We start from the raw sequence: 49,370 nt of genomic DNA, 5'->3' as shown, positions 1-49,370 counted from the left end.
CCATCGCCAGCGAGGCGGCCTTCATGCCCTTGTTCCAGAGTTCGCGGCTCATTTTCAGGCGCTTGCAATGCTCGTCCGTCCAGGTCGTGCCGAAGCTCACGCCAAAGCCGGGTCCGTTGGCACTGCCGCTGCTGCTGCCCATGCAGGTGTCGTTGCTGGTCGTGAGGTTGGGACCGTTCACGCTGGGAACGTTCTTCATGGTGTAGGTGCCCGTGTACTCCACGATGTTCTTGGAAGTCCCGGACACCGTGTTGTTGAGGTTCTGGGTTGTCGTTCCGTTCGTTGTAATGTTCTGGTCGGAAGTCGAGGTGGACCTGCTCTCCATTGTGGACACCGACCGACTCTCCGCAGGAGCCGCAACCGGATTGACAATGGTGACCGATTGATTCTGCTGTGCCCCCACGGATGAGGAGCTGGAGGAGCTTTGCGCGCTGCTGTCGGCACTTTGCGCATAGCTGCACAAAGGAACGCAAAGACTTAACAGAGCTATTGAGAGTTTCATGCTTGGCTCCTACGTTGCCCGAGCCCGGCCAGGCAGCCAGGCCCGGGACAAACACGACTATCTTGGGACTTCTGCTTTAGTTGGCATTGGCGGTAGAGCCTGCACCAGCAGTACCGGAAGTGCCGCCACCGTTGGAGAGGTAGCCGGCATTACCCCATGCCCCGGCGTTCTGGTGGACGGTACCCACAGAGCCAGCGTTCGATGTCGTATTGGTCAGCGCGCCCCAGGGTGAGGAAACGGCTCCCGATGTGGCGTTGTAGCCAGAGGTGGTGCCCGCGTTGTTGTTGATATAAGCCAGGCCACCGCCAGGGCCGGCGCCAGTTGCAGCGACATTCGCCGTCTGCGAAGAAGCTCCACCGAAGGCTGTGCCGCTCACCGGGCCGGCGCTGTAGCCAGCTGCAGCGCCCGAGCCTGCATTGGCATTGGTTGCAGCCACACCGCCTGCAACACCGTTGCCGGTGGTTGCGGAAAGGCTCTTGACGTTGCCGAAGGTCGTTGCGCTACCACCGACAGCTGCCCCACCGATGCCAAAACTGCCTGCGCCGATAGCGCCGCCGGCAGCGTTCGCATTCGAGGTTGCACCGGAGGTGGCGCTATTCATGCTCAGCGCACTTCCGTTGCCCGAGCTGGCTGCGCCCGACAGCGTTGCAGACGATGCACTTGACGTCGTGTTAGTTGCAGCAATGCTGGAGCTGCTCACGGCAGCAGATGCAACACCAGCCAACGCAATAACCGCCATGGCAATCAGAGACTTTTTCATGATCGTTCCTTTGAATAGCGAGTTCTCAGACAACTGAGAGTGTGTGAGCGAAAGACCAGTGCTCGGTATTAAGCAAAGGCCAGTGTTAACCGCCATCATGTTTTGGAGTTTTAAGTTACTTTCCAAAACACGCTTTCGGTTGGAAGCAGTTTCAGAAAACGATGTGCAAACGGTAATACCCTTTTTTAAGGTATTTTTCAAGGAAGATTTTCATTTGAAAGAAATGAATAATTCCATGTGACGATTGAAATCGCTGCTATTAAAAATATAGTATTTGGCGGAAAATTCTTACAGTGTTAAAAAAAGTAATCTTTATTTCATTTTTATATTATCTCTTGTGTTTCAAAATCAAAGGGTTTCTATCTAATTTCTATCGACGGCTTGGAATTAATACCCACTTATGAAGTGAAAAATTGTAAGAAAATAAACTTAATTTTTCTTTATGGGATTTCAATGGATTTTTGCGGGATGAGATTTTATTTTTCTGGAAATTTTTTAACTTTCCTTTACACCAGATAGGGTGTCACATGTACCTCTCTGACTCATCCAAGGGGCCACGCTTTGATGCAGGCGGCACCGAAGTCACGTCCTCTATCCTGGGGCATATGTGGCCATCTGACATGAAGGGTCAGAAGAGCCAGCCCGTGCGGGTTTTTCTGGTCGACGAGGACAGCCACATCCGGAATGTGATCTCGCAGGAGCTCATGCGTGATCCTCGGACCATCCTGGTAGGGCAAGCTTCCAGCTACCGGGAGGCACGCAAGAGCATCTTTGCGCAGGAGTTCGATGTGCTCCTCATTGATCTCTCTCTCAGCGAAGGACAGGGGGCTGATTTACTGGATTGGGTTCAATTGAGAATGCCCGGTGTGTTGAGTATTGCAATATCTTCCAGTGAAAAAGATGATGTCGCCATGGACGCTTTCAAAAAAGGTGTCTTGGGATATTTGCTGAAAAACTCATGGTTTGGGAGTTATTCGCAGGCCGTGCTGGAAGTGGCCAATGGCGGGGCATCCATATCTCCGATTGTTGCGAAGAAAATACTGCCTAAGATATTTCAAACCTCCATTCCTGAAGAAAATCCTCTTGAATATAAGAACTACGAGCCATTGACTGAAAGAGAAAAAGAGGTTTTGCGATTGATAGCTCAAGGAAAAAGAACACACGAGATTGGGTCCTACTTGAAAATAAGCACTTTGACGGTATCGACGCATGTGAAAAATATTTACCGAAAAATGCAGGTCAGAACCCGGGCGCAGGCTGTCAGATATGCGGTATTGAAAGGTATCATTTAGATATTTTTGAACGCAGGGACTTTGAAATTAATGAAATCGAATTTTTCTTACAGGAATAATTGGAAGATAAATCGGTCTTTGAATATTGAGCTTGATATTTTTGATAGTGCAATGCCGGGGCGCCAACTGTCAGTCGCTTTGTCTGAAGGTTTTTCAATCTTTTCGCCCGGTGCAGGCCACACAATCAATGTCCGCATTGCCGTGATTCAGCAGTTCTCCCGCTTCATCAGGTTCCTTGGTACGACTGGCTGGGAAGCAGCATCTATCGTGCACAGACTGGGCGGGGGGCCTTCCTGGCTCTTCGCTGCCGATGACTTCGGCGTCGCGTCATCTTCTGAACTGGCAGAAATCATGCGCAGGCTCGCGGATCGGATGTCGTGCAGCAGATAGGCGCAGAGCCTGTCGCACACACAGAGCAAGACAGGCGCCGTGTGGTTCCAATCGAGATGCTGGGCAGTGACCAGTCCCGGCTGCTGCCTTGGCTTGCGCTCGTTAACTTGCTGGCGGTGCTGGCGCGAGGTTTGGCGAATTGGCCTCGAATTGCGCCATGAGCTTGCAGTCTTTTTCACGAACGGCCAATCAATCAACCGCGATCGTCGCAGGGAAAAAGGAGCCAAGCCGGTAAAAATAAAAAGCCGCTAAGTCCTTGAGACTTATCGGCTTTTAGTATGTGGTGCCCCGGGGCCGGAATTGAACCGGCACACCTTGCGGCGGGGGATTTTGAGTCCCGTGAAGAATTGAGGATTCATGCGGCCTGCGGGCCGATGTCTTCCGGGTTTTTTTTGCGCACTTCTTTATAGGCAGAGAAGGCAAAACCGTAACACTTTTTTGCCTACTGGTTTCAGCCTCCGGACGCCGCCGTAATGGCGTTCTGTCAGGCGCTCGTCGCTGTGCTGCAGCAGTTTGGATGCCTCTTCCAGGCTGCCCGCTTTCTGGGCGGCGCGCTTGCGCATGTCCCTCAGGTAGAGTTGCTTGATTGCCTCGGCCAGCTCAGCCTCGCCACGCTCGCTGGCCTTCTCTACGGCCACGCCTCGGGCCTTGTCCCAGCCATAGCGAAGCGCCTGGGGTGACACTGGCTGACCATCTGCCGTGGAGAGCAGCATCAGGTGATCAGCCGAAAGGGCTTTGCGTCTGCGCACCAGGTCGGGCAGCACTGCCGACAGGTTCAAGTCCCACTCGGCCTCTTTGCCGGTCTTGCTGGCCTCCAGTGTGAGCAGGTTTCCGCGAGGCATCAGAACCGTGATGCAGTCAGTGAGGCGCATGCCCGTGCCGGATCCGAGGTCCATGCAGTCCTTGATGTGCTGGGCTGCCTCGGCGCAGATCGTCGCAAACACATCGTCCCGAACCTTGATCTTTCGCGCCTTTTCCTTGTTCTTCCACTTGCTGCGCTCCATGCCGGCCGCTGGCCATGGCAGCGAGGTGAGGCCTTCGCTGCGCGCCCAGTTCCAGATGACCGAAAGCAGGGCCATCTCCCGATTGCCCTGGGTCTTTGCCGTGCGCTTTGTCAGGTAGCCCTTGATCACCGGCAGGCTCACCTGGTCCCAGGTGGCCTCGGCAAAGACTGGGCGCCTCATCCTGAGGTTCTTTCTTGGCATATCCTTTTTGGGTCTCTTCGCTTTTGTATGTCGGCAGCACCTTTGATTCCCAGCGGGAGAAAGCCTTCTCCAGCGTGCCGGTGATGCGCGCGCTATGGGGGGCGTTCTCAGTGACTTCTTTCCATTGGACGATTGCTTTATCGACGTCGGTAGCAAGGGGAATTTCCCCGTTTCCTTCTGTCGATGCGTCATAGAAGTAATACACCACGACCTTGCCGCTTTTACGGCGGCGCGTCCTGGTGCGCAGTCGTGGATAGGCTCCAGTCATCTGACAGCTCCTAAGCTAATCCCGCGCGAAGGCGTGAAAACCACTCCAGTCAGCCACGCCCTGGCATGAGCGCGAGAGACAAGAATACGTCTGCCAAGGTTGTTCAGTGAGGGCGCGAATTACATCGCGCGCAACGGGTGGGCATACAGCGTTGCCGATCATGTGGATGGCTTGGTGCGTCTGCGGGGGCAACTGGTAGTCTTTCGGGAACCCCATTGCCGCGCAGCTTTCGGGGACCGTCAGCATGCGCATGCGGCTGCCGTCAATCAGAGCCCAACGCGCCTTTGTTGTGACCGTGCCGATTGGGCGGTGCAGGCTACGACCGGTGGTCCCAGGGCCGTTGCCGTAGTAGCGTGCCGGAAAGCGGTCACCGTGGGCGGCGCGGCCGGCAGCAACGCGTGCCAGGGTTGCGCAAGAGCGGCGAGGCTTGTCGATCGGGCTCCAGCTCCCCGAGTCAAAGTCCAGGAAGGCGCTGGAGGGTATGTGCATGCGCTTCGGCAGGTCCAGCACCAGCGGTGCGCGGCTTTTGGTGGCAATGATGAACATGCGCACGCGGTGCTGTGGCACACCGTGATCCGCTGCATCCACGAGGCGTGGTGACAGCGAGTAGCCCAGTTTCTGCATTGCCAGCTCCCAAGCCGGAAACAGCATCCACTGCAGGAACTCGGGCACGTTCTCGATCACGATGCCTTGCGGCCTGAGGCATTCGGCGGCGCTGACAACCGCCCAGGCGATGCTGCGGCTTGCATCGTGTTGCGGGTCCCTTTGCCTTTCCGCGTGCCTTGCTGTGCCCCTGGCAGCAGGGCGCAGCCAGCATTATTTCGGCGGCGGGGACTTCGCTGTAGTCGGCCTGGTGCAAATCCTGGCAGAGGTGGTCTGCGGCTGGATGGTTTACCGCGTGGTACTTCACTGCAAGCTGCCAGTGGTTGGCCGCCCAGACTACTTCCACGCCAGCCATGGCCGCACCGGTGCTGAATCCGCCGGCGCCGGCGAAAAGGTCAATTGCTCGCATAGGGCTCCAGAAAGCAAAGAGCCGGCCCAGTGGCGGGCTGTGATTGGTGGATAGGTGGTGACTGGTCGCCCGGGCCAGTGTCGGCTGGAGCGAGAGTGAGTTGCGAGCCGTTGATAGACTGGGCATCCCCGCAGTCAGCAGGACGATCTGGGGTATAGCAATAGCTCCATCAGGTCTGCCTTGGCGGCCACGGTCACCAGTCCAGCTGCCGCGAGTGCGCGCACAAAGCCGAACCCGTGCTGGCGAGCGTTCTCCAGTTGTGTGGCCGATTCCGGCTTTCTGTCATAGGCTGTGCGAACCCTGTCAACGATGATTGTCCAATCAGCGTGAAGGTTGTTTGGCAGCAGTTCGTAGCGATATGTCTGCGCGGGTTGTGAAGCATTGCTCGCCATGTCCGCTCCTCCGTGACTCTGTCTACAGCTTACGCTTGCTCCTTCCTGGCACGATGTCATTCCGAATGGGCAATGCCCGAGGTGCTGCGTTGCTGCTCGTGAGTTTCTCTAACCGCAGTAGGATTGACCTCGCTTTTTGGAGGATGGCTTATGGAGCGCACAATTCAGGGTTTGCAGGTGTTTTCATCGGCATCGAAGAGCGGACTCGATTCGATGTATGCGGCCAGGGTTGGGGTATGTGCTCACGGTGGAGAGACGCACTACTTTCAGGTGGGGTCGGCTGAGACGGAGTTGCACGCTGAGCAGCTCGCTGCGGAATACATATTGCTGATTAAAGAGCTGCCAAGCGATTGGTTAGATCAGTGTCTTGAGTCGCCAAATCCCGAGTAAGGCAGCTGTTGGCCTTAAAGCCAACGGCAGCGGGCTGGGGTGTTGTTTGCTCGAGCTGGATCTCAAGCGCTTGCTGAACAGCGGGCGGTGCAGTCACGCGCTGCTGGCAGGCTGAGTTGAGCCAAAGCACTTCTGTTTTGACCGCTGTTCCTCGACCAGCAGATATGCGGCTGCCGGTGGTGTGGACTTGCCAGCCACCCAGTTCGCGCTCGTAGAGGTCGGAGGGATAGTTGCTCAGAACGACCATACCCTGCAGGTTCTTCAGCACGTCCAGCAGCTCCATGTGCTGTTCGTCTGTCATTTCGTGTCGATAGCAGCCCTGTACGACATTGCGCAGTGAGCGTGTGCCGAACACATAAGGCGGATCTACGAAGTGCAGCGTATCGGGCGTGTCGTGCTGTTGCATGACCTCGATCGCAGGCCTGTTCTCGATCAGGGCGCCTTGCAGGCGCTCGATGACGGCAGATAGCTGGCCAGGATAGCGGCTCCAGAGGTGGCCGTGTCTATGCGCAAGCCCGTGACTCCCTTGGTTGCGCCAGCTGACCCGAAGCCCATGCCAGCACCTACCGCTGTGCGCCTTGCTCGCTCGACAGGCTGAGCGCAGTCCTCATAGGACAGGTCGAACTCAGCTCACGCATACGGTGTGAGGTGCAGCGACTGGATCAGCTGTTCGGCCTGGTCTGGATCGCGCAGCACGCGGAAGAAGTTCGCAATGTCCTCGTCCAGGTCGTTATAGACCTCGGCGTAAGCGCTGGCTTTTGGAGAAGCCCGCCAGCCGCTCCACCGAATGGCTCGACATAGACCCGATGGTCTGGAAAAAACTGCATCACCCAGGGCGCCTGCCTGAACTTGGCGCCGTGGTAGCGAAGGGCAGGAGATAGCACGGACATAGGGCTCCAGAAAGCAAAAAGCCCGCTCTGTGGCGGGCTAGAAGTTGTGTAAGGGTGGTAGAGGCGCTTGATGCAGATGCTTTTGCACTAGGGGCAAAGTGGTTGGCAACGGATCTTTTGGCATCGGTAGGTCCGTTGCAGTACCTTACGGGAAAGGTTTGCTGGCAGGTTTGACCTGCTCCTTCTCAACGAGTCAGCTCTTCTGGGCTGGCCAGCCGGATTCGCAAGGCAGTGGGTTCACTGCAAGGAGGCCGTGATGGAAACGATAGAACAGATGGCTGACAGACACATCCGTGAATCCGAAGCTAGCTTGGACCATATCGACCTGCTTATGAAGCGTGCACAGAAAGCGAGCGCAAACGCGTCTGATCAGGCGCAGATAGAGCGATTGATAGAGCAGGCGACTGAGCAGCGGGAGAAGCTGGATCTGCATCTTGCGGCTCTTAAAGAGGCCAGGCAGCAGTCCGATCTAGCAAGGCTTGTGGAAGAGGGAAAGAGCTTCAGGGACAGGCTTGAAAGAATAAAGATGGGCATTGAGCGCTTGCTCTTGTCACTAATTTAGGCTTCTCAGCCCCGCTCCAGTAAAGAAGCCCGCTCGATGGCGGGCCTCTTTAGATTGGAGATATTTGCTATTTTATTTATCGTAAATTTCCATGAGATGAGAATAGAAAGAAGGCTTTTTCAGAAAGCCCCATACCTGTAAGCAAAGTAGCCTGCAGCAACCATGCCAAAGATTGCAAGTGTCAGCATGATTCCTGCAATAGTGCTTCCTGGTTGAAAGCCGGCCAGCTTGTTGGCTTCAGTTTTTTGGGATGCGCTCGTTTCCGGCTCTTCTGCTTTTGGCCACGGGAAAAACATGCACTTCAGGTTTGCCCAGAGGCCGTGAACTTTGCGTTGAGAAAGTTCATGCATAAAAACTCCTTATGTCATTCGATCTGGATATACATCCCAACCATGCTCTGCCTCCAGCTGCATAGCATTGGAGGGTTGCGCTGACCTTGCGTCCGGATTGTCGATGTCCACATCGCTATTTTTCATAGGCACATTCGGCGACCGCACATGATCATCGTGAGAAATCGAGTGACTGATGATTTCTGGTTGCAGCGCCTGCGGCGCTGGAGCAATTGCTAGATCTTCACGTTGCATTGAATCTCCGGTCCTGTCAGTTGAGCAATCCTCAAGGATTCGCCTTGCTTTAGTGGAAAAGAAAGCAGTTCCGAAAGGGGACTAGGCTTGAGCAAGCACCAGAGGCAGAAGCTCACTTAGATGGTCAATTGACTGCGCCACGTCTTGCCCATCTTTGATCTGGCTCGATTTCGGACATGCTTGAAATTTGGAGATTTCGAGCCGTCCAATCGATTTGAGAGCTATAGGTTTCGGATCTATGCAGGCAGGTTATTTGACCAATCGCCTTGTTCCTACGGTACGCGCATTTCATGGAAAAAACCGGTTTAGCGCAAACACTTACATGGGAATTTTGACGATTGATACGTTTGCATCTATGGCATGTAGAGCTGGTAATAGGCAGGACTACCCGTACGCTCAAGCGACTAGCTTCTTGATTTCTTGGCGCTGCACCTCAAGCCAGCCGGTCTTAATGGCTATCTCCTTGCATTGCTGGGCAGCAGCTTGAAGGGTCCAGGGCTTGCTTCGCAGTGCGGTGCGCTTGGCTGTGCGCAGCCACGCAGTTTCATCAAAGGGCTCTGGCGGCCTGCCGCCAGCCTTCTGTGCCATCTGGCAGAGCCGCTCGTGCGCCTGCTTTGCTTCTTCCTGCATTCCGGGCTTGATGCCCGAGACGCGCCAGCCCTTGTGCACGGACACCGAATCCGCCTTGGCTGCCAGGCGGCGCTGGCGCTCGAGCTCCATTCCTCGAGCTCGGATGGCAGCCAAGCGGGAATCGGTGATGGGGTCGCCGTTGTGATTCACGAAAGTCAGACTCATGGGGGCCTCCAAAGAAAAAAGCCCGCGGTATGGCGGGCAGGGGATTGAAGAGTGAATGGCTAGAACGGGCTTTCGCCTGGAGATGTGTCGGCTGGTGCGGCATTCGGGCCGGTCGTGCTGGCGCTGTTGGCCAGCGAGGCGGGCAGATCGCCCATGCCGGTGCGACCTTCGCCGCCCAGGGCTTCGATCAGGTCGGGAAGCAGGCGGGAGAGCTCGCCGGTGGCTATGGCTACATCGGTATCAAAGCCGCTGTCGTCCTTGCTGTTGCCGTCCATGACCGCATCCAGCAGCGTGATGTTCTTGATCTGCAGGCCTTCGGTCAGCACAAAGCTCACCCGGTCGTCCCAGGTCATGGCCAGCTTGTCCTTGAGTTCGCGGCGCTCTTTCTTGCCTGGCTTGCGGCCCTCGGTCTTTTCGATGTGCTCGGCCTTCTCGTTAACCTTGCGATTGAGCACGCTGGCCGGCAGCACCTTGGCCTCGGTCATGAAGCGCACCACCCGCTGCTCGACCAGCGGGCCGTGCTGCTCGCCGCGCGGCAGCACCCGGCCCACGGAGCGCTCCTGTGTGGCGCCGCACTCCTAGAAAATTGTCTTTTGCAGCGCATCCTCCAGCACCTGCAGATCGCTTTGCCAGCTCTCAGCAATGCGGTAAATGATCATGCTCTTGAACATCAGGACTCATGAAATAGAAAAAGCCCGCTGATTGGCGGGCTCTGATGTGGAGAGATTGGAGGCCGTTAGTGGCCGCAAGGAAGTGGTTGACCCTGCTCTTCTTTGAAGTCTTCAGGAAGAGGCGCGCCGCAGCTTCCGCAACGCTTGTCGGTGGTGTGATTTGTCATGCTTGTGATACTCATAAAAAAGCCCGCGCAATGGCGGGCAAAGGCAATTCTGCGGAAGCACTCTAAATCTTGCTGCGGCCTCGGTAGTCGAGGTCGGTGGCGGAGTAGTTTTCTCGTGTGCGCCAATTCATTTGAACTGGGCCGGTATGCTCTGGTGGATAGGTGATGCGCTCTTTTTCCCTGCTGAGCTCCCATCGCTTGGCCTCCACGACATGGTGAACGGTGGATTTTTTCGTTTTGATCATTGCGAGGCTCTCTGTAGCTATCCGGACGTCAGCCCCACAGTACATGGTTAATCCGTAGTGGTCTACCACTATATTTTTTGAAGGTCTTGATGTAAGGAGCGTCAAGCAGGAAGTGCCGAAGATTTCCAACCAAAGGTCTTTCGGTTCACCTATACTGGTTTCACTCGCTGTTAAGGTCGTTCGCCCCAACAGCGCCTGTCTGACACCAATGCCGCCCCTTGGCCGCAGGTAGCCGCTCTTCTAGCAAAGCACGCGGTGGTCGCACCCCTCTAGGCGAACCCCACCAGATCCTGAACATCCTCGCGGATCTGCGTTGCCCCTGTACTTAGCAAGGGCCTTCCCTATCTCATTTGACGGTCTGCGTAATCGTGCGTGCGATCGTCCGCTTTCATGCTGCACAAAAACACTACAGAGCAGATTGGCCGCTACGTGGTCACACCTCTCACCCAGACTGACGCAAGCGGTCAATTCACTGCTGCTGTCTCTATTCGTCGTGGTACTTATGACCGAATCTTTCGGTTCATCCCGCATTTTTCCGATGAGTCGCTTGCCTCTAAATATGCTTTGGCAGAAGGCCGGAGCATGGTGCTTGGTCACCAGTTGAATTGAGCTGCATCAGTTTTCATCCCTCAGTAGAAGCTTTGGCTACTGACTAATCTTCACCAAAGCACTCTCGTGGTTCTCTTGGGAATCATCTTTCGCTCCGAAAAAACGCAGCGAAATTCACTTAGAAGGTACCCTATGCAAAGCAATCTCTACGTATCGAATCTTGGCTATGGCGTCGATCGTGAAACGCTGAAATCTCATTTCTCTAGCTGCGGTGATGTCCTGTCCTCCGAAGTCATAACTGACCGTAATACAGGCCAATCGCGCGGCTTCGGCTTTGTTGAAATGGGAACGGCTGCCCAGGCAAAAACAGCGATCGATTCCCTGAATGATCAGTCATTGGGTGGTCGAGTGATCTCTGTATCTCTAGCCAACACACGCAAGTAATTTTTTACTCGGCGTAAAAAAGCCCGCATCTGTAAAGGTGTGGGCTTTTGCATTTCCAGATTCTCGAGCTCAATGCTCTTCTCTGACGCACTTCACAATATTTTCGCTGACCCAAATAGCTTTCATTCCAAGACACTGGCAGCCAGGCGGATTGCCATAGTGCTTTCTCCTGTTACAGGCTGAAGAATGCACCATGACTTCCTGGGGCCGTACATCTTGGTCAATGGTGCAAATTGATGGACTGTGCGTCTATGGGTGTAGTTGTCAGGGCTTGGACAGGAACTTGGGCCAAGCGCACAAACCTAGCGAGGCCGACCGCTGACACTGAGTGATAGTGACTTTGATAGCCATCTTCGAAATGCTGGCAGAACGCCACCCCTCCGGAGTGCAGACTGCTAGACCAGTACCAAGCAAGATCAAAGGATTCAGATCCTCCGTCAAGGAAATCTGGTGCGATGGTTTGAGCTGGGAAGGAGTCAGAGTAGTGCTTTCCCTCGGGAAGACTATTGTGATTCACACCATCAAAATAGTTCGCATAGTTCCGATTTGGAGATGGCTTTAGCATGCGATAACCCAGCTCCAATACGTCACGTGCTGGTATCAGCCAATCGTTATAGCCATTGATGTTTGCTGCAAGTGCAGCTTTAGCGAGCGGGCTTCCTGCAGCTGCTAAAGCGATAGTATTGCTGCTGCTGTCAGCGGGATCAAATGCATTCGCTTTTTCAACGTCAATTTTTTCTTTGATTTGGGTGGATTTTGGAGCCCAAACGATCGCATAAATGGTTGAGTTAATATTTATTAATCCGCCATAGAATCCACCTTCAAATGGTTTCCCATATTCAGTATCTATGGTAGATAAGAATTGAGGGATGCGCATGATTTATCTCGGTTGAATCAAATTCAGTTTTGCATGTTATTTTACTGCGAGCTATTTTGATTTTTTATTATTAGGATACTCCATTGCTTGTATTTAAATAAAAAATAATACGAAATATTACTTATATTTAATTTTCAGCGTGAAAAATACATTTTGAAGATGGTTGTTAAGATTTTTAAGTACTGATTTTTTGAGTTTATATAATTTTAAGTTTGAATATTTTTTGGATTTCCCTCAAGTAGAAAATTTATGCCTGCTAATGTCTGTGGTAGTGCTCTAGATAATTGAATATATCATTTGACAATGAGCTATTGTGGTTCAAAATGTATTGAAAATATGGAAGGTCAAGGCACCATGCAAGACGTTCTATCGAATCACCGAGAAAATATCTCAATCCTCGCGGCCTGGGCCATGTATAGCCGAGGCTTGGAAGCAGAGTTCTCTCACGGCGTCCTCGAACAGTTGTCTCTCCTATCTGGTCACGCGAAAGAGTCTGGCCATGGAGTTCATCAGATGACTCAACTGCTGTGGTGTTCAATTGATAACGATGACTCACGCGACCTTGACCAAATATCATCAATCGAGCAACTAGAGCAGGGCAAGGTTCGGGTTTTCGTTGCCGTGTCTGATGTTGACAGCGTGGTCAAGAAAGGCTCTCCGATTGATGAACATGCGAGGCTAAATACAACTTCTGTCTATAGCTCTGCTCGAGTGTTTCCCATGCTGCCAGAGCAGCTATGTACAGGTCTCACCTCTTTGAACCAAGATCAAGATCGCTTGGCTCTTATCACAGAGATGACCTTCAGTGGCGATGGTCTTCTGATTGAGTCGAACATATATCGGGCAGTTGTGCGGAACAAAGCAAAGCTTGCATACGACGCAGTGTCGGAATGGTTCGAGGGAGTCGGGGAGTTGCCAGAGTCTGCGCAGAAAGTTGCGGGGATGGACACCCAGTTGAGGATGCAAGATGAGCTCGCTCAGAAACTGCGATTGCTAAGGCGATCGCAAGGATCGCTGGAGTTAGAAACTTTTCAGCCTCATGCTGTGTATGACGGCGACATCATCATCGACATTCGTCAACAGCCACACAATCGGGCTCGTCAATTGATTGAGGAGTTGATGATTGCGACTAACGGTTGCACGGCGCGCTTCTTGGCCGCGCAAGGCACCGCTTCATTGCGAAGGGTAGTCCGTTCACCAGAGCGTTGGCAGAGAATTGTCGAAGTCGCTGAAAGCTACGGCTGGAGCTTGCCAGATGAGCCTGATGGAGAGGCTTTGCAGGCATTTCTTGCAATGCAGCACCAGGCAGATCCCTTGAGATTTCCGGATTTATCGTTGGTGATCATAAAGTTGATGGGGCGAGGTGAATATGTGGTTGAGCGCCCGCGCGGGCAATCTATCGGCCATTTCGGATTAGCGGTGCAAGACTACATGCATTCAACAGCCCCTAATCGACGTTACCCAGATCTGATTACCTTGCGTCTGCTCAAATCTACCCTTGCTGGGGAAAAGTCCCCCTATACCTACGATGAATTGGAGGCTCTTGCCACACATTGCACCACTCAAGAGGATGCGGCTCAAAAAGTAGAAAGGCAGGTGCGTAAGTCGGAGGCTGCTTTGCTATTGCATGATCGAAGAGGTGAAATATTTGCAGGGCTCATCATTGGCGTAGGGGAGCGCGGAACTTGGGTGCGTATTTTTAAACCTCCCGCAGAAGGTCGCTTGAAGGGAGACCTCCCTACTCTTAATGTGGGTCAAAAAGTGAAGGTAAAGCTTGTTTCTACCTCAGTTGAGCGAGGATTTATTGATTTCACTATCGTTCATTGAGATTCAATGGAAAATATTGGTCTTGGCAGAAGTGGAGAGTTTAGGAGGTGATCTTCTGCCGAAAAGGTTTTTCATATCCCCCTGGCATGCGGCAGGCATTTCCGGAGCTACTGCTTGAAGCGCATATTCCAATGGCAACCCAGAATGCGCGACGCAGATGGATGCTTGATCAGCGACAGGAGTTTTCCTTGATGTTCTGGGTGCCCGGGATTGCAATGATCAGACTTAATTTTCAACTGAAGTTGAACTACCAAGTTTTAGAGCACGATGCAGATTTTTTCTTCTACATACATGCTGCTAATACTTCTCATCAACAAGTGTCATCTGAGCATTTGACAGTAAGTGAGGCAAGTGCTGACTGGGAGATTCAGCAATGTCAAGACGTCACGCAACGTTGTCTAAGGGTCAGTGCCAAGCCTGGCACACTGACTGTGCATTACGAGGCAATCGTAGAGATTTCTCACCATAAGGCCGAGCCAGGATACGTTTCAGAGGTGCCTGTTCGGCGGTTGCCGTTAGAGGTGATGCAATATGTCTATCCCAGCCGCTACTGCCAGTCGGACCGATTGTCGAAGTTTGCGGTCGATCGGTTTGGTCATCTGCCGCAAGGCTACACCAGAGCCCAAGCGATCTGTGATTGGGTGAGGCAAAACGTGACATTTCGGTCGAATACGTCTATTGGTACAACTTCAGCAGTCGACACGCTGATCGAGCGGGTAGGTGTGTGTCGTGATTTTGCTCATTTAATGATAGCGATTTGCCGAGCAATCAACTTACCTGCGCGATTTGTGACAGGTACTGACTATGGCGCTGATCCGGCTCTGGGGCCAAGCGATTTCCACGCCTATGTGGAAGTTTATCTGGGATATCGCTGGTTTATTTTTGACCCATCAGGAACGTCTATTCCCATGGGGCTGATGCGAATTGCAACGGGGCGGGATGCCGCAGATGTGGCTTTCGCAACCATATTTGGCAGCGTGATCAGTGAGCCTGCGCACATTCATGTTCAAGTTGAACATTCGGAGAAGAAGAATTGGGAGTGGCCCGTTTATACGTCGCTTGCTCTGTCAACGGAATAGTCCGATGTGATGCACAGGCATTGAGGTAGAAGTTGCTGCGGTACTTTGGAGTAGCGTGTGTGCCGCCAATCTCTAGTAAGAAACCGAGGCTTCTCTCAGGCTGACAGTCAGGGCGTTGCTATCTGATGTGTCCACTACAAGGCAAAGGAGGGTGGCTGCAAACATCGCTACGATTTAGACGCAGGCAAAAAAGTGGGTAGAAGCCGCTTCAGGTTGTGTATCCACTTTACGCAGGGAATGGCTTGTGTACTAGCCATTCTGGCGCTGGAGATGTGAAGCGAACGCTTGTATCAGTGGCTGGCAGAGGCAGTGAAGGAGGCCGAGCAGGTGCTGGTGTTGGTGCCATTCGGCATATTTGATGCCGCGTCAGCCTAGCGTTGGGCCCCTTGTGGCTGCCTGCAACTGACCAACGGCAGACGCTCGATGAGCGGGAGCAGTAGCCCGCAGATGTGCAGAGCACCAAGCAAAGAAAAAATAATAAAATTTGCGCTTCTTATGTAAAAGTATTATGATTGGCACCAGCTGCAAACTTCAACTAGTCGCCTTGCAGCGTCTTCCGGAAGGCAAGAACGTCGTCCGGCAAGGAATTTTTTGCGAGGCATCTCGCACCGTTGGCTGTAGAGCAGCAGCCAATCGAGTTATCGAAAGCTCATGCGGGCTGCTAGCCTGCTCTGATTGAACTAGATTCCACTGACTCCTATCGCCATGGGCAAGTACTTCGTTACGCCCACATCACACAAGACCAATTGTGGTCGCTTTCAAGCTTCCTTCGCACTTCAGCGCACAAGGCAGAACAGCAACTATTGCCGTGTTTTTCGCTTTGACAAAACATTTGCCTCGACCGAAGCAGCAAAGATCTTTGCTGTAACCCAAGGCTGGCTGCATACCTCCATGCAGCCATTGACGTGCTGAGCCGCTAACGAGCTCCCAACTTTTTCGGTTGCTGTGGATTCCCATTCCCACTGCCACATTCAAACGATGCGTCAATCCTTGATGCGTCACCACTAGAAAAGGCTCCCATGAGCACAAAAATTTACGTTGGCAACCTGCCATACTCCGTGACCGACTCCAGCCTGCGAAGCAACTTTGCAGAGTTCGGAACCGTAACCTCTGCCAAAGTCATGATGGATCGCGAGACTGGGCGCTCCAAGGGCTTTGCGTTCGTTGAAATGACGTCTGCGGACGAATGCCAGGCAGCTATTTCTGGTTTGCATGGCATGTCCGTCGATGGACGTTCGATCGTTGTCAATCTTGCGAAACCTCGTGAAGAAGGTCGTGGATTCGGTGGCAATCGCGAATTCCGTGCCAGCTCTCGTCCCAATGTTGGCTATGGCAACGATGGCTATGGCGGCGGCTACTGATCTAGTTGCGAACTCAAGAAAACGCCCTCAGTTCGAGGGCGTTTTTGTTCCAGTGAGTGGGCCGATTGCTACGGCTTGCAGACTGCTCGCGGGCCTTCTATGAGGTGCGGGTTTTGAGGAATGCAGCGTGTTAGGTCTAGCTTGTGGTTGCGCGGGCTGATGGCAAGGTCGCAACGTCCATGCTTGTGATGCTCATCCTTGGCATCAGCATGCAGGTCGTCAAGTTGAGCAGGAAGCCAAACAAAAAACAGTTCCAGGCGAACTAAGGCTTTCCAGGACGGTTCATCGGTTATGGTGGGCAACTTAAACCACTAAGGAATCGCCTGATGCCAAAACCCAACTACCAATTCGAAAAAAGGCAGCGGGAGCTCGAGAAAAAGAAAAAGAAGGCTGAGAAGGCTCAGCGCAAAGCTACTGAGTCCGAAACAGTTGCGCCGGTCCTGAACTCTGAGGCACTGGTTGAAAGCAAGTAGGTAAGGGATAGGCTTTGTGTCGGCGCGACTTTTGACAGTCTCAAAAGAGCCGCGCCGGCACTTCGATCAGCAGCTTACCAACGCATGATCAATGGTGCCTGGGTGTCTGCAGTCTTGAACTTTGGAAGCTGTAAAAAAAATTGCCTGCAAGATGAGTCATCGTGCAGGCAATCTTTTTGCCAAAACCGGAACACATGCCGGAACATTTCCCGGAACGTCTTCAAAAGTTATAGCATTACATCCGTGGTGCCCGGGGCCGGAATCGAACCGGCACGCCTTGCGGCGGGGGATTTTGAGTCCCCTGCGTCTACCAATTTCACCACCCGGGCTTCGCTTAGCGCAGACGCGAATTATGGCACAGTATTGGACATGAAAACTTATTCGACCATCGAACATGCTATCGGTCACACGCCGCTGGTGGCATTGCAACGCATCGGCGCGGATGCCAACCGCGAACGTGCAAACGTAGTGCTGGGCAAGCTCGAAGGCAACAACCCGGCCGGCTCCGTCAAGGACCGGCCTGCGCTGTCCATGATCCAGCGTGCTGAAGAGCGCGGTGAAATCAAGCCGGGCGATGCACTGATTGAGGCAACGTCGGGTAACACCGGCATTGCCTTGGCCATGGCTGCTGCCATCAAGGGCTATCGCATGATTCTGATCATGCCCGAGGATCTGTCCATTGAACGCGCCCAGACCATGAAGGCCTACGGTGCCGAACTGATTCTGACGCCAAAGAGCGGCGGCATGGAATATGCGCGCGATCTGGCCGACCAGATGGTGGCGCAGGGCAAGGGGGTGTTGCTGGATCAGTTTGCCAACCCCGACAACCCGCGGGCCCACTACGAAACCACAGGTCCGGAACTGTGGGAGCAGACCGGTGGCGAGATCACCCACTTCGTGAGTGCCATGGGTACTACCGGAACCATTACCGGCGTGGCCAAGTTCCTCAAGGAAAAGAACCCGAACATCAAGATCATCGGCGCTCAGCCTTCCGAGGGCTCGCGCATTCCTGGCATCCGTAAATGGCCCGAGGAATATCTGCCCAAGATCTATGACGCTTCGCTGGTCGACGAGCTAGTCTATGTGTCCCAGGACGATGCCGAAGACATGGCCCGACGCATGGCGCGCGAAGAGGGCATCTTCGCAGGCATCTCGGCCGCCGGTGCATTGTGGGTGGCCCAGGAGATTGCCAAGCGCGAGCAGAACGCCACCATCGTGTTTGTGGTCTGCGACCGCGGTGATCGTTACCTCTCTACCGGCGTGTTCCCGGCATGAGCCATGTCTTTTGCGTGATAGCGCAAAAGTGAATCAAAGCTCCAAATGACAGGCAGCGCTTATCCATCAAGCGCTGACTGCTATCAATATCAAGAATAGGACTTGCGCAAACAAGAATGCAACGGCGGCCTGCCTTCTGAGGCAGACGCCTCGCCTGAATCCGTTTTGCGTAAGTCGTGAAGAATACGGAGAGCCTCATATGGCTTATGAAGTCCGCTTTTGTTCCAATTGCGCGACCGAGCTGCAATGGATTGTGGCCAGCGAGGACAGCGGCGAGGTACAGCGTCTGCGCTGCCCGAATTGCGGGTTCACGCACTGGGGCAATCCCACACCGGTGCTGGCGGCCGTGGTGGAAGGTGACGATGGTCGCGTGCTGCTGGCGCGAAATGCGCTGTGGCAGGAGGGCGTTTTCGGCCTGATCACAGGCTTTATGGAGGCCGGTGAATCGCCCGAAGCCGGAATCTGTCGCGAGGTGCTCGAAGAAACAGGGCTGCGCGTGAAAGCGCTGCGTCTGCTGTGCTGCTCGGAGTTTCTGCGCATGAATCAGGTGCTGATTGCCTACCATGTGCGCGTGGAGGGCAGGCCCGAAGACGTGAGGCTTTCTCCGGAGCTGCTGGAATATCGTTGGCAGACGGCCGAGGAGTCGCTGTGCTGGCCTGCGGGCACGGGCTACGCGCTGGCAGAGTGGATCAAGCAAAAAGGCTTTGAGCCGCGCTTTGGTGCTTTCCGTCCCGGCCAGAACCCCGAGCCTGATCCCGCCAAATGGCCTGTGCGACGCTGGGCCGATGACCCGCGCTTTACCGTGGCCCCTGCTCTGGTTTGAGCAAAGACCGCGCTGCTGCTGCCAGCGCCCGGTTTTTCTACAATCGGCGCTGACGAGGAATTCACCCCATGCACGTAGACCAAGAAGTTGACACCCGCGGCCTGAACTGTCCGCTGCCCATTCTCAAGGCCAAGAAAGCGCTGGCCGCCATGCAAAGCGGTCAGTTGCTCAAGGTCGTGGCCACGGATACCGGCTCCATCCGGGACTTCCAGGCCTTTGCCAAGCAGACCGGCAATGAACTGGTGGAGCAGCAGACGGTGGGTGATGAATTCATCCATATCCTGCGCCGACGTTGAAGACCGGTGCTTGACGTGACAAAGGCCTGCATTTGCAGGCCTTTGTCATCAGGGGCTTGGGGGACCGGGCTTAGAGGCTCAGGTTCTTGAGGTACTCGCGAAAGCTGTCGCCCACATCGGGGTGCTGCAGCGCCAGCTCCACCGTGGCCTGCAGAAAGCCTTCCTTGCTGCCGCAGTCATAGCGTTTGCCGGCGTACTGGAAGGCGTAGACGGCCTCATGCTGCATCAGGCGCTCTATGGCATCGGTCAGCTGTATCTCTCCGCCCACGCCCTGGGGCTGGTTGCGGATCTGGTCGAAGATGGCCGGGGTCAGCACATAGCGGCCTGCCACGCCCATGCGCGACGGGGCTTTTTCCGGAGCGGGCTTTTCCACGATCTCGTCAATACGCATCAGCGGTCCGCCCGCAGGCTCGCCCTTGACGATGCCGTAGCGCTTGGTGTGCTCAAGCGGCACTTCCTGCACGGCCAACAGCGAGCGGCCCTGCTTCTGGAAGGCGGCCGTCATCTGCGCCATCACGCCGGGGCCGCCATTCTCTCCGGTCATCAGATCGTCGGCCAGAATCACGGCAAAGGGCTCGTTGCCCACCAGAGGCTCTGCGCACAGCACGGCGTGGCCCAGACCCAGGGAGCGGGGCTGACGCACGAACAGGCAGTTCATATCGGCCGGGCTGACGCTGCGCACCAGGTCCAGCATGGCCTGCTTGCCGGCATTCTCAAGCTCGTTCTCGAGCTCGTAAGAGGTGTCGAAATGGTCTTCGATGGCCCGCTTGCTGCGGCCGGTGACAAACACCATGTCGCGGATGCCGGCCTCGTAAGCCTCTTCGACCGCGTACTGGATCAGTGGCTTGTCCACCACGGGCAGCATCTCCTTGGGGGAAGCCTTGGTGGCGGGCAGAAAACGGGTGCCCAGACCTGCAACGGGGAACACGGCTTTGCGGACGCGGGTTTGATTGCTCATGTGCTTGTCTTTTCTGGATGGAAAAAGGCGCAGTTGCCTGCGCCTTGTTTTATCAGGCAGTTTAGCGGTGTTTAACCGAGGCGAGCCAGTTGCTCGTTGATACGTGTCAGCGTGGCGCCAAAGTCGGCCAGACGCTTACGCTCCTGCTCCAGCACGGCGGCGGGCGCCTTGGCGCAGAAGGCTTCGTTGCCCAGCTTGCCATTGGCTTTCACGATTTCACCTTCCAGACGCTTGGCTTCCTTGCTCAGGCGGGCCTTCTCGGCTTCCACGTCGATCTCCACGAACAGAGCCAGGCGGATGTCACCCATCACGTTCACGGGCGAGGCTTGAGCCGCGGTAGCCCAGGCGGCTTCGTCATCAAACACCTTGACTTCGCTGAGCTTGGCCAGGTTCTTGAGCACGTCGGCATTGGCGCGCAGGAAGGCCGAATCATCGGCATTGCCGGCCACGGCCAGCAGTGGCAGGCGCTGGGCGGGAGACACACCCATCTCGCCGCGCAGGGCACGGCAAGCGTCCACCATCTGCTTGATGCGGCCCACGTAGGCAATCGATGCTTCGTCGATCTTCTCGGGCTGAGCTTCGGGATAGCGGGCCACGGCGATGGAGTCGCCCTTGAGGCCGGCCACGGGCGCAACCTGCTGCCACAGTTCTTCCGTCACAAACGGAATGACGGGGTGGGCCAGACGCAGAATCGCTTCCAGCGTACGGATCAGCGTGCGGCGGGTGGCGCGCTGCTGGGCTTCGTTGCCGGTCTGGATCTGCACCTTGGCGATTTCCAGATACCAGTCGCAGAACTCGTTCCAGACGAAGTCATAGATGGCGTTGGCCACGTTGTCGAGACGGAACTCGGCAAAGCCCTTGGCCACTTCAGCCTCGACCTTCTGCAGCTGCGAGGCGATCCAGCGGTCGGGCTGGCTGAAGTGCATATAGCCAGCGAATTCGCCGCCGGGCTGGCATTGTTCCTTGGTGTGAGGAGCCAGGCCGCAGTCATGGCCTTCGCAGTTCATCAGCACAAAGCGGCTGGCGTTCCAGAGCTTGTTGCAGAAGTTGCGATAGCCCTCGCAGCGCTTGCTGTCGAAGTTGATGCTGCGGCCCAGCGAGGCCAGGGCCGCAAAGGTGAAGCGCAGCGCATCGGCGCCGTAGGCGGGAATGCCTTCGGGGAATTCCTTTTGCGTGTTCTTGCGCACCTGGGGAGCTGTCTCGGGCTTGCGCAGGCCGGTGGTGCGCTTTTCCAGCAGCGGCTCCAGCGAGATGCCGTCGATCAGATCGACCGGGTCCAGCACATTGCCTTCGGACTTGCTCATCTTCTTGCCCTGTGCATCGCGCACCAGGCCGTGGATGTAGACATGCTTGAACGGCACGCGACCGGTGAAGTGCGTGCTCATCATGATCATGCGAGCGACCCAGAAGAAGATGATGTCGTAACCCGTCACCAGCACCGAGGAGGGCAGGTAGAGGTTGTAGTCATCGTCGGCGGCATTGCCCTGCTCGGGCCAGCCCATGGTGCTGAACGGCACCATGGCAGAGGAGTACCAGGTGTCCAGCACGTCGGCATCGCGGGTCAGCTTCTTGCCGGGGGCGATCCGGTCGGCCTGTGCCTGGGCTTCGGCTTCGTTCTTGGCAACGTAGATATTGCCTTCTTCGTCATACCAGGCGGGAATCTGGTGGCCCCACCAGAGCTGGCGCGAGATGCACCAGTCCTGGATGTTGTTCATCCACTGGTTGTAGGTATTGACCCAGTTCTCGGGCACGAACTGGACTTCGCCGGAAGCAACGGCGTCGATGGCCTTCTGGGCGATGGACTTGCCGCTCGGGTCCTGGTCGCTGACCTTGCTCATGGCAATGAACCATTGGTCGGTCAGCATGGGCTCGATCACCTGGCCGGTACGGTCGCAGATCGGCACCATCAGCTTGTGCTTCTTGATCTCGACCATCAGGCCCAGCTCTTGCAGGTCGGCGACGATGGCCTTGCGGGCCACGAAACGGTCCATGCCGCGGTATTTCTCGGGCGCCTCGTCGTTGATCTTGGCAGTCAGCGTCAGCACGCAGATCATGGGCAGCTTGTGGCGCTGGCCCACCTGATAGTCGTTCTGGTCGTGGGCCGGCGTGACCTTCACCACGCCGGTGCCGAACTCCCGGTCCACGTATTCGTCGGCAATGATGGGGATCTGGCGGCCCACCAGCGGCAGGGTCACGGTCTGGCCGATCAGGGCACGATAGCGCTCATCTTCGGGGTGGACCATCACGGCCACGTCGCCCAGCATGGTTTCGGGGCGGGTGGTGGCGACCACCAGATTGCCTTCACCGCTGGTCAGCGGGTAGGCAATGTGCCAGAGCGAGCCGTCCTTTTCCTGGTTCTCGACTTCCAGGTCGGAGACGGCCGACTGCAGCACCGGGTCCCAGTTCACCAGGCGCTTGCCGCGGTAGATCAGGCCTTGCTGGTACAGCTTCACAAAGGTCTCGGTCACCACCTTGGACAGCTTGTCGTCCATGGTGAAGTACTCACGGCTCCAGTCCACGGTGTCGCCCATGCGGCGCATCTGGGTGGTGATGGTGTTGCCGGATTGTTCCTTCCACTCCCAGACCTTCTTGGTGAACTCGTCGCGACCCAGGTCATAGCGGCTCACGCCCTGGGTCTGCAGTTGGCGCTCGACCACGATCTGGGTGGCAATGCCGGCGTGGTCGGTGCCGGGAATCCAGGCCGTGTTGTAGCCCTTCATGCGGTGGTAGCGCGTCAGCGAGTCCATGATGGTCTGGTTGAACGCGTGGCCCATGTGCAGCGTGCCGGTCACATTGGGAGGCGGAAGCTGGATGGAGAACGAGGGCTGGGTTGCATCGGGCTTGCCCGTGCCGCGCACGCCGGCGTGGCCGTAGCCGCGCTTTTCCCACTCGGGGCCCCAGTGGGCCTCGATGGTGGCGGGTTCGAAGGATTTGGACAGGCTCTCCAGGCCGGGTTGTGCAGGGGTGTCGCTCATAGTTTGCTTGTCAAGGAAAACGGCATCCCTGGGGATGCGGTCGATAGTTCGAGACGGATTGACCGATTCTAGCGATCTGGTACATGTGAGCGGCGCGGGTGGGTACTGGCTTTAGCTGGGTCGCGGAGACCGGGCGGGTAAACTGCATCCATAGCCCTGGCTTGCCACCCCGTGGCCCAGATGCACGAGGATGGCCTGAGCCGTCCCGGCGCAGAGAGCGGCCGACCCGGAGGTTTCCGCAGCCCGGCCGCACAACGAGAGGATTACCCATGAGCACATTTCCCCCCTGTCCCCAATGCCGTTCCGAATTCACCTACGAGGATGCAGGCCTGTTCGTCTGCCCCGAATGTGCCCATGAGTGGTCCGCCGAGGCCCAGGCAGCGGGCGAGCCGGAGTCCAGGGTCTACCGCGACAGCGTAGGCAATGTGCTGCAGGATGGCGATAGCGTCACCGTCATCAAGGATCTGAAGCTCAAGGGCTCGGCAGGTGTGGTCAAGGTGGGCACCAAGGTGAAGAACATCCGCCTGGTCGATGGGGATCACGATATCGACTGCAAGATCGATGGCTTTGGCGCCATGAGCCTGAAGACGGAGTTCGTGAAAAAGGCCTGAGTCGGCGGTCTGACCGGCCCAAAGCGCAAAAGGCATCCCTGGGGATGCCTTTTTTATTGCCGCGCTTCGATTTTCATCTGGACGGGCAGCCGTCAGGGGCGCCCGGAGCGCTGTTCTTAAACCGTGCCGGGAGGCACGAACTCCGGGCGGTCGTTGCTTTGCGGCTTGAGCGGAGCGCCGGACTTGCCTTCGGCGCGTTCCTTGCGCCACTGCTCCTTGCGTGCGGTCCACTCGTCCAGGCGTGCATGGGCGGTCTTGCTTTCCTTGAGCATCTGCAGTTCGTCGGCCAACTGGGCCGTCAGCTCCAGGCGGATGCCGTTGGGGTCGAAGAAATAGATGCTCTTGAAGATGTGGTGGTCTGTCACGCCCAATACCTCCACGCCGCAGGCCTGCAGACGGGCCTTGGTGTTTTCCAGTTCCTGCACGGAGTCCACACGGAAGGAGATGTGGTTGATCCAGATGGGCGTGTTGGGGGAGGGCAGGGCTGCTTCGTCGTCGCCAATGTCAAAGAAGGCGATGAAGGAGCCGTCCTTGAGGCGGAAGAAGAAATGGGTGTAGGGGCAGTACTCGCCTGTGGAGGGGACGTAGTCGCTCTGGATGATGTGATAGAGCGGCAGGCCCAGGATGTCCTCGTAGAAGTGACGGGTCTCTTCTGCATCCTTGGCCTTGTAGGCGTAGTGGTGCAGCTGCTGCACGGCGGCAGGTGCGGGCAGCTGGCTCATGTCCGCGCGCCGGGGCTGGGAGTAAACCGGAGTAGGGGCGGCTTGGCTCATGCGATGTCTCCTTCGATTGTGTGAGTGTTTTTATTCTACTATTCGTAATTGATTAACCTAAAGTAAATTTTTCATGGGGGAATTGGCATCTGCAGTGGGGTGCAGATGCAAAAAAGCCCGGACCGCTTGCACGGGCCGGGCCAAAGAGAGAGCCCGCAAAGGGCTTCACTCGAGAGTCTTTGCGGACGGATTACTGCTTCACGGCTTCGATCTGCAGGACCAGACGCACTTCCTTGGGGAAGCCGTAAGGGATGCCGTAGTTCACGCCCCACTGGGTGCGGTCGATGGTGGCCTCGAAGTCGCCGCCGCAGACTTCACGCTTTTGCAGCATGGGGCTTTCGTAGCAGGTGAACTTGTTGGCCTTGACGGTGATGGGGGCGGTCTTGCCCAGCAGCGTCAGCTGGCCGGTCACTTCCTTGAGCTTGTCGCCGTCAAACACAAACTTGTCGGAGACGAACTTGGCTTCGGGGAATTTTTCCACGTTGAAGATGTCGGCGCTTTGCAGGTGCTTGTTGAAGGCAGGCGTGCCGGAGTTCACCGAAGTCATGTCCAGGGTCACTTCCACCTTGCCGGTCTTGGCCGCCTTGTCGAACTGCACAGTGCCGCTTTTCTTGTCGAAGCGGGCACGGTTGGTAGAAGCACCAAAGTGATCGATCTCGAAAGTCGCGAACGTGTGCGTGGGGTCGATGGCGTAAGTGGCAGGTGCCGCCTGGGCTGCGGTGGCAAACAGGGACGCAGCGGCCAGGGCGAACAGAGTGGAACGCATTGTGAATACTCCTTCAGGGATTGGAACTATCAAAACATGAGCTGTCAGCGCTTGACTATCAAGGGCTGAGACCGAAAAACGCTTAAAGCTTGCCGACGCCGGTCAGAGCCAGCTTGAATTGCACATTGACCTCGTCGGCCACCATGGAGGTGTCCTTCCAGTCGCCGTCGCCGATCTTGAAGTTCAGGCGCTTGAGTGCCAGCGTGCCGGCGGCAGTGGTGGTGGCTCCGGACTGGGTCAGCGTTACGGGCAGGCTTACCTTCTGTGCATTGCCCTTGATGGTCAGCGTGCCGTCCACCTGGAACTTGCCGCCGCCCAGAGCCTTGACGGCGCTGGAGTCGAACGTGGCCTGGGGGAACTTGGCAACGTTGAACCAGTCTGCCTTGGGCAGTTCGGCATCGGTTTCCTTGGCACCCATGGTGGCGCTGCCGGTATCGACCGTGAAATGGATCTTGCTGCTCTCGGGCTTGGCGGCGTCGAAGGCGATCTGGGCGTCGAACTTCTTGAAGTGGCCCTTGAGCGGCACGCCCATCTGCTTGGCTTCAAAGTTGACGGCGCTTTGTGCGGGCACCAGGGCTTGAGCCGCCTGGGCGGCAGTGCCCATGAAGGCGGTAGCGATCAGTGCGGAGGAAAAAAGGATTTTCATCAAAAAACTCCTTGTGATGAACGTATAAAAAACTCAAAAGCCGGTCCGGCTTGAAGGAGCGGGACAGCAAGCAAGCGCCGCCGCGCAGCAAAGCTGTCGTCCCCCTGGGGGAAGCGGCGGGGGCCGCCCCGGCAGCGCCGCTCAGGGGGGACTACTGGCTTGGAATCATTCGTGACAGCAGTCCGTCGCGGTCAATGATCTGATGCTTGATGACGGCGGCGATATGCATCACCACCAGGGCTGCCAGTGCATAGGCCAGATAGCCATGCCAGGGTTTGAGCGCTTCGGCCAGTTCGGGGCTCTTGCTCACCAGGTCGGGCAGAGGCAGCTGACCGAAGAGCACGATGGGAAAGCCTGCTGCCGAGCTGTACATCCATCCCACCAGCGGGATGGCAAAGAACAGCGCATACATCAGGTGGTGCACGCCATGGTGGGCCATGCGCTGCCAGCCTGGCATGGTGCGGGTGACGGCTTCGGGCAGCTCCGGCGGCCGGTGGGTGACGCGCCAGACCAGGCGCAGCACGGACAGGATCAGAATCGTCATGCCCGCCCATTTGTGCCAGTTGAAGTATTTGAGGCGTGTGGGCGAGAAAGGCAGGCCTGTCATATAGAGACCAAAGGCGAAGATGCCGATCAGCGCCAGGGCCAGAACCCAGTGCAGGGCGATGGCGGTACCGGTGTAGCGGGAGCTTGAGTTCATGGAAGCTGCAATCAGAAAGTGCGGGTTGCGGGCGCTGGGGCCTGCTGAAATTGATATGCAGTGTATGAAGCGACGAATGCAAAAAGGTTCAGCAGGATTGAGGTCTCAATTCAAAAAAGCTGAATGACCAAAGCCCGGACCGCAGGCTGCAGCAGGGCCGCGGATTTCTTCAGCACTGAGCGGAATATGGATATGCCGCTTTGCACGACAAGCACCAATGTCGGGAACTGGTGTTGATGAGGATCAATTTTCCGAGTAATTAACTTGTGATTTGAATACGCGGACTGGCTTTGCAGCCGCTGTTTCTATACTCCGCGCCTCTTAGTCTTTTCAAAGACCAAAGCGTGGCGGACGGCCAAGGCTGGCGATATGTGGGCAGTAATGCCGACAACAACTGCAGCCGTTATCACCTGCTTTTTGACTCTTGGACGTCTACAACGTCCTGGAATACATAGTCATCTAGCGATGTGCCCACGCCAGTCCTTGCTGTTGCTGTGCGCATTGCAGCAAGGAGTTGGAACCGTGTCCAAACTGGACTTGAATCGGCGCAGTTTTCTGAAGGCTGCCGCCGCCATGGGCGTGATTGCAAGTGTGCGCCCGGTCAAAGACGCGCTTGCGGAATTGATAACGCCTGCCGGCGGTCAGGAGACCCACTGGATCAATGGCAACACCCTCAACTACCGCCGCGACGGCCTGGCCAAGGTCACCGGGCAGAAGGTCTTTGCCATCGACCTGCGCGCCAGGGACATGCAGGGCTGGCCCGCGCAGCAGTCGCACGCGCTGACCATCCATATCCCGCGCGCCGACCGCATCTACGAAGGCCTGGATCTGTCGGTGCTGGGCAGCGACTACCAGCCCGATGTGCTGATTGACGCCGAGTCCATCGCTGCCGACGGCGTGGGAATGCCCGAGCCGGGCTTCTACGGCGAGTTCTTCGTCAAGAAGGGTCAGGTCTCGCCCATGCTGGGGCACCCGGTGGCCGTGGCCATCTGGCACGACTACGAGAAGTTCCGCGTGGCCAACCAGCGCCTGCGCTTCAATGAGGCGATCTTCCGCTTCGGTGCCGAGGCTGCCCAGCCACCGCGCGCGCCTTATGTGGCCGCGCGCTATGTACGCGTGCAAGGCGAGGACGGCTATGGCGAGGACAGGTTCTCGCCCATGAAGAACACCGTCATCTGGCCGCAGCTCGATGAAAAAGGCGTGCACTGGCCCGACAGCAGCCACCCTGCCTTCGGGGCGCTGATGGGCGAGTCAGCCCGTATCCAGGCCGAGATGAAGCAGCCCAGGGACGGTTTGCGCACGTTTGCGCGCAAGTACTACAGTCAGTCCATCGAGCATGTGGCCATGGAAATGGAAAACGGCCTGGCCTGGTATGAGCAGGGCAGCGGTGCGCTGCACATGGTTGCCGCGAGCCAGGCGCCCTACGGCACGGCCGAGCATGTGATGCACATGCTCAAGGACAGCAAGCTGCCGCTGAACCAGCTCGACTACATCAGCTCCTACACCGTGGGCTACGGCCAGAAGGAGCACCATCCCTTCCCGTTCTATGTGGCACTGGCCTCGCTGTACGCACAGGGCCGCCCGGTGCGGCTGGCGCTGGATCGCTGGAAGCATTTCCAGTTCGCACTCAAGCGCCATCCCTTCGATGTGGAGACCGCGATCTCGGTGGACAAGGACGGCAAGTTCCACGCTCTGACCTGCCACATGGTGGGCGACGGCGGCGGTGTGACCAACTTCAGCCCCTCGGTGGGCACGGTGGCGGTGACGGCGGCGCAATCCATTTACTACTTCCCCGAGAGTGACCTGTCGACCGAGGTGTACCCCTCCATCGGCGTCACGGCCGGCTCCATGCGCGGCTACGGCACGGTGCAGTCCATGGCCTATACCGAGATGCTGGTCGACGAGATCGCCCAGGAGATCGGCCTGGATGCCATCGAGCTGCGCCGACGCAATGTGCTCAAGAGCAGCATGAAGAACAGCCAGGGGGCCTCGCCCTCGGGGCATCTGCGCATTGGCGAGATACTCGACATGGCTGCCAAGGATGCGATGTGGACCGAGCGCGCCAAGCGCAAGGCCGACTTCGAGGCTGCCAACCCCGGCCTGCGCTACGGAATAGGCTTCGGTGCGGTGCAAAAGGACTTCGGCACCGGAGCGGAAGCCTCGATCGCGCAGCTGGAGATCACGCCCGAGGGGCGCATCAAGATGCGCCACATCGCCACCGAGATCGGCACCGGCAGCACCACGGCGCAGTTGGTGGCGGTCGAGCCCTTCCTGGGCCGCCCGGCGGACGATGTGGACTTCGCGGTGAACCATTGGGACAACCTGCCGCTGCATACCAAGGACGAGCCCTACACCACGCCTCAGGCCAGGGAAGACGAGCTGGCGCGGGACCCGACCTGGACACCGCGCCTGGTCTCGCCGGTATCGGCCTCGAACTCGGCCTATTACTTCCGCCACGCCACGCAGCAGGCGGCGCAGCTGCTGCTCAAGCTCTGCCTGTGGCCTGCGGCCCAGTCGATCTGGTCCGGCAAGGAAGGTGGTGGTCAGCTGCTGCCGAGCACCGTCACCGAAGACATGCTGGAGTGGCGTGATCGCATGCTCGTGGCCGAGGGCCTGGAGCCGCTGAGCCTGGAGCGTCTGGCTGCCCGCGCACACGAGCTGGGCATGGTGACCGGCGTCTGTGTGCACGCCTTCAACCGCTGGGCCTGGGCCAAGGCCGACTTCACGGTCGAAGGAAGAAAGTTCCAGGCCATGATCGACGCCCTGTCCGTGCAGTACGGCAAGGGTGCCGGCGAGGCCAAGAAGGCTGCGATGAAATCCGGCGGCTATGCCTTCATCGCACGCGACAAGGTCTATTACCCGCCGGTGCAGCGCACCAATGCGGGCACGGTGTACTACGCGCCCTGCGCCACCATGGTGGAGTTGTCCGTATCCCCGGGCACGGGCAAGGTGAACATCCTCTCGCACAAGACCTGGCTGGAATGCGGCACGCAGATCGTGCCCGAGCTGGTCTCCGGCCAGATCCAGGGCGGCGTGGCCATGGGCATTGGCCATGCGCTGTACGAAGACCTGCCGCTCCGTGAGACCGGCCCCGGCAACGGCCAGTGGAACCTGAACCGCTACCACGTGCCGCGCGCCAGCGAAGTGGCCGTATGGACGGCCGAGGGCGTGGTGCTGCCGCCGCTGTCGCGCACCGATCCGCCCAAGGGCATGGCCGAGGTGGTGATGATTCCGGTGGTCGCTGCCTGCGTCAACGCCATCGCCCATGCCACGGGCAAGCGCTTTTATGCCACCCCCGTGACCCCCGACAAAATCAAAGAGGCACTGTGATGCAGGACCGTATCCAATTCTCCGCCACCATCAATCGCAAACAGGTAGGCCCCGTCGACGTTCCCAAGGACTTGATGATGATCGAGTTCCTGCAGGAATACGCGGGCATGAACGGCACACGTCTGGGCTGCGGCCAGGGCGTGTGCCGCGCCTGCACCATCATCGTCGACGACCCGGAAAAAGGCTCGATCACCGTGCCTGCCTGCGTGACCGGCGTGACCTGGCTCAACGGCAAGACCATTCGTACCGTGGAGGGCATTGCCTCGGTGGACGACAAGGGCGTGGTCCATCCTTCGCCGGTGCAGAAGGCTTTTCTCGAGCACTACTCCTTTCAGTGCGGCTACTGCACGCCCGGCTTTGTGAACTCGGCCACCGTGCTGGTGGAAAAACTCCAGAAGCACCCCGTGCCCGCCGATGAGGTGGAAAAAGCCATCGAGGAGCAACTGGAGCCTCATATCTGCCGCTGCACCGGCTATGTGCGCTACTACAACGCCGTGCGCGACGTGATCCTGAAGACGCCGGGCCTGACCACAGGCAAGCGCAGCAAGGAGGTCGTGAACAATGGCTAAGACCTGGATCAAAAGCCTGGGCGCAGCCGCCGTTCTGGGCGTGCTCGTGGCCGGGAGCATGTACCTGTACGGCAGCGCAAGCGGTGACGTCCCGCCGGCCACGGTGGACTTTGCCAAGCTGGGTCCGCAGGAGTTCGATGCGCTGTACAAACGCGGCGAGCAGGTGTTTCGCGGTGGTGACTGCGCGGCCTGCCACAGCTCTCCGGCCACAGGGGCGGAGCTGGCGGGCGGTGTACCCATGGTCACTCCCATGGGTACGCTTTACGGTACCAATATCTCGCCTTCCAAGGAGCACGGCATAGGTGGCTGGACGGCCGACGATCTGTACCGGGCAGTGGCTGCCGGCATGGCGCCAGGGCGCAAGAACCTGTATCCGGCCATGCCTTATGCCAGCTACCACCAGATCACGCGTGCCGATGTCGATGCGCTCTGGGTATGGCTGATGAAGCAGCCTGCCGTGGAAGTCGCCAACAAGCCCAGCGAGATGAACTTCCCGTTCAACATCCGTCCTGCCGTGGCCATGTGGAATGCGCTCAATCGCCCCGCAGCCAAGGAGTTCGACATGTCGGTGGACGAACTGGTGCGCGGCAAGTATCTGGTGGATGTGCTGGGCCACTGTGCCGAATGCCACAGCCCGCGCACCAAGGCCACCTTCGCCATGGATGGCTCGCGCTATCTCGAGGGCAATACCATCGAGGGTTCGTACGCTCCGGCGCTGACCCCCGATGCCCTGAGCGAGCGCGGGTGGACCAAGGACGATCTGGTCAGATTCTTCCGCACCGGCCTGTCGCCTCAAGGGGTGATGACTTTCCGCATGTCATCGGTGCTCGAGCATTCCACCTCGCGCATGGCGGAGGCCGATGTGCGCGCCATGGCCGCCTATCTGACCCAGAACCGCGAGCTGCCCGGGCCCAAGGTCAAGGCTGCCGAGGGGCAGACCAGCGTCAAGGGCGAGAACCTGTACCTGGGCCTGTGCGCGGGCTGCCATGGTGCGCAGGGCCAGGGCCAGCCGCATTCGTCGGTGCCCATGAGCACCAACACCACGGCCATGTTCCCCACACCAATCAACCTGATTCGCGTGATCCGCGAGGGCGTGCACGAGCGTGATCTGGCTCATGGCGAGCGCATGCAGACCATGCCGGGCTATGCCGACAAGCTCAGCAACGAGGAGATGGCCGATCTGGTCAACTACATGCGTCAGACCTGGGGCGGCCGACCTGGCGACGTGACCGCCGCGCAGGTGGCTGAGCATGTGAAGACCATAGAGCACAGCAAGTAACTCCGGACTGGCTCGAGGCCACGGTCGCTCGCGATTTGCCGCGGCGGCTGTGGCCTTTTGCTTTGCGCTAAGGGGCTGCAGGGTCGTGGGCCGCATAGCGTCCGCGCGACGCCGTGTCCCTTGCGAGGCTGCGCCTATTCGTCCTGCGCCGGATTGTCCGGCAGCACCACCATGGCCTGGGCTGCGAGTTTCCAGGCGATGGCCGAGGCCTCCATATCGCCACGGTGCTCGGCCATCAGCGCCAGGCGCTGCCAGGCGCGGGTGCGCAGCTGGGGGTCTTGCAGCTGCGGTGCGGCGCGGGTCAGCAACTGCTGGGCCTTGCCCCACAGCTCGCGCTGTACGCAGGCCATGCCGGCCAGGTATTGCAGGCGCGGCTCGCGCGGGTTGGCATTGGCCGCAGTCTCCATGCGCGCCAGCCAGGCGCCATCCAGCTTGCCCAGGCTCGATTGCAGCACCTCCACCAGCTTGGGCAGATGCGTTTCCGTGCGCGGGCCGGGCTGGGTCAGCAGATGTTCCCAAACCGGCAGCAGCCAGGTGCGCGCCTGCTGGGCTTCGCCGCCCAGTTCGATCAGGCGCTCGGTGGCCGGAATGGCCACTTCGGGCATGGCGCGCTCGTCCTCATCCAGTGACAGCCAGAACTGCTGCAGCGCCGAGGTGTCGCGCGCATCGCGGATGCTCGCCAACAGCAGGCCGCGCACCACGCTGGCTGAGGCTGCGGGAGAGAACGCACGGTGCTTGGCCAGCAGACGGGCGGTGTCCAGCGCCACCTGCGTGTTGCCGGACAGGCGTGCGGCCTTGAGCTTGATGCGCAGGGCAATCGTGCGGCGGCCCGCACCCAGCGGCAGCTCGCCCAGACGCCGAATCGATTCGGCAGCATCGCGGTCGTCCAGTGCCCAGCGGGCGGCGCGCATCTGGGCGCCTTCGCGAATTTCCGAGTCCTGGGTGTTGCCGGGCACCGGCAGCACGTCCAGAGCCTGCTGCCAGTGCTGGTCGCGCAGGGCGGCATCCTGCAAGGCATGGGATGCATCGGCGGCGATCAGATGGGCGGTGGCGTTCAGGCGCTCGCCATAAGGCAGGCCTGCCTTGGCCTCGCGCAGCGATTGTTCGGTGGACAGGGCCGCGAGCGCTGACTTGCGGGCGCGCAGGAAGCGGCCGGCCTGCAGATGCGAGAGCGCTTCGAGCAGGCTCTGGTTCATGCCGCGCTCTTTTTGCTGCATGCGCCAGCGGCGTGCCTGGTGCGGCATTTGCAGCAGCACCGCCAGAGCGCGCAGCGCGGCATAGAGCAGCACGAACGCGAGAAATAGCAGAACCAGGGCCAGGTTCAGCGACATGTCCACTCGGTAGGGCGACCAGAACCAGGTGACCGAGCTTTGGTTATTGCCGGCAAACAAGGCCATGGCCACGGCCACGGCAAACAGACCCATCAACCACAAGGCGGCGCGCATCTCTGTGTCCTCCCCGATCAGCGGCCGGCTGCCGCCGTGGCCAGTGCATTCAGCGTGTCTTCAAGCTGTACGCGTCCGCCCGAATGCAGATTGGCCTGAATCTGCTGCAGCTGTGCCTGGGCGATCTGGGTACGCCGCGAGCGTGCGTCGAAGTATTTGTTGAGCAGGGCGCCTGCCGCGCTCAGGTCGGCGCGGGCCGACTCCCATTGGCGCGACAGCAGTGCCAGACGGGCATTGAGCAGTTGCAGCTTGAGGTTTTCTCGCAGGAAATAGCCCTGCTCGGGGGCCAGCAGGGCCACCTCGGGGTGATCGATGCGGCGCACGCGCACCAGATCGGCCGCACCGTCCCGGAAGGAGTCCCAGACCCGCTGACCCTGGCCTTGCCACCAGATCCACTGCGTGGGCGAGAGATCGGCGTCCTCGGGCGTGTCATGGGCGGCCGCCGTCTTGCGGGGCTGGGCATCGCGCGCGCGCGGACGACCCACATCGTTGATCAGGGCCAAGTCGTCTACCTGGCGGATCAGGTCTTCGATACGGCTGAGCACTCCCGTGGTGTCCGTCACGCTCATGCGCGAGAGCTTGTCCAGATCCAGGTCGATGGCGCGCACCACCGGGGCCAGGCGCGGCTGGGCCGTGCTTTCCACACGCTTTCTCGCCGATTTGAGGCTGGCGACCAGCGGCTGCAGGCTGCCCGAGAGCTCGGCCTGCTGCTGGGCCATGCGTACCGAGGAATCGATATCGGCCACCAGGTTTTCATCGCGCGAGCGCGATATGCTCTGCATCAGCTCTTCAAGCTGGTTGCGCTGCAGGCTGATTTCGGCCACACGGGCCTCCATCACGGAAACGCGTGCAGCACTGTCGCGGGCGAGATCCTGAGCGTCCTTGGCCAGGGTGCGTGCCTCCACCGACTGAGCGCCCGACTGCGCCGACTGACGCGCCAATTGCTCCTGCATATTGCCCACGCGCTGCCACAGCATGCCGCAGGCCACCAGGGCGGCGACGGCCACCGCGCCCAGCGTCAGCACCAGAGCCACGGGCGCGCCCCGCCCGGTCTGAACAGGGGCGGGATGGTCCTGGCTGGGTGGTGGGGCTATGGGTTGCTTGTCGGAGGTGGGGATGGCATCGGAGCTCATAGAACCGATTCTATAGACGCCACCACATCGTCCAGACTTGGGCGACTGTGCAAAACCCGACCGAAACCTGCTGAAAGTGCTTTGCTGGCAATGCGTTCGTGGGTGGTGAGCGCTAACCCCAGGTGCCATTTTTGTTGGGGCAGAAGCTGTTGCAGGTTGGCAACAGCTTCCGAGCTGCTGAACAGCCACAGGCTGCCGTCGCTGGCGGCCTGCCGCGCGACATCCAGCTGCTGCGCCGTCCAGCTGGGAAGCTGGCGCTCATACACGGCCAGCAGTTCCACCTCGGCTCCGGCGTCACGCAGCCGGGCTGCCAGCCAGTCACGGCCCGCACCCTGGGTGGATGGTGCAGGCCTGCCGGCATTGCCGGTGGCGGGGCTGGCGCCGCGCACGATCAGCACGCGGTCGCCCGCTCGAATTTGGTCATGGACGTTCTGCCACAGCGCTTCGGACTCGAACTGGGCGGCATCGGGGCTGGGGCCGTCGATCTGGCGGAAGCTCAGCCCGAGTTCCAGCAAGGCACGCTCCGTACCCGGGCCCGGAGTCCATGCTCTGGTATCAGGAGCTAGAAGCGATTTTCCAGTGGGCGTTTGAGGTGTGTTTGATGCAAAGAAATACTGTGCCGCATTGCCGCTGACAAACATCACGGCCCGGTAGTGCCCGGGCTTGAGCGCCAGCTGGCGTGCGCTCAGCAGAGCTTGATGGGCAGCCGGGTCCGTGCAGCCTGCGATGGCCAGCAGCGGCAAGACCTCGGCCTGCAGGCCGCGGGCACGAAACGCGTCGACCCAGGGTTTCGCATCATGCAAAGGGCGGGTGACCAGAACACGGCGCATGGGCAGGCGTGGCTCAGTCCTGCTTGGGCGCCGCAGGTACGGCACCCGCCGCTTGCAGCTGCGCGGCCAGTTGCTCGCCCAGGGCGTTGGCGCTGGCAAAGTCCGTCACGCTGGCGCTGGCCTGCACGCGCACCAGGCCCTTGTCGCCTTCCATGTCGCCCCAGGCCGCATCCATGTGCAGGATGTCGCTTTCAAAGCGGCCGTAGGCGGCCAGCGGCATGGAGCAGCTGCCGCCCATGCAGCGGCTGACGGCGCGCTCGGCAGTCACGGTCAGCCAGGTGGGCATATGGGCCAGCGGGGCCAGGGCGTCGATGATGTCCTGGCGGTCTGCGCGCACCTCGATGCCCAATGCGCCTTGACCGGCAGCGGGAAGCATCTGGGCCGGATCGAACCTGGCGCGGATGCGATCGCTCATCTCCAGGCGCATCAGGCCGGCGGCGGCGAGCACGATGGCGTCGTACTGACCTTCGTCGAGCTTGCGCAGGCGGGTGTTGACATTGCCGCGCAAGGCCTCGATCTTGAGATCGGGGCGCAGCGCCTGCAGCAGGGCCTGGCGACGCAGGCTGGAGGTGCCGACCACGGCCCCCTGGGGCAGCTCGTCCAGCGATGCATAGCGGTTGGAGACAAAGGCGTCGCGCGGGTCTTCGCGCGTCATCACGCAGGCCAGCACAAAGCCCTCGGGCAGCTCCATGGGCACGTCCTTCAGTGAGTGCACGGCCAGATCGGCGCGGCCTTCCTCGAGAGCCACTTCCAGCTCCTTGACGAACAGGCCCTTGCCGCCCACCTTGGACAGGGCTCGGTCCAGAATCTGATCGCCCTTGGTCGTCATCCCCAGCAGATCGACGCTGTGGCCGCGGCCGCGCAAGATCGCCTGCACATGCTCGGCCTGCCACATGGCCAGCTGGCTCTCGCGTGTGGCAATGACGATGGATGCGGGTGAGGATGCAGAAAATTTCATGACGGCGCGGTCTCGAACGGGTAACAGGGAATGCTAGCATGGCAAGTTGCCTTACACCGTGCCCAAGGAGAATAGTTCATGCCTTCCGCCCGCCCCAAGAGCGCCGCACATGCAGACAAACATGGCGAAAAGCCGGCACGCAAGACCGACAAGGATTTGCCGCTGATCGAGGACATACGGCTGCTGGGGCGCATTCTGGGCGATGTGATTCGCGAGCAGGAAGGTGGGCCGGCCTACGAGCTGGTCGAGCAGGTACGCCAGCTTTCGGTGGCCTTCCGGCGCGATGCCGACGAAGCGGCCGACAAGGCACTGAAGAAGCTGCTCAAGGGACTGTCCAGCGACCAGACGGTGAGCGTGATTCGCGCCTTCACCTATTTCTCGCACCTGGCCAATCTGGCCGAAGACCGCCACCACATCCGCCGCCGCGCCGTGCACGAGCGCGCCGGCAACACACAGGAAGGCAGCATCGAGGTGGCACTGGCACGCCTGCGCTGGGCGGGCATCTCGCCCGCCACGGTGGTCGACACGCTGGCCAGGAGCTTCATCTCGCCGGTGCTGACGGCCCACCCCACCGAGGTGCAGCGCCAGAGCATTCTGACGGCCGAGCGCCGCATTGCCCAATTGCTGGCCGAGCGCGACGATATCCTGATGCGCGCCCAGCTCTACAACAGTGCCAAGGATGCACTGACCCCGCGCGAGCTGACGCGGGTGGAGGCGCAGCTGCGTGCCTGCGTGGCCCAGCTCTGGCAGACCCGGCTGCTGCGCCATTCCAAGCTCACGGTGGCCGACGAGATCGAGAACGCCCTGTCCTATTACGAGGCCACGTTCCTGCAGGAGATCCCCAAGATCTACGAGCAGCTGGAGCAGGAGCTGGGCGAGAAGCTGCCCGAGCAGAGCTTTTTGCGCATGGGTCAATGGATTGGCGGCGACCGCGACGGCAACCCCTTTGTGACGGCAGAGAGTCTGGAGCTGGCCCTGTCGCGCCAGGCCGACGTGGCGCTGCGCCACTATCTGCGCGAGGTGCACTATCTGGGCGGCGAGCTGTCGCTGTCGGCCAATCTGGTCGATATCACGCCCGAGATGCAGACGCTGGCCGATGCCTCGCCCGACCACAATGTGCACCGCAGCGACGAGCCTTATCGCCGGGCGCTGACGGGCATCTATGCGCGTCTGGCCGCGACGCTCAAGCAACTGACGGGCGGCGAGGCGGCACGTCATGCCGTGGCGCCCCAGAATGCCTATGCATCGGCCGATGCGTTTCTGGCCGATCTGCAGATCATCGACGACTCGCTGTCGCGCTATCACGGCGATGCGCTGGCGCCGCAGCGCCTGCGCCCGCTGATGCGCGCGGTGCGGGTCTTCGGCTTCTATCTGTCCACGGTGGATCTGCGCCAAAGCTCGGACAAGCATGAGGAAGTGGTGCGCGAGCTGCTCTCGGTCGCCAAGGTCGAGCTTGATTACAGCCTTCTCGAAGAAGACGCCAAATGCGCGCTGCTGGTGCGCCTGCTCGAAGACGCACGCCCCCTGCGCGTCATGGGCGGCGACTACGGCGACCACACGCGCAGCGAGCTGGCCATCTTCGAGACCGCCAAGCGCCTGCGCGAGCGCCTGGGCGGCGAGGCGATTCGCCATTGCATCATCAGCCACACCGAGACCGTCAGCGATCTGCTCGAGGTGTTGCTGCTGCAAAAGGAAGTGGGCCTGCTGCGCGGCACCCTGCAGGACGGTGCGCAATGCGACCTGATCGTGGTGCCGCTGTTCGAGACCATCGAGGACCTGCGCAATGCCGCGCCCATCATGCGCCGCTACTACCAGTTGCCCGGCATTGCCGAGCTGGTGCGGAAAAGCGGCGGCGAGCAGGACATCATGCTGGGCTACAGCGACAGCAACAAGGACGGCGGCATCTTCACCAGCAACTGGGAGCTGTACCGGGCCGAGATTGCGCTGGTCGATCTGTTTGACGATCTGGCCGATCACTACGGCATCCGGCTGCGCATGTTCCACGGCCGCGGTGGCACTGTGGGGCGTGGCGGCGGCCCCAGCTACCAGGCCATTCTGGCGCAGCCGCCAGGCACGGTGCGTGGTCAGATCCGTTTGACCGAGCAGGGCGAGGTCATCGCCTCCAAATATGCCAATCCCGAGATCGGGCGCCGCAATCTGGAGACCCTGGTGGCCGCCACATTGGAGGCCACGCTGCTGCAGCCGACCAAGCCGGCGACCAAGGCCTTCCTGGAGGCTGCGGCGTTTCTGTCCGAAACCAGCATGGCGGCCTACCGCGCGCTGGTCTACGAGACTCCGGGCTTTACCAATTACTTCTTCAGCAGCACGCCGATTCGCGAGATCGCCGAACTCAATATCGGCTCGCGCCCCGCATCGCGCAAGGCGACCCAGGCCATCGAAGACCTGCGCGCCATTCCCTGGGGCTTCAGTTGGGGCCAGTGCCGCCTGACGCTGCCGGGCTGGTACGGTTTCGGCTCGGCGATCCAGGCCTTCATCCACCGTCCGGGCAAGGATGCCAAGGCCCAGCTGGCGCTGCTGCAGAAGATGTACCGCCAGTGGCCGTTCTTCCGCACCCTGCTGTCGAATATGGACATGGTGCTGGCCAAGAGCGACCTGAACCTGGCTTCGCGCTACAGCGAGCTGGTGACCGACACGCGCTTGCGCCGCCGCATCTTCGGTGCGATCGAGGCCGAGTGGCAGAGCACGGTGGAAGCGCTCAACCAGATCACGGGCGACAAGCAGCGCCTGGAGCACAACTCCGCACTGGCGCGTTCCATCCGCCACCGCTTCCCCTATATCGATCCTCTGAACCATCTGCAGGTGGAGCTGGTGCGCCGCTGGCGTGCGGGACAGACCGACGACAGGGTCAAGAACGGCATCCATCTGTCCATCAATGGCATTGCCGCCGGAGTGCGCAACACGGGTTGAGACTGCTGATGGCGGCTCCTGAATCAGGAGCTGTTGTCACTAATGAACAAAGGGTTTGAAGCCGATAAATGCTTCAAACCCTTTTTTGCATGGCGCTACCAGCTATGAAAGTTGAGCTTTAAAACTGGCGTGCTCCAGGCCGGAGGCAGCGAGCAAGCGCCGCCGCGCAGCGAGGCTGCCGCCCCTCCCGAAGAGAGAGGGGGGGAAGCGGCGCAGCCGCTCAGGGGGTTAGTGAAGCATTAAGGACCCGGCGGCCTTGCTCTTGCCGGCGCGAGCGGGAGGATTGCACAGGCCGCACTGGTAGTGGCGCGCATTCTCGTAAGGCTCAGTCACGAACTGGCCCTTGCAGACCGAGCACTGGGTGCGCGTCAGCATCTGTGCATCGACAAACTTCACCAGGCGCCAGGCGCGGGTAAAGGACAGCAGCACCTCGAGTTCGGCAGCCTGAATCTGTTCGGTATAGAGGCGATAGGCCTTGGTCAGCTGCTCGGCCGAGTCCAGCTCCACGCCCTTGGACAGGTATTCGTAGATGTTGAGGAACAGCGAGCTGTGGATGTTTTCCTGCCAGGTCAGAAACCAGTCCGTGGAAAACGGCAGCTGGCCCTTGGAGGGAGACTTGCCCGAGATTTCCTTGTACAGCCGGATCAGGCGTTCATAAGACAGCGTGGTCTCGGACTCCAGCACCTGCATGCGGGCGCCCATCTCGATGAGCATGGCGGCGCGCTCGATTTGCTTGGATTCGTTCAGAACGCTTTTGGTGGCAGTCTTGGCGGCGGGCATCTGTCTCTCCTTAAAACCAGGTAGTCGCTAGCGGGTGCTCAGAGCACTTCGGAGACACGGCTGGCCATCAGGATGTTGGCGTGCAGCGTATTGGTGGCGGCGTTGCCGATCTTGTTGCTGCTGTGGTTGGTCAGCAGGCTCCAGACCATTTCGTCATCGGCGCGGAAGCTGGCCAGCAAGGTGTTGCGCGATGCCAGCTTGAGCACCTGGGCCGAAGACAGCGAGCCCAGCAGCTCGCAGGACTCTTCGTTCAGACCCAGACGGAACACGGCTTCGGCCTTGTCCTGGCGGATCAGGGTCTGGGCCAGCATCAGGTAGGTGAGGTTGGCTTCACGGATCTCGGCAAGCAGTTGTTCGTTGTTCATGGGTCCAGTCCTTTCAATCTCGACAGACCGTCACGGCACACACAAACAAGACGTTAAAAGTGTTTCGATCTGTTGAAATGAATTGTGTTTCAAGCCTTGATCGAACTGAAGTCGGGGAGCGTCGGTATCGCCGGTCTGGTTTCACAGGCAGGGCTGTAGGATTTCCCTTACTGCCTTGCCGTCCGTCGGGATGACTTGGGATGCCGGTTGGGGGCTGACGTTGCATCAGGCCGGATTCCGCTGGTGCATGTATTGTGAATCTGTCCGGAAGATGACAAACGAGGAAATAGGCGGCTTTTTGTTCGGTATCTGATCGCCTATGAAACGAGACGACCCGGATTCCCTGTGATAACGGCCTGCATCCGGGTTGCCAAGCCGCATCGACATGCGAGCGCGGACATGGGCGTCGGCCATGCCGCCATGACCCGGAGCACTGCGATGGAGCAGGCCTGGACTACATGGGTAGGGCGTTGATCACGGCCTGGCCTGCTCCCGGACCAGGGAGTGAACCCGGCAAGTGCAGGGAGACAAGCGTGTCCGCTGGAAGTCGGTGCCTGGCGCGGCACCGGCATGCGTCAGGCTCAGCCCCTCTCGGCCGGCCGCGAAGGCTGGCTGCACCACTCGCTCCAGCTGCCGGCAAACAAGGCCGTGGGTGCAAAGCCGGCAATCCGCATGGCCAGCACATTGGGGGTGGCGCTGACGCCGCTGCCGCACTGGTGCACCACGCTTGCGGGATCGCGTCCGGCCAGCAACTGGTCAAACTCTGCCTTGAGCAGCGCTGCGGGCTTGAAGCGTCCGTCGGCGGCGATATTGCTGCTGAACGGGCGATTCAGCGCGCCCGGAATATGGCCAGCCACCGGGTCCAGGGGCTCCACCTCGCCGCGGTAGCGAGCCGGGGCGCGGGCATCGATGAGGGTCTGGGTGGCCTGACCCAGATCGGCCTCGACCTGATCTACGGTCTTGAGCGTCTCCAGCGGCTGGCCCAGTTCAAAGTTGGACTGGAAATGGCCGGACTCTTCCCCGCTGCGCACCGCCTGGCCGGCCGCCTGCCAGGCCTGCAGCCCGCCATCGAGCACCGCCACGGCATCGTGGCCGGCCCAGCGCAGCATCCACCACAGGCGGCCGCAGTAATTGGCGGCGTTGCGGTCATAGACCACGGCCTGCATATCGTTGGCAAAGCCTATGGAGGACAGCCAGGCGGAAAAGCGCTCGCGCGAGGGCAGCGGGTGGCGACCGCCCGAGGCCGATTGCACGCTGGTGGCGACCTGTCCATCCTCGCCGGGCGTGCCATGCGGTGCGCTGAGATTTTTGTCCAGGTCGGCGAAGACGGCGCCCGAGATATGGGCCTGCAGATACTGCTCTCGGCCGGCAGGCGGGTTCATGAGGTCAAAGCTGCAGTCAAACACCATCAAGGGCTTGCCGCTGGCCTTGAGCCGGGCCAGCTGTTCGACGGAAATCAGGGTGTTGTAATGCTCGGGCGTCGAGTGGTTCATGGCTTGCTGTTCCAAAGATTGACTGTTGCAGACGGCACTGCGTGCAGCCTTGCGCGATGCAAACCATTATGCGATCGGGTCAGCGCACCGGACTCAAGCGGCCTTCATTGTTTGGATATGGCCGGCCGCGCGGATCTGGCCTGGTCGCTGCCGCGGGCAGGGGGCATGGCGCAGATGCGCGGCACCCCCGGCATGGTTAGCCTCTGGAGCGCAAGGTGGTGGCAGCGGCGCCGCTGGCGACGATGAGCACGATGCCTCCCCAGCCGATCAGGGGAATGCTCTCGCCGAACAGCACCAGGCTGAGCAGGGCGGCAAACACAATGCCCGAGTACTGCAGATTGGCGACGACCAGGGTGTTGCTCTTGCTGCCGGCCGAGGCATAGGCCTTGGTCATGCAGACCTGGGCCACGGCGGCCAGTACGCCCACTGGCACCAGCCACAGAGCGCTCCAGCCGGGGAAGGGCGAGATGCCGGTGAACAGCATGGTGATGCCGCCGGCAATGACCGAACCGACCGAGAAATAGAACACCACGCGGGTCTCAGGCTCGCCCAGGCGCGACAGGGTGGTCACCTGCATATAAGCCATGGCCGCAAACATGCCGCCAAACAGGCCGCCGAGCGCGGCGACCCATTCGCTGGCCGGTGCGCTGGTCGGGCGCAGCACCAGCAGCACGCCGACAAAGCCCGCCACCACGGTGGACACGAGGCCCCAGGGGAAGGGGGGAATGGCGCGGCGGGTTTCGGGTTCGGCCGCATAGGACTTGCGCAGCGTATGGCGCATCCACAGGCCCTGGGCGATGAGAAACACCGCCATCCAGATGCTGCTCATGGAGTTGAGCGTGGTGGCCGTGGCCAGCGGCAGATGGCCGATGGCGTAGAACCAGGCTCCCATGGAGATCACGCCGACGAAGCTGCGCCAGGCATGCTCGCGCGAGTACTGGGTGGTCAGCGTCACGCCGCTGCGCCTGGCCAGCCAGACCAGCAGCGCCATGCTGACCAGGCCGCGGTAGAACACGATCTCTGCCGCATTGAAGTCCTGGGAGGCAAACTTCACACACACACTCATGACCGCAAAAATCAACGCGGCCAACACCATCCACAGGGCTTGCATATCTCACTCAATTCAGCATAAAAATAGCTGCTGTGCTTATGGGGTAAGCGATAGCAGCTATCAGTCTTGAGGTTCACCTCATTCAGCGTTGGGGAGCGCTGTCACCCATGATGCGGCGATACCACTCATGGAAATGTTGCATGCCGTCTTCCATGGGGCTTTGATAGGGGCCGACCTCGTTGTCGCCGCGTTCATACAGGGCTTTGCGGCCGCCGTCCATGCGCTCGGCGATCTCGTCGTCCTCGATGCAGGTTTCCATGTAGGCGGCCTTCTGAGCCTGCACGAACTCGGGCTCGAAGGCGGCGATTTCCTCGGGGTAGAAGAACTCCACCACGTTCAGCGTCCTGTCCACTGCCAGCGGGTGCAGGGTCGAGACGGTCAGCACATGCGGATACCACTCCACCATGATGTGGGGGTAGTAGGTCAGCCAGATGGCACCGCGATCGGGCAATTCTCCGTTGCGGTAGGCCAGCAGCACCTCGTGCCACTTCTTGTAGATGTCCGAGCCCGGGTTGCCGAAACTCGGGGCTACGCCCACGGTCTGCACCGAGTACTCGCTGGCGAATTCCCACTTCAGATCGTCGCAGGTGACGAAGTTGCCCAGACCGGGGTGGAACGGGCCGACGTGGTAGTCCTCCAGATAGACCTCGATAAAGGTCTTCCAGTTGTAGTTGCACTCGTGCATCTCGACATGGTCGAGCACAAAGCCGTCGAACTGCAGCTGCTCGCGCAGCTTCATGCCGGCCAGATCGGCCTCGATGTCGCGGCCATTGTCCTCGAACAGCAGTCCGTTCCACTCGCGCAGCGGGTAGTTGTTGAGGTTCAGGCAGGGGTCGTGGCTGAAATGGGGTGCGCCCAGCAGCTCGCCGCTGGTGCTGTAGGTCCAGCGGTGCAGCGGGCAGACGATATTGCCGCCGGCATGGCCCTTGCCTTCGGACAGCAGATTGCCGCGCCCCTTGAGCATCACGGCCTGGCGGTGGCGGCAGACGTTGGAGATCAGCTCGATCTCGCCTTTGGCATTGCGTACCAGCGCCCGCCCCTCTTTTTCCTGAGGCAGGGCGTAGTAGTCGCCTATCTCGGGAACGGCCAGCTGGTGGCCCACATAGCGCGGGCCGCGCTTGAAAATCGTTTCCAACTCGCGCTGGAACAGCGCTTCGTCGAAATAACTTGAAACTGGTAGTTGGCTTGCGGCCTGCTGCAGTTGAAGACTTAAATCAGTCATGGATGACTTGACCTAAAGACTCCCCACAGGGAGGGTGCACTTGCGCACACGGTAAAAAACGAAACCGGCCTTGTCTGGACACGGGCCTCAGGCAATGGGCGGTGGCGCATGGCCTGCCGACGCGTTTGCCCGACCAGGATGACCAGGCACGGGGCCGGCTTGACGGGAATGGGATTATAGGCTGTGGGGTTATTTCCGTTTTTCTGGTACGTGTATTGACGTTATTTCGTCCAGGTGCCGTCGGCGCCTGTCAGCAAGTTGCCAGCCGCCTGCAAACCCTTGCCACTTGGCAAAAAGGCGGGCGCGGCAGGCCCGGGTCGGTCGGGAATCTACAGCCAAAACATATCGCGCCAGCCGGCTTTGCGGGCATTGCACGCCAATGGTGCAGGGACGCCTAAAATCGTCGCTTCCGTCCAACATTGACCACACCATCCATGCCCAAGGCCGCTGCCGCCAAAAAATCTGAACAGCCTGTCAGCTATGAAGCTGCTTTGCAGGAGCTGGAGCAACTGATTGCACAGATCGAATCCGGTCAGCTGCCGCTGGAGCAGATGCTCAGCGGCTACCAGCGCGCTGCGGAGCTGCTGGTTTTTTGCCGTAGCCAGCTCGATGCCGTGCAGGAGCAGGTCAAGGTATTGGACGAAGGCAAGCTGTCTGCCTGGACCCAGGACTGATCCCGGTGTCCGCGCGTTTTGCCTTGAAGATGCAGCCCATGAATGAATCAATGATTGCCGAACCATCGACGCCTTTGAACGAGGGCAAGACTGCCCTGGATTTTTCCGTCTGGATGCAGGAGCGACTGGTGCGCACCGAAGAAGCGCTGTCGCGCTGGGTGGGCATCAATGCGCCTGCGGGTCTGGGTGAGGCCATGCGTTACGCTGTGCTCGACGGAGGCAAGCGCTTGCGACCGTTGCTGGTCTGGGCGGCCGCCGAGGCGGTGGGCGGTCAGGCCGCGGCCACGCTGCGTGCCGGTTGTGCCGTGGAGCTGATTCATGCCTACTCCCTGGTGCACGACGACATGCCCTGCATGGACAACGACACCATGCGTCGTGGCAAGCCCACCGTGCATGTGCAGTTCGGCGAAGCCTCGGCCCTGCTGGCCGGCGATGCTCTGCAGGCCCTGGCCTTCGAGCTGCTGCTGCCTGAAGACGATGGCATTCCCTGCTCCATGCAGGCCAGGCTGTGCCGCCTGCTGGGCGCGGCGGCGGGCAGCCACGGCATGGCTGGCGGTCAGGCCATCGATCTGGCCAGCGTGGGCAAGCAACTGAGCGAGACGCAGCTGCGCGAGATGCACCGTCTCAAGACCGGTGCGCTGCTGCTGGGCAGCGTGCTCATGGGGGCCGCCTGCAATGCACAGACCGACGCCAGGGCACTGGCCGCGCTGACCGACTACGGCCAGGCACTGGGCGTGGCCTTCCAGGTGGTGGACGATATTCTGGACGTAGTGGCCGACTCTGCAACGCTGGGCAAGACGGCGGGCAAGGATGCGGCCAATGACAAGCCCACTTTTGTATCGCTGCTGGGGCTGGAAGCTGCAAGAGCCCATGCCGAGGAGTTGCGCCTGCAGGCTCACGCCGCGTTGACGCGCAGCGGTCTGGCCGACACCCAGGCCCTGGCCGCACTTGCTGATATGGTCGTGCAGCGCACCCATTGAGATTGAATGGAAAAGCTCTGTAACCGAATATTGGCTGGCGCTAGCAGCTATTGAAAAATATAGAACATGTCCACGAATACTTCTTCCCTGCTGCACAACATCAACGATCCCGCAGACATGCGCGGCCTCTCGCGTGCCCAGCTCAAGACGCTGGCCGCAGAGCTGCGCACCTATGTGATCGACAGCGTCTCAAGGACCGGCGGGCACCTCAGCTCCAACCTGGGGACGGTGGAGTTGACCGTGGCGCTGCACTCGGTGTTCAACACGCCCTATGACCGCATCGTCTGGGACGTGGGCCACCAGACCTATCCGCACAAGATCCTGACCGGTCGCCGCGATCACATGGCCACCCTGCGCCAGTTCGGCGGCCTGTCCGGCTTTCCTCAGCGTGCCGAGAGCGAGTACGACACTTTTGGCACGGCACACTCGTCCACCAGCATCTCTGCCGCGCTGGGCATGGCACTGGCCGCCAAGCAAAAAGGCGAGGATCGCCGTGCAATCGCCGTGATCGGCGACGGTGCGATGACGGCCGGCATGGCTTTCGAGGCACTGAACAACGGCGGCGTGCATGACGCCAATCTGCTGGTCATCCTCAACGACAACGATATGAGCATCAGCCCGCCCGTGGGCGCGCTCAATCGCTATCTGGCACAGCTGATGAGCGGGCAGTTCTATGCCAAGGCCCGCGATGTGGGCAAGAGCGTTCTCAAGCAGGTGCCGCCCTTGCTGGAGCTGGCCAAGCGCCTGGAACAGCAGGCCAAGGGCATGGTCGTGCCTGCCACCATGTTCGAGCAGTTCGGCTTCAACTACATCGGTCCCATCGACGGTCATGACCTCGACTCGCTGATCCCCACGCTGGAGAACATCAAGGGTCTCAAGGGCCCGCAGTTCCTGCATGTGGTTACCAAGAAGGGCCAGGGCTACAAGCTGGCCGAGGCCGATCCCGTGGCCTATCACGGGCCCGGGAAATTCGATCCGGCCGTCGGTCTGGTCAAGTCCGCCACGCCTGCCAAGCAGACCTTCACCCAGGTGTTCGGTCACTGGCTCTGCGATATGGCTGCCAAGGACCAGCGTCTGGTCGGCATCACGCCTGCCATGCGCGAGGGCTCGGGCATGGTGGAGTTCCACAAGCGCTTTCCAGGTCGCTACTACGACGTGGGCATTGCCGAGCAGCATGCCGTGACCTTTGCCGGCGGCATGGCCTGCGAAGGCGTCAAGCCCGTGGTGGCCATCTATTCCACGTTCCTGCAGCGTGCCTATGACCAGCTGATCCACGACGTCGCGCTGCAGAACCTGCCCGTGGTGTTCGCCCTGGACCGCGCAGGTCTGGTGGGTGCCGACGGGGCCACGCATGCCGGCGCCTATGACATTGCGTTTGTGCGCTGCATTCCCAATATGAGCATGGCCTGTCCGGCCGACGAGCGCGAAACGCGCCAGTTGCTGACCACGGCCTATGAGCAGGATCACCCCGTCTGTGTGCGCTATCCGCGCGGTGCCGGTGTGGGCATGACGCCGCTGGAGAGTCTGGAAGGTCTGCCCTTTGGCAAGGGCGAGATGCGCCGCGAATCGAGCTCCAAGAAGGTGGCGATTCTGGCTTTCGGCACCTTGCTCTACCCCGCGCTGCAAGCTGCCGAAGCGCTCGACGCCAGCGTGGCCAATATGCGCTGGGCCAAGCCGCTTGACGAAGCACTGCTGCTCAAGATCGCCGCCGAGCATGAGCTCATCGTCACGCTGGAAGAGGGTTGCGTCATGGGCGGCGCTGGCAGTGCCGTGATGGAATGCCTGGCCGCCACCGGTCTGAGCAGGAGCGTGCTGCAGCTGGGCCTGCCCGACGCGTTCATCGAGCATGGCGATCCCGCCAAGCTGCTGGCGCTGCAGGGGCTGGATGCCGCAGGCATCGAAGCCTCCATCCGCAAGCGTCTGGCTGCAGGCTGACGCGATATGGACATGGTTTGCGCAAGTCCGCTGGATTGACACCGGGCCCTTCCATGAAGGGCCTTTTTCTTTGCGTGCCGTCAAGAAAACTGACGGCAACCGTGAATCGCCACACGGATGGCGTCTGCGTTCCTAGAATGCCTGTGGCTGCCGGCCTGTGATCGGGCTGCTGCAGCCAGCTTGGCAATGGACAACTACTAGCGGAGAAATATTCATGGATCGTCGCTCACTCGTCAAACATGTGGGCATGGCTGGTGTGCTGGCTGCTGGCGTGGCTCCGGCGGTGCGCAGCCAGGAGGTGCTGCGCTGGCGCCTGGTGACGAGTTTTCCCAAAGTCCTCGACGCCATCTCTGGCGGGGCCGAGAAGTTTGCCCAGTCGCTGCGTCTCATGTCGGGTGGCCAGATCGAGGTCAGCGTGCACTCCGCGGGCGAGCTGATGCCCGCCTTTGGCGTGATGGAGGGAGTGCAGAACGGCGTGGTCGAAATGGCCTTGACGGCACCGTACTACTTCACCGACAAGGACTACTGCTTTGCACTGGGTTGCGCCGTGCCCTTCGGTCTGACGGCGCGGCAGATGGATGCCTGGATGGAGTGGGGCGGCGGGCGCAAGCTCATGGATGATTTCTACGCCCAGTACAACATCAAGAGCCTGAGCGCCGGCAACACCGGCACGCAGATGGGCGGTTGGTACCGCAAGGAAATCAGGACCGTGCAGGATCTGAACGGGCTGCGCATGCGCGCCGGTGGCGGCTTGCTCGGTGATGCGCTGCAAAAGCTGGGCGTGCAGGCCGTCAACATGCCTATTGCGGATGCGCAGCAGGCGCTGGAAAAGAATCGCCTTGATGCCGTGGAGTTCGTCGGCCCCTATGACGACCAGAAGCTGGGCTTCGGCAAGATCGCTCCCTACTACTACTATCCGGGCTGGTGGGAAGGTGGCGCCGAGCTGGCCTATTTCATCAATACCAAGTCCTTTGCAGCCCTGACGCCCGAACTGCGGGCCATGGTGGAAGCCGCGGCGGCGCAGGCCGCCAAGGATCTGACGGCCAAATACCTGGCCTACAACCCTGCGGCACTCAAGAAGCTGCTCAGCGAACGCGTGCAGCTGCGCGCCTTTCCACGCGAGCTGATGGATGCGGGCTTCAAGGCCGTGATGGCCACCATGGCCGAGCATGAGGCCAAGTCGGCGCAGTTCAAGAAGATTCACCGCAGCATGCGCGGATTCCAGCATGACCAGCTGCTCTGGGATCGTTTCTCGGAATTCCGCTATGCCAGCTATATGAGCGCGGTACGGCTGTAGGCAGCGCAAGCAGGACGCCGAGGCCGAATTCGATGCACCTAACTAGGTAGAACTTCTTAAGCTGACGGTCACTTTTTATCGCATGCTGAACGATTGACTCGTGTACATTTTGTGCCTGTTGCATAAGTCGAGCTGGCATAGATCAGTGGTCTGTGTCAGCCAATCTGTTCCTCAAGGAGACTAAAGTGGATCGTCGTTCCATTCTGAAAAATGCCGGTATCGCTGGCGTGCTGGCTGCGGGCGCCGCACCTGCTGTTCACGCTCAGGCCGCCGTGCGCTGGCGCCTGGCCTCGAGCTTTCCCAAGTCGCTGGACACCATCTTCGGCAGCGCTGAAAAGCTGTCGCAAGTGGTCAAGGCCATGTCGGGCGGCAAGTTCGAGATCTCGGTGCACCCCGCTGGCGAGCTGATGCCCGCTTTCGGTGTGGTGGATGCACTGCAGGGCGACACCATCGATATGGCACAGACTGCTGCCTACTACTTCA

Annotated in this window: 50 protein-coding genes, 1 tRNA gene and 2 pseudogenes (1 of these 53 running past the window's edge); 24 read left to right on the top strand and 29 right to left on the bottom strand. The window is 59.7% G+C overall.

Annotated elements, in window-relative coordinates; genetic code table 11:
* Nucleotides 1–502, bottom strand: a 502-nt coding sequence (locus tag FSY59_RS27500) for a hypothetical protein (RefSeq protein WP_187427991.1), incomplete at its 3' end; no start/stop codon positions are given.
* A gap of 76 nt (nucleotides 503–578) precedes the next feature.
* Nucleotides 579–1,202, bottom strand: coding sequence for a hypothetical protein (locus FSY59_RS26225; protein ID WP_232536044.1), 624 nt, complete (start codon nucleotides 1,200–1,202; stop codon nucleotides 579–581).
* Between FSY59_RS26225 and FSY59_RS27850 the strand changes: the two genes are divergently transcribed.
* The 3 genes from FSY59_RS27850 to FSY59_RS26210 all read left to right on the top strand — a co-directional run bounded on the left by FSY59_RS27850 (nucleotide 1,120) and on the right by FSY59_RS26210 (nucleotide 2,944).
* Nucleotides 1,120–1,299 carry a hypothetical protein gene (locus tag FSY59_RS27850; protein WP_232536043.1) on the top strand — a complete coding sequence of 60 codons (180 nt, stop codon included), beginning with the start codon at nucleotides 1,120–1,122 and terminating at the stop codon, nucleotides 1,297–1,299. The two genes, FSY59_RS26225 and FSY59_RS27850, sit on opposite strands and share 83 nt — an antisense overlap.
* A gap of 490 nt (nucleotides 1,300–1,789) precedes the next feature.
* Nucleotides 1,790–2,554, top strand: coding sequence for a response regulator transcription factor (locus FSY59_RS26215; protein ID WP_080731651.1), 765 nt, complete (start codon nucleotides 1,790–1,792; stop codon nucleotides 2,552–2,554).
* A gap of 30 nt (nucleotides 2,555–2,584) precedes the next feature.
* Nucleotides 2,585–2,944, top strand: coding sequence for a hypothetical protein (locus FSY59_RS26210; RefSeq protein WP_148729968.1), 360 nt, complete (start codon nucleotides 2,585–2,587; stop codon nucleotides 2,942–2,944).
* Nucleotides 2,945–3,348: 404 nt separating this feature from the next.
* Here FSY59_RS26210 and FSY59_RS26205 read toward each other — a convergent pair whose 3' ends face one another.
* The 5 genes and pseudogenes from FSY59_RS26205 to FSY59_RS27840 all read right to left on the bottom strand — a co-directional run bounded on the left by FSY59_RS26205 (nucleotide 3,349) and on the right by FSY59_RS27840 (nucleotide 6,617).
* Nucleotides 3,349–4,128: an integrase gene (locus tag FSY59_RS26205; protein ID WP_148729967.1), complete on the bottom strand. Its 780-nt coding sequence runs from the start codon at nucleotides 4,126–4,128 to the stop codon at nucleotides 3,349–3,351.
* A gap of 304 nt (nucleotides 4,129–4,432) precedes the next feature.
* Nucleotides 4,433–5,152 carry a DNA cytosine methyltransferase gene (locus FSY59_RS27580; RefSeq protein WP_255439780.1) on the bottom strand — a complete coding sequence of 240 codons (720 nt, stop codon included), beginning with the start codon at nucleotides 5,150–5,152 and terminating at the stop codon, nucleotides 4,433–4,435.
* Nucleotides 5,153–5,249: 97 nt separating this feature from the next.
* Nucleotides 5,250–5,375: pseudogene (locus FSY59_RS27845) on the bottom strand (DNA cytosine methyltransferase); the annotation flags it as partial.
* A gap of 188 nt (nucleotides 5,376–5,563) precedes the next feature.
* The gene (locus FSY59_RS26190) at nucleotides 5,564–5,821 is read right to left on the bottom strand and encodes a hypothetical protein (protein WP_003052732.1); all 258 of its coding nucleotides are present in this window, start codon (nucleotides 5,819–5,821) and stop codon (nucleotides 5,564–5,566) included.
* Nucleotides 5,822–6,152: 331 nt separating this feature from the next.
* A complete protein-coding gene (locus FSY59_RS27840; RefSeq protein WP_255439776.1) occupies nucleotides 6,153–6,617 on the bottom strand; it encodes a hypothetical protein in 465 nt (154 codons plus the stop codon).
* A gap of 740 nt (nucleotides 6,618–7,357) precedes the next feature.
* Between FSY59_RS27840 and FSY59_RS26175 the strand changes: the two genes are divergently transcribed.
* The gene (locus FSY59_RS26175) at nucleotides 7,358–7,663 is read left to right on the top strand and encodes a hypothetical protein (protein ID WP_148729964.1); all 306 of its coding nucleotides are present in this window, start codon (nucleotides 7,358–7,360) and stop codon (nucleotides 7,661–7,663) included.
* A 119-nt stretch (nucleotides 7,664–7,782) separates the two neighbouring features.
* Here FSY59_RS26175 and FSY59_RS26170 read toward each other — a convergent pair whose 3' ends face one another.
* From FSY59_RS26170 to FSY59_RS26150, 5 genes and pseudogenes are all read right to left on the bottom strand, one after another.
* Nucleotides 7,783–8,013, bottom strand: coding sequence for a hypothetical protein (locus tag FSY59_RS26170; RefSeq protein ID WP_003052745.1), 231 nt, complete (start codon nucleotides 8,011–8,013; stop codon nucleotides 7,783–7,785).
* Between the two features lie 9 nt (nucleotides 8,014–8,022).
* The gene (locus FSY59_RS26165; RefSeq protein ID WP_141567890.1) at nucleotides 8,023–8,247 is read right to left on the bottom strand and encodes a hypothetical protein; all 225 of its coding nucleotides are present in this window, start codon (nucleotides 8,245–8,247) and stop codon (nucleotides 8,023–8,025) included.
* Nucleotides 8,248–8,643: 396 nt separating this feature from the next.
* Nucleotides 8,644–9,042, bottom strand: a complete 399-nt coding sequence (locus FSY59_RS26160) for a hypothetical protein (protein ID WP_148729963.1) — start codon at nucleotides 9,040–9,042, stop codon at nucleotides 8,644–8,646.
* A gap of 59 nt (nucleotides 9,043–9,101) precedes the next feature.
* Nucleotides 9,102–9,713, bottom strand: a pseudogene (locus FSY59_RS26155) (recombination-associated protein RdgC).
* Nucleotides 9,714–9,942: 229 nt separating this feature from the next.
* Nucleotides 9,943–10,125 (bottom strand): hypothetical protein, encoded by a 183-nt coding sequence (locus tag FSY59_RS26150; RefSeq protein WP_003052769.1) that lies wholly within the window; start codon nucleotides 10,123–10,125, stop codon nucleotides 9,943–9,945.
* Nucleotides 10,126–10,515: 390 nt separating this feature from the next.
* Here FSY59_RS26150 and FSY59_RS26145 point away from each other — a divergent pair, with 390 nt between their 5' ends.
* A complete protein-coding gene (locus FSY59_RS26145) occupies nucleotides 10,516–10,734 on the top strand; it encodes a hypothetical protein (protein WP_080554076.1) in 219 nt (72 codons plus the stop codon).
* A 132-nt stretch (nucleotides 10,735–10,866) separates the two neighbouring features.
* Nucleotides 10,867–11,118 (top strand): RNA-binding protein, encoded by a 252-nt coding sequence (locus tag FSY59_RS26140; protein WP_003052774.1) that lies wholly within the window; start codon nucleotides 10,867–10,869, stop codon nucleotides 11,116–11,118.
* 220 nt (nucleotides 11,119–11,338) lie between these two features.
* Here FSY59_RS26140 and FSY59_RS26135 read toward each other — a convergent pair whose 3' ends face one another.
* Complete coding sequence (locus tag FSY59_RS26135) at nucleotides 11,339–11,995, bottom strand: hypothetical protein (protein WP_003052777.1); 657 nt, start codon at nucleotides 11,993–11,995, stop codon at nucleotides 11,339–11,341.
* Between the two features lie 513 nt (nucleotides 11,996–12,508).
* Here FSY59_RS26135 and FSY59_RS26130 point away from each other — a divergent pair.
* The 5 genes from FSY59_RS26130 (at nucleotide 12,509) to FSY59_RS27490 (ending at nucleotide 16,735) form a co-directional block, all read left to right on the top strand.
* On the top strand, nucleotides 12,509–13,822 hold the full coding sequence (locus tag FSY59_RS26130) for an RNB domain-containing ribonuclease (protein WP_255439775.1): 1,314 nt from the start codon (nucleotides 12,509–12,511) through the stop codon (nucleotides 13,820–13,822).
* Nucleotides 13,823–14,037: 215 nt separating this feature from the next.
* Nucleotides 14,038–14,901, top strand: coding sequence for a transglutaminase family protein (locus FSY59_RS26125; protein ID WP_255439779.1), 864 nt, complete (start codon nucleotides 14,038–14,040; stop codon nucleotides 14,899–14,901).
* A gap of 705 nt (nucleotides 14,902–15,606) precedes the next feature.
* Nucleotides 15,607–15,813 carry a hypothetical protein gene (locus FSY59_RS27970; RefSeq protein WP_080553866.1) on the top strand — a complete coding sequence of 69 codons (207 nt, stop codon included), beginning with the start codon at nucleotides 15,607–15,609 and terminating at the stop codon, nucleotides 15,811–15,813.
* Between the two features lie 107 nt (nucleotides 15,814–15,920).
* On the top strand, nucleotides 15,921–16,262 hold the full coding sequence (locus FSY59_RS26115; RefSeq protein ID WP_003052789.1) for an RNA-binding protein: 342 nt from the start codon (nucleotides 15,921–15,923) through the stop codon (nucleotides 16,260–16,262).
* A gap of 326 nt (nucleotides 16,263–16,588) precedes the next feature.
* Nucleotides 16,589–16,735: a hypothetical protein gene (locus FSY59_RS27490; protein ID WP_003052792.1), complete on the top strand. Its 147-nt coding sequence runs from the start codon at nucleotides 16,589–16,591 to the stop codon at nucleotides 16,733–16,735.
* Nucleotides 16,736–16,979: 244 nt separating this feature from the next.
* On the opposite strand, the gene FSY59_RS26110 is transcribed toward FSY59_RS27490, so the two are convergent.
* Nucleotides 16,980–17,064: transfer RNA gene (locus FSY59_RS26110), tRNA-Leu, on the bottom strand.
* A gap of 40 nt (nucleotides 17,065–17,104) precedes the next feature.
* Between FSY59_RS26110 and cysM the strand changes: the two genes are divergently transcribed.
* From cysM to FSY59_RS26095, 3 genes are all read left to right on the top strand, one after another.
* On the top strand, nucleotides 17,105–18,010 hold the full coding sequence (gene cysM, locus FSY59_RS26105; protein WP_003052795.1) for a cysteine synthase CysM: 906 nt from the start codon (nucleotides 17,105–17,107) through the stop codon (nucleotides 18,008–18,010).
* Between the two features lie 199 nt (nucleotides 18,011–18,209).
* Entirely contained in the window at nucleotides 18,210–18,833 is a 624-nt protein-coding gene (locus FSY59_RS26100; RefSeq protein WP_003052798.1) for an NUDIX domain-containing protein, read from the top strand.
* A gap of 68 nt (nucleotides 18,834–18,901) precedes the next feature.
* Complete coding sequence (locus FSY59_RS26095; protein WP_003052800.1) at nucleotides 18,902–19,129, top strand: sulfurtransferase TusA family protein; 228 nt, start codon at nucleotides 18,902–18,904, stop codon at nucleotides 19,127–19,129.
* Between the two features lie 70 nt (nucleotides 19,130–19,199).
* Here the strand turns inward: FSY59_RS26095 and galU are convergent, their stop codons facing one another.
* Both galU and FSY59_RS26085 read right to left on the bottom strand, forming a co-directional pair.
* Nucleotides 19,200–20,087 (bottom strand): UTP--glucose-1-phosphate uridylyltransferase GalU, encoded by an 888-nt coding sequence (gene galU / locus FSY59_RS26090; RefSeq protein ID WP_003052802.1) that lies wholly within the window; start codon nucleotides 20,085–20,087, stop codon nucleotides 19,200–19,202.
* A gap of 71 nt (nucleotides 20,088–20,158) precedes the next feature.
* On the bottom strand, nucleotides 20,159–23,062 hold the full coding sequence (locus tag FSY59_RS26085) for a valine--tRNA ligase (protein ID WP_003052805.1): 2,904 nt from the start codon (nucleotides 23,060–23,062) through the stop codon (nucleotides 20,159–20,161).
* 269 nt (nucleotides 23,063–23,331) lie between these two features.
* On the opposite strand from FSY59_RS26085, the gene FSY59_RS26080 reads away from it, so the two are divergent.
* Entirely contained in the window at nucleotides 23,332–23,673 is a 342-nt protein-coding gene (locus tag FSY59_RS26080) for a zinc ribbon domain-containing protein YjdM (protein WP_003052808.1), read from the top strand.
* Between the two features lie 116 nt (nucleotides 23,674–23,789).
* On the opposite strand, the gene FSY59_RS26075 is transcribed toward FSY59_RS26080, so the two are convergent.
* The 4 genes from FSY59_RS26075 to FSY59_RS26060 all read right to left on the bottom strand — a co-directional run bounded on the left by FSY59_RS26075 (nucleotide 23,790) and on the right by FSY59_RS26060 (nucleotide 26,558).
* On the bottom strand, nucleotides 23,790–24,446 hold the full coding sequence (locus FSY59_RS26075) for a VOC family protein (RefSeq protein WP_003052811.1): 657 nt from the start codon (nucleotides 24,444–24,446) through the stop codon (nucleotides 23,790–23,792).
* Between the two features lie 190 nt (nucleotides 24,447–24,636).
* On the bottom strand, nucleotides 24,637–25,212 hold the full coding sequence (locus FSY59_RS26070; protein ID WP_003052814.1) for a YceI family protein: 576 nt from the start codon (nucleotides 25,210–25,212) through the stop codon (nucleotides 24,637–24,639).
* An 82-nt stretch (nucleotides 25,213–25,294) separates the two neighbouring features.
* Nucleotides 25,295–25,858, bottom strand: a complete 564-nt coding sequence (locus tag FSY59_RS26065; RefSeq protein WP_003052816.1) for a YceI family protein — start codon at nucleotides 25,856–25,858, stop codon at nucleotides 25,295–25,297.
* Between the two features lie 151 nt (nucleotides 25,859–26,009).
* Nucleotides 26,010–26,558: a cytochrome b gene (locus tag FSY59_RS26060; RefSeq protein ID WP_003052818.1), complete on the bottom strand. Its 549-nt coding sequence runs from the start codon at nucleotides 26,556–26,558 to the stop codon at nucleotides 26,010–26,012.
* Nucleotides 26,559–27,080: 522 nt separating this feature from the next.
* Here FSY59_RS26060 and FSY59_RS26055 point away from each other — a divergent pair.
* From FSY59_RS26055 to FSY59_RS26045, 3 genes are read left to right on the top strand one after another with little or no spacing between them, the layout of a single operon-like run.
* Nucleotides 27,081–29,888 (top strand): xanthine dehydrogenase family protein molybdopterin-binding subunit, encoded by a 2,808-nt coding sequence (locus FSY59_RS26055; RefSeq protein WP_148729962.1) that lies wholly within the window; start codon nucleotides 27,081–27,083, stop codon nucleotides 29,886–29,888.
* The gene (locus FSY59_RS26050) at nucleotides 29,888–30,457 is read left to right on the top strand and encodes a (2Fe-2S)-binding protein (RefSeq protein ID WP_003052822.1); all 570 of its coding nucleotides are present in this window, start codon (nucleotides 29,888–29,890) and stop codon (nucleotides 30,455–30,457) included. The genes FSY59_RS26055 and FSY59_RS26050 overlap by 1 nt, the downstream gene beginning before the upstream one ends.
* A complete protein-coding gene (locus tag FSY59_RS26045) occupies nucleotides 30,450–31,736 on the top strand; it encodes a cytochrome c (protein WP_003052824.1) in 1,287 nt (428 codons plus the stop codon). Before FSY59_RS26050 ends, FSY59_RS26045 begins: the two co-directional genes overlap by 8 nt.
* Before the next feature lie 134 nt (nucleotides 31,737–31,870).
* Here FSY59_RS26045 and FSY59_RS26040 read toward each other — a convergent pair whose 3' ends face one another.
* The 4 genes from FSY59_RS26040 to hemC are packed head-to-tail and all read right to left on the bottom strand — an operon-like array spanning nucleotide 31,871 to nucleotide 36,102.
* Nucleotides 31,871–33,181, bottom strand: coding sequence for a heme biosynthesis protein HemY (locus FSY59_RS26040; protein ID WP_003052825.1), 1,311 nt, complete (start codon nucleotides 33,179–33,181; stop codon nucleotides 31,871–31,873).
* A 17-nt stretch (nucleotides 33,182–33,198) separates the two neighbouring features.
* On the bottom strand, nucleotides 33,199–34,314 hold the full coding sequence (locus FSY59_RS26035; RefSeq protein WP_050872196.1) for a uroporphyrinogen-III C-methyltransferase: 1,116 nt from the start codon (nucleotides 34,312–34,314) through the stop codon (nucleotides 33,199–33,201).
* On the bottom strand, nucleotides 34,311–35,144 hold the full coding sequence (locus FSY59_RS26030) for a uroporphyrinogen-III synthase (protein WP_148729961.1): 834 nt from the start codon (nucleotides 35,142–35,144) through the stop codon (nucleotides 34,311–34,313). Before FSY59_RS26030 ends, FSY59_RS26035 begins: the two co-directional genes overlap by 4 nt.
* 13 nt (nucleotides 35,145–35,157) lie before the next feature.
* Nucleotides 35,158–36,102 (bottom strand): hydroxymethylbilane synthase, encoded by a 945-nt coding sequence (gene hemC, locus FSY59_RS26025; protein ID WP_003052830.1) that lies wholly within the window; start codon nucleotides 36,100–36,102, stop codon nucleotides 35,158–35,160.
* Between the two features lie 78 nt (nucleotides 36,103–36,180).
* Between hemC and ppc the strand changes: the two genes are divergently transcribed.
* A complete protein-coding gene (gene ppc / locus FSY59_RS26020; RefSeq protein WP_003052832.1) occupies nucleotides 36,181–39,030 on the top strand; it encodes a phosphoenolpyruvate carboxylase in 2,850 nt (949 codons plus the stop codon).
* Nucleotides 39,031–39,258: 228 nt separating this feature from the next.
* Here the strand turns inward: ppc and flhC are convergent, their stop codons facing one another.
* The 5 genes from flhC to FSY59_RS25995 all read right to left on the bottom strand — a co-directional run bounded on the left by flhC (nucleotide 39,259) and on the right by FSY59_RS25995 (nucleotide 44,001).
* Nucleotides 39,259–39,810 carry a flagellar transcriptional regulator FlhC gene (gene flhC / locus FSY59_RS26015; protein ID WP_003052834.1) on the bottom strand — a complete coding sequence of 184 codons (552 nt, stop codon included), beginning with the start codon at nucleotides 39,808–39,810 and terminating at the stop codon, nucleotides 39,259–39,261.
* Nucleotides 39,811–39,848: 38 nt separating this feature from the next.
* A complete protein-coding gene (gene flhD, locus FSY59_RS26010) occupies nucleotides 39,849–40,175 on the bottom strand; it encodes a flagellar transcriptional regulator FlhD (RefSeq protein ID WP_003052836.1) in 327 nt (108 codons plus the stop codon).
* A gap of 581 nt (nucleotides 40,176–40,756) precedes the next feature.
* Complete coding sequence (locus tag FSY59_RS26005) at nucleotides 40,757–41,668, bottom strand: sulfurtransferase (RefSeq protein WP_043374384.1); 912 nt, start codon at nucleotides 41,666–41,668, stop codon at nucleotides 40,757–40,759.
* A gap of 196 nt (nucleotides 41,669–41,864) precedes the next feature.
* Nucleotides 41,865–42,779: a DMT family transporter gene (locus tag FSY59_RS26000; RefSeq protein WP_148729960.1), complete on the bottom strand. Its 915-nt coding sequence runs from the start codon at nucleotides 42,777–42,779 to the stop codon at nucleotides 41,865–41,867.
* An 82-nt stretch (nucleotides 42,780–42,861) separates the two neighbouring features.
* Entirely contained in the window at nucleotides 42,862–44,001 is a 1,140-nt protein-coding gene (locus tag FSY59_RS25995) for an aromatic ring-hydroxylating dioxygenase subunit alpha (RefSeq protein WP_003052841.1), read from the bottom strand.
* Between the two features lie 434 nt (nucleotides 44,002–44,435).
* Between FSY59_RS25995 and xseB the strand changes: the two genes are divergently transcribed.
* The 5 genes from xseB to FSY59_RS25965 all read left to right on the top strand — a co-directional run.
* Nucleotides 44,436–44,675: an exodeoxyribonuclease VII small subunit gene (gene xseB, locus FSY59_RS25985; protein WP_003052843.1), complete on the top strand. Its 240-nt coding sequence runs from the start codon at nucleotides 44,436–44,438 to the stop codon at nucleotides 44,673–44,675.
* 38 nt (nucleotides 44,676–44,713) lie between these two features.
* Nucleotides 44,714–45,655, top strand: a complete 942-nt coding sequence (locus tag FSY59_RS25980; RefSeq protein ID WP_050785821.1) for a polyprenyl synthetase family protein — start codon at nucleotides 44,714–44,716, stop codon at nucleotides 45,653–45,655.
* Between the two features lie 66 nt (nucleotides 45,656–45,721).
* Nucleotides 45,722–47,590, top strand: coding sequence for a 1-deoxy-D-xylulose-5-phosphate synthase (dxs, locus tag FSY59_RS25975; protein ID WP_148729959.1), 1,869 nt, complete (start codon nucleotides 45,722–45,724; stop codon nucleotides 47,588–47,590).
* Between the two features lie 214 nt (nucleotides 47,591–47,804).
* Nucleotides 47,805–48,887, top strand: a complete 1,083-nt coding sequence (locus FSY59_RS25970) for an ABC transporter substrate-binding protein (protein WP_003052848.1) — start codon at nucleotides 47,805–47,807, stop codon at nucleotides 48,885–48,887.
* Between the two features lie 185 nt (nucleotides 48,888–49,072).
* Nucleotides 49,073–49,370: the start of a TRAP transporter substrate-binding protein gene (locus tag FSY59_RS25965; protein WP_003052850.1), read on the top strand. Its footprint extends 785 nt past the window's final position; the window shows 298 of its 1,083 coding nt (coding positions 1–298); its start codon is at nucleotides 49,073–49,075; its stop codon lies beyond the right edge, outside the window.

It is taken from the genome of Comamonas sp. Z3 (assembly GCF_008121565.1).
Classification (GTDB): Bacteria; Pseudomonadota; Gammaproteobacteria; order Burkholderiales; family Burkholderiaceae_C; genus Comamonas; species Comamonas brasiliensis.
This window is presented reverse-complemented; position numbering and strand designations above follow the sequence as displayed.

Excerpts from the sequence above, each read along its gene's own strand:
- FSY59_RS26215 (WP_080731651.1), top strand. The coding sequence starts at position 1,790 with ATGTACCTCTCTGACTCATCCAAGGGGCCACGCTTTGATGCAGGCGGC.
- FSY59_RS26210 (WP_148729968.1), top strand. The coding sequence starts at position 2,585 with ATGAAATCGAATTTTTCTTACAGGAATAATTGGAAGATAAATCGGTCT.
- FSY59_RS26205 (WP_148729967.1), bottom strand. The coding sequence starts at position 4,128 with ATGAGGCGCCCAGTCTTTGCCGAGGCCACCTGGGACCAGGTGAGCCTG.
- FSY59_RS26190 (WP_003052732.1), bottom strand. The coding sequence starts at position 5,821 with ATGGCGAGCAATGCTTCACAACCCGCGCAGACATATCGCTACGAACTG.
- FSY59_RS27840 (WP_255439776.1), bottom strand. The coding sequence starts at position 6,617 with ATGCAACAGCACGACACGCCCGATACGCTGCACTTCGTAGATCCGCCT.
- FSY59_RS26175 (WP_148729964.1), top strand. The coding sequence starts at position 7,358 with ATGGAAACGATAGAACAGATGGCTGACAGACACATCCGTGAATCCGAA.
- FSY59_RS26170 (WP_003052745.1), bottom strand. The coding sequence starts at position 8,013 with ATGCATGAACTTTCTCAACGCAAAGTTCACGGCCTCTGGGCAAACCTG.
- FSY59_RS26165 (WP_141567890.1), bottom strand. The coding sequence starts at position 8,247 with ATGCAACGTGAAGATCTAGCAATTGCTCCAGCGCCGCAGGCGCTGCAA.
- FSY59_RS26160 (WP_148729963.1), bottom strand. The coding sequence starts at position 9,042 with ATGAGTCTGACTTTCGTGAATCACAACGGCGACCCCATCACCGATTCC.
- FSY59_RS26150 (WP_003052769.1), bottom strand. The coding sequence starts at position 10,125 with ATGATCAAAACGAAAAAATCCACCGTTCACCATGTCGTGGAGGCCAAG.
- FSY59_RS26145 (WP_080554076.1), top strand. The coding sequence starts at position 10,516 with ATGCTGCACAAAAACACTACAGAGCAGATTGGCCGCTACGTGGTCACA.
- FSY59_RS26140 (WP_003052774.1), top strand. The coding sequence starts at position 10,867 with ATGCAAAGCAATCTCTACGTATCGAATCTTGGCTATGGCGTCGATCGT.
- FSY59_RS26135 (WP_003052777.1), bottom strand. The coding sequence starts at position 11,995 with ATGCGCATCCCTCAATTCTTATCTACCATAGATACTGAATATGGGAAA.
- FSY59_RS26130 (WP_255439775.1), top strand. The coding sequence starts at position 12,509 with ATGACTCAACTGCTGTGGTGTTCAATTGATAACGATGACTCACGCGAC.
- FSY59_RS26125 (WP_255439779.1), top strand. The coding sequence starts at position 14,038 with ATGATCAGACTTAATTTTCAACTGAAGTTGAACTACCAAGTTTTAGAG.
- FSY59_RS27970 (WP_080553866.1), top strand. The coding sequence starts at position 15,607 with ATGGGCAAGTACTTCGTTACGCCCACATCACACAAGACCAATTGTGGT.
- FSY59_RS26115 (WP_003052789.1), top strand. The coding sequence starts at position 15,921 with ATGAGCACAAAAATTTACGTTGGCAACCTGCCATACTCCGTGACCGAC.
- FSY59_RS27490 (WP_003052792.1), top strand. The coding sequence starts at position 16,589 with ATGCCAAAACCCAACTACCAATTCGAAAAAAGGCAGCGGGAGCTCGAG.
- cysM (WP_003052795.1), top strand. The coding sequence starts at position 17,105 with ATGAAAACTTATTCGACCATCGAACATGCTATCGGTCACACGCCGCTG.
- FSY59_RS26100 (WP_003052798.1), top strand. The coding sequence starts at position 18,210 with ATGGCTTATGAAGTCCGCTTTTGTTCCAATTGCGCGACCGAGCTGCAA.
- FSY59_RS26095 (WP_003052800.1), top strand. The coding sequence starts at position 18,902 with ATGCACGTAGACCAAGAAGTTGACACCCGCGGCCTGAACTGTCCGCTG.
- galU (WP_003052802.1), bottom strand. The coding sequence starts at position 20,087 with ATGAGCAATCAAACCCGCGTCCGCAAAGCCGTGTTCCCCGTTGCAGGT.
- FSY59_RS26085 (WP_003052805.1), bottom strand. The coding sequence starts at position 23,062 with ATGAGCGACACCCCTGCACAACCCGGCCTGGAGAGCCTGTCCAAATCC.
- FSY59_RS26080 (WP_003052808.1), top strand. The coding sequence starts at position 23,332 with ATGAGCACATTTCCCCCCTGTCCCCAATGCCGTTCCGAATTCACCTAC.
- FSY59_RS26075 (WP_003052811.1), bottom strand. The coding sequence starts at position 24,446 with ATGAGCCAAGCCGCCCCTACTCCGGTTTACTCCCAGCCCCGGCGCGCG.
- FSY59_RS26070 (WP_003052814.1), bottom strand. The coding sequence starts at position 25,212 with ATGCGTTCCACTCTGTTCGCCCTGGCCGCTGCGTCCCTGTTTGCCACC.
- FSY59_RS26065 (WP_003052816.1), bottom strand. The coding sequence starts at position 25,858 with ATGAAAATCCTTTTTTCCTCCGCACTGATCGCTACCGCCTTCATGGGC.
- FSY59_RS26060 (WP_003052818.1), bottom strand. The coding sequence starts at position 26,558 with ATGAACTCAAGCTCCCGCTACACCGGTACCGCCATCGCCCTGCACTGG.
- FSY59_RS26050 (WP_003052822.1), top strand. The coding sequence starts at position 29,888 with ATGCAGGACCGTATCCAATTCTCCGCCACCATCAATCGCAAACAGGTA.
- FSY59_RS26045 (WP_003052824.1), top strand. The coding sequence starts at position 30,450 with ATGGCTAAGACCTGGATCAAAAGCCTGGGCGCAGCCGCCGTTCTGGGC.
- FSY59_RS26040 (WP_003052825.1), bottom strand. The coding sequence starts at position 33,181 with ATGCGCGCCGCCTTGTGGTTGATGGGTCTGTTTGCCGTGGCCGTGGCC.
- FSY59_RS26035 (WP_050872196.1), bottom strand. The coding sequence starts at position 34,314 with ATGAGCTCCGATGCCATCCCCACCTCCGACAAGCAACCCATAGCCCCA.
- FSY59_RS26030 (WP_148729961.1), bottom strand. The coding sequence starts at position 35,144 with ATGCGCCGTGTTCTGGTCACCCGCCCTTTGCATGATGCGAAACCCTGG.
- hemC (WP_003052830.1), bottom strand. The coding sequence starts at position 36,102 with ATGAAATTTTCTGCATCCTCACCCGCATCCATCGTCATTGCCACACGC.
- ppc (WP_003052832.1), top strand. The coding sequence starts at position 36,181 with ATGCCTTCCGCCCGCCCCAAGAGCGCCGCACATGCAGACAAACATGGC.
- flhC (WP_003052834.1), bottom strand. The coding sequence starts at position 39,810 with ATGCCCGCCGCCAAGACTGCCACCAAAAGCGTTCTGAACGAATCCAAG.
- flhD (WP_003052836.1), bottom strand. The coding sequence starts at position 40,175 with ATGAACAACGAACAACTGCTTGCCGAGATCCGTGAAGCCAACCTCACC.
- FSY59_RS26005 (WP_043374384.1), bottom strand. The coding sequence starts at position 41,668 with ATGAACCACTCGACGCCCGAGCATTACAACACCCTGATTTCCGTCGAA.
- FSY59_RS26000 (WP_148729960.1), bottom strand. The coding sequence starts at position 42,779 with ATGCAAGCCCTGTGGATGGTGTTGGCCGCGTTGATTTTTGCGGTCATG.
- FSY59_RS25995 (WP_003052841.1), bottom strand. The coding sequence starts at position 44,001 with ATGACTGATTTAAGTCTTCAACTGCAGCAGGCCGCAAGCCAACTACCA.
- xseB (WP_003052843.1), top strand. The coding sequence starts at position 44,436 with ATGCCCAAGGCCGCTGCCGCCAAAAAATCTGAACAGCCTGTCAGCTAT.
- FSY59_RS25980 (WP_050785821.1), top strand. The coding sequence starts at position 44,714 with ATGAATGAATCAATGATTGCCGAACCATCGACGCCTTTGAACGAGGGC.
- dxs (WP_148729959.1), top strand. The coding sequence starts at position 45,722 with ATGTCCACGAATACTTCTTCCCTGCTGCACAACATCAACGATCCCGCA.
- FSY59_RS25970 (WP_003052848.1), top strand. The coding sequence starts at position 47,805 with ATGGATCGTCGCTCACTCGTCAAACATGTGGGCATGGCTGGTGTGCTG.